Source organism: Micromonospora sp. U21, assembly GCF_018070045.1.
Classification (GTDB): domain Bacteria; phylum Actinomycetota; class Actinomycetes; order Mycobacteriales; family Micromonosporaceae; genus Micromonospora.
In genome coordinates this window covers 1-57,671 of record NZ_JAGPYK010000024.1, presented here as the reverse complement: position 1 = coordinate 57,671, position 57,671 = coordinate 1, and the positions used below count along the sequence as shown (strand labels likewise).

Below are 57,671 nucleotides of genomic sequence, written 5' to 3'. Positions count from 1 at the left end.
CTGCGGCAGAACCAGGGCAAGGTCGCCTTCTACCCGTCCGGCGACTGGCTGGAGAACGAGCAGAAGAAGGACACGCCGGCGGGCTTCACCTACCAGCTCATGCCGGTGCCCGGCCTCACCGCGTCGGACAAGCTGCCGGCGACCGCTATCCGCGCGGCCGGTGGCGAGGGATACTTCGTCTCGTCCAAGAGCAAGAACCCGCGTGGTGGCATGGAGTACATGCGCCAGATGCTCTCCAAGGCGGGCGCCCGCGGCTTCACCGAGACCGTCGGTGCGGCCACGGTCGTGCCGGCCGGCAGCGAGGGTTTCCAGTTCCCGCCGGGTGTGGCCAGCGCCCAGGCCGCGCTGAAGGCAGCCGGCAAGGACGTGTTCAACATGCTCTTCGACAACTGGTACAAGGAGCTCGACACGGAGGCGCGGACCGCCACCAACGAGCTGATGTTCGGCCGGATCAAGGCGGACGCGTTCGTGGAGCGGATCCAGAAGCGCGCCGACGCGATCAAGAAGGATTCCTCCGTCACCAAGTTCAAGCGCTGATCGGAGCGTAGGGGTCATGCGGCACGGCAAGTATCCGTTCGTGATCGGGTTCCTGTTCGCCCCGGTCACGCTGTACGTGGTCTTCGTCATCGCGCCGTACGCGCAGGCGTTCCAGATCTCGATGACCAACTGGCGGGGGCTGTCGGCCCCGCAGTGGGTGGGCTTCGACAACTACCGGAGGCTGCTCGACGACGGCAGCTTCTGGAAGGCGGTCCAGCACCACGGCGTACTGCTGCTTGCCCTGCCGCTGATCACCATCGCCATCGCCCTGTTCTTCTCGTTCCTGCTCAACGTGGGCGGCAAGAGCAGCGGCGGGCAACGCCAGGGGGTCTGGGGGGCGAAGTTCTACCGGGTGGTGTTCTTCTTCCCCCAGGTCCTGGCGGTGGCCATCATCGCGGTGCTGTTCCAGATGGTCTACCGGCCCAACGAGTCCGGTCTGATCAACGGCGTGCTGATGAAGCTCGGCTTCGATCCGGTGCTCTTCCTGATCCGGCCGAACCTGGCCCTCTGGTCGATCATCGCGGTGCTGGTCTGGCAGGCGGTCGGCTTCTACGTGGTGCTCTTCTCCGCCGGAATGGCCTCCATCCCGGGTGAGATCTACGAGGCCGCCGAGATGGACGGCGCGACCAAGGTGACGCTGTTCTTCCGGGTCACCCTGCCGCTGCTCTGGGACACCCTCCAGGTGGCCTGGGTCTACCTGGGCATCGCGGCGTTCGACGCGTTCGCCATCGTCGCGGTGCTTTCCGTGGACGGTGGCGGCCCGGACGGCGCCACCACGGTCCTGGCCATGGAGATCTACCGCAACGCCTTCGTCTACTCGAAGTACGGCTACGCCTCCGCGATGGGTGTGGCGCTCTTCTTCCTGACCCTCACGTTCGCGGCGCTGACGCTGCGGCTCACCAAGCGGGAAAGCGTGGAGTACTGATGAACCCGCAGTCGACGCTGCCGCCGACGCCGGCGGCGCTACCGCCGAAGACCGGCGACCCGGGTGCCCCCGGTGGGCGGGGGCGGAAGGGCCCCCGCTCGGAGGCACGGCTCTTCACCGGCCTGGGGCACATCGCGCTCGCCGTGTGGGCGGTGATCGTGATCGTGCCGATCCTCTGGACGTTCCTCGCCGCGTTCAAGAACACCACCGAGATCTTCAGCAGCCCATGGACACTCCCCGCGGAACTGCGCTGGGAGAACTTCGGGCGGGCCTGGACCACCGCACGCGTCGGTCGGTACTTCATCAACAGCGTGATCGTGGTCGGATGCAGCACCTTCGGCACCATGCTGCTGGGCTCGATGGCGGCGTACGTGCTGGCCCGGTACAAGTTCTGGGGCAACCGGGCGATCTACTACCTCTTCGTCTCCGGGTTGGCCTTCCCGGTCTTCCTGGCCCTGGTGCCACTCTTCTTCGTGGTGAAGAACCTGGGCCTGCTGGACACCCACACCGGGGTGGTGCTGGTCTACATCGCGTACTCGCTGCCGTTCACGATCTTCTTCCTGGCCGCGTTCTTCAAGACGCTGCCGTCGTCGGTTGCCGAGGCGGGGCTGATCGACGGCTGCGGGCACACCCGACTGTTCTTCCAGGTCATGATGCCGATGGCGAAGCCGGGCCTGATCAGCGTCGCGATCTTCAACATCATCGGTCAGTGGGCGCAGTACCAACTTCCCCTGGTGCTGCTCAGCAACGCGAAGGACAAGTGGGTGCTCACCCAGGGCATCGCGGACATCTCGGTGAACGCCGGCTACGAGGCGGACTGGTCCGGGTTGTTCGCCGCGCTGACCATCGCCATCCTCCCGATGATCATCGTGTACGCGATCTTCCAGCGCCAGATCCAGGCCGGCCTCACCTCCGGCGCCGTGAAGTAAGGAAGGGCACCGTCCACAAGGTGCCCTTCCTTTCACCTCGGGCGCTCGTCGGCGTGGGCGTGCCAGGAGTGCCACAGAGCCGCGTACGCCCCGTCGGCCGCCACCAGCTCGTCGTGACTGCCGATCTCGGTGATCCGGCCGTCCGCCAGGACGGCGACCCGGTCGGCGTCGTGCGCGGTGTTGAGCCGGTGCGCGATGGCGATGACGGTCCGCCCGACGAGCACGGCGGCCAACGCCTGCTCGGTACGCCGGGCGGTCGTCGGATCGAGCGCGGCGGTCGCCTCGTCCAGGATCAGCGTGTGCGGGTCGGCGAGCACCAACCGGGCCAATGCCAGTTGCTGCGCCTCGGCCGCGCCGAGCTGCCGGGCCCCGTCCCCGAGCGCGGTGTCCAGGCCGTCGGGCAGCTCGGCGGACCAGTCGGCGCCCACCGTGACCAACGCGGAGCGCATCTGCTCGTCGGAAGCGTCCGGGGCGGCGAAGGCGAGATTGTCGCGTAGCGAGCCGATGAAGACGTGGTGTTCCTGGGTGACCAGGGCGATCCGGCGACGACGCTCGGCGGGGTCGAGGTCGGTCACCGGGCAGTCACCGATGCTGACGACGCCGTGACGCGGTGCGTCGATCCCGGCCAGCAGCCGGGCCAGGGTGGACTTGCCGGCCCCCGACGGGCCGACGACGGCCAGCCGCTCCCCGGGCCGCACCTCCAGGTCGATGCCGTGCAGCACGTCGCGCCCCCCGGCGTACGAGAACCGCGCCCCGCGCACGAGGAGCCGCTCTCCCCGTGAGGTGGCCACCGTGCCGGGCGGCTCCGGCGGGACCAGACCGACGCCGAGCACCCGCGCGAACGACGCGAAGCCGCGCTGCGCCTGCTCCGTCCACTGCAGCAGCCGGTCCAGTGGTTCGATCGCCTGCTGGAGGTAGAGCGCCGCGGCGACCACCGCGCCGAGCGACACCATGTCCTCAGCGAGCAGATACCCGCCGACGAGCAGGACCATGGCTACCGGCAGCGGATAGCTGGCCTCCACCACGCTGAAGAACACGGTGCGCAGTGCGAGAGTTGCCCGCCGGGCCCGCCATACCCGGGTGATGCGGGTGGTGCCGTGCCGGATGCGGTCATCGGCCAGCCGCAGCGCCTCGACGGTGCGGGCTCCCTCGGCGGTGGTGGTCAGCGTCTCGGTCAGCTCCGCGGCCGCCGCGCCCTCAACGAGGTACGCGGAGCTGGCTCGCCGCAGGTACCAGCGGGTCACCGCCCAGATCGACGGCAGCCCGGCCAGCGCTGCCAGCCCGAGCAGCGGGTGCAGCAGGAAGACCGCCCCGAACAGCAGCGCCAGTTGCACCGAGGCGATGACGATGGTGGGCACCACGTCCCGGACCGTGGTGCCGACCGTCGACACGTCGACGGAACTGCGGGTGGCCAGGTCCCCGGAACCGGCCCGCTCGACGACCGAGACGGGCAGCCCGAGCGTGCGGTCGACGAACTCCTCGCGCAGGTCGGCGACGGCCCGCTCCCCGAACCGGTGGCCGGCGTACTGCGCGTAGCGGGAGAGCAACGCGCTCACCAGGACGCATCCGCCGATCGCCAGCGCCAGCCGGTCCACTGTGGCCACACCGGCGCCCGCGGTGACCCGGTCGACGATGGTGCCCAGCAGCCACGGCGGGGCGAGCCCGGCGACCGCGGCGGCGCCGTGCAGCGCCAGCACGACGCCGACCGCCCGGCGGTGCCGGCCGATCAGGTCCCGCAGCGCCCGGCGTACGGTCCTGCGGTCCGCCACCGGCAGTCGGCTCACGGATAGGCCCCCTCGGCGTCGGCGGGTCGATCGAGGTCGGGATCGGCGCTGTCCCGGGCCACCAGGTGCCGGTAGCCGGGGTCCTGGTCGAGCAGGTCGGTGTGGGTGCCGCTGGCGACGATCCGACCCTCGCGCAGGTGGGCGACCAGGTCGGTCCGGCTCAGCAGCAGCGGCGAGGTGGCGAGCACGACGGTCGTCCGTCCGGCCCGCGCGACACGTAGCCGTTCGGCGATCCGCGCCTCGGTGTGCGCGTCCACCGCCGACGTCGGGTCGACGAGAATCAGCACCTCGGGCTCGGCGAGCAGCGCCCGGGCCAGGCGTACCCGTTGCCGCTGGCCGCCGGAGAGCGTACGGGCCCGGGCGTCGATCACGGTGTCCAGCGCGGCCGGCAGCGCACCGACGATGTCCTCGGCCGACGCGGCCCGCAGAGCCGCGCTGATCCGCTCGTCGTCGACCCTCAGCCGGGCGTCGTCGTTCGACCGGGCGTCGTCGTTCGACCGGGCGTCGTCGGACTCTGTCCGGCAGAGCAGGATGTCCCGGAGCGTGCCGGGAAACAGGTACGAGTCGTGATCGGCGACCAGGATGCGTGCGCGAACCTCGTCCAGGGCTATCCCGGTCAGCCGCACACCGCCCCAGGTGGACTCGCTGGCCACGTACCGGCCGAGCCGGTCGGCCAGGGCCAGCGCCGCCGAAGGGTCGTCGGCGGCCACGCCGGTCAGCCGGCCGACGGGGACGGTCAGCCCGGTCGCCGGGTCGTGCAGGTCTGCGGGGTGCTCCGGCGCGGCTACGACGTCCGGGCGGCGCTGGTCGGGAACGCTGTCCCGCCGATCCGGTGCGCTGCGCGGGCCACCGACGTCGTCCGGGGCCAGCTTGAGCAGGGCGACGATCCGCCGGGCGGCGACCCGGCCGCGGATCAGTTGGTGGCTGCCTTCGAGCAGGAACCAGACCGGCACGATCAGGGTCGCCACGTAGCCGTAGACGGCGACCAGCTCACCGATGGTGACGTCACCGGTCACCGCCATCCGGGCCGTCAGCCACACCACCACCGCCAGGAACAGTCCGGGGATGGCGACCGTCGCCGCGTCGATCCAGCTGTTGACCGCGCCGACCCGGTAGCCCTCGGCGAGCAGGTCGCGGGATCTGGCCGCGTACCGTCGGGCGAACAGGTCCCGGCCGCCCACCCCGGCGAGCACCCGTAGCCCGGCCACGATGTCTCCGGATCGGGCGGTGAGCGCGCCCTGCTGTTTCCGGTAGACCGATTCGGCCCGCTCCAGGCGGCGTAGCAGCGGGCCGACGACCAGCCCGACCGCGGGCACTCCCACCAGGATGCAGAGCGCGAGCATCGGGGAGATCGACCAGAGCAACACGGCGATGACCGCGTACGCGACGACCGCGCCGACCCCCGGTCCGGTCAGCGTGAGCACCTGCGCCGACCAGTCGATGTCGGAGCCGCCGATGGTGGCCACCTCGCCGGCGGCGACCCGACGCGGCAGCACCGCGCCGATCCGGGACAGCTGCCGCAGCACGACGGCGGCCGAGCGGGCCTTGGCGTCCTCCCGGATGAAGGTCATCGTGCGGTGCCGCATGGTGCCCAGGTACGACAGCCCCACGCCCGCGACGACGATCGCCGCCACCCAGAGCGCCAGGGCCTGGGTGTCGCCCGCGCGTAGCCCGTCGTCGACGGCGCGGGCGATCAGGTAGGGCCGGACCGACAGCCCGATCATCCAGGCCGTCCCGAGCAGGCTGCCGCGCAGCACCCGCCAGGGCTGGCGGCGGACCAGCCACCAGAGGTAACGCATCGGACCCCCGGTGTCCGGAGTGCCAGGCTCGGAATGCGGAATCTGCGGGGGCACCCGGCCACGCTACCGACCGCGCCAACGCCCCACCGACCCGTTTCCGGCCGTGTAAGGAAGGGCACCTTATTAACGCCTGGTGCAGAGGAAGGGCCCCTTGTTACAGCTCAATCCCAGGGCGCCGACCAACCCCGCGCGGGCGGGTACTGCCGCCACGCGTGTTAAGAAGGGGCCCCTCCTCTACTGGAGGCGTTAATAGGGTGCCCTTCCTTTCATGTCAGGGGGGCGGGGGAGAATTGCCGGCGTGCTGGTGGCGGTGGTGGCGGACGAGCGGGGTGGGGGAGAGCTGCGCCCGCTGGACGCCGCGGGTCACCCCACCGGTCCGGCGGAGATCGTCACTGACCTGGCCGGCGCCGTGGCCGCGCGGGAGGCCGCGGAGCATCCGCGCTGGGTCTGGCCGACCGCCGGCGCGGTCTATCCCGCGTTGCTGCGGGCGGGGGTGCGTGTCGAGCGCTGCCACGACGTGGAGCTGACCGAGGCGCTGCTGCTCGGCCACGCCGGTCGCTGGGGTGAGCCGCGCTCGTTCGCCGCCGCCTGGGCCCGGCTCAGCGGTGCGCCGGTGCCACCTGACCCGCCGCCGCGCCCGCCGGCGCCGCCGGGGCACGGGCAGGGCGCGCTCTTCGACACGATGCCCGGCCCGCCGGGCCCGGGGATCGACGCCCTGACCCGGGTGTACGCCGACCAGCTCACCCGGATCGCCGCCGCCGAGCATCCGGGTCGGTTCCGGTTGCTGGTGGCCGCCGAGTCGGCCGGCGCGCTGATCGCGGTGGAGATGGGCGTCGCCGGGCTGCCGTGGCGGGCCGAGGTGCACGACGCCGTCCTCGCCGAGCTGCTGGGCGAGCCGTCCCCGGTCGGCGGCCCACCGCGCCGGCTGGCCGAGTTGGCCGCCCGGATCGCCGACGCGCTCGGCGTCCGCCGTCTGCACGCCGACTCCCCGGCAGAGTTGCTGAAGGCGTTCGCCCGGGTTGGGGTGGAGCTGCCGAACACCCGGGCCTGGGTGCTGCGCGGGGTGGACCATCCGGCGGTGCCGCTGGTGCTGGAGTACAAGGAGCTCTACCGGATCTGGACGGCGCACGGCTGGTCCTGGCGTGAGCAGTGGGTCCGCGACGGGCGGTTCCAGCCGGAGTACGTGCCGGGCGGCGTGGTCTCGGGCCGCTGGGCCACCCGGGGCGGTGGCGCGTTGCAGATCCCGAAGGTGATCCGCCGGGCGGTGGTGGCCGACCCGGGCCGGCGGTTGGTGGTCGCCGATGCCGGCCAGTTGGAGCCTCGGGTGCTGGCGGCGGTGTCCGGCGACGCCCGGTTGGCGGCGGCGGGCGGGGCCGGTGACCTGTACGCCGCCCTCGCCCGGGACGCCTTCGCCGGTGATCGGGCGCGGGCCAAGGTGGCCCTGCTCGGCGCGATGTACGGGCAGACCGGCGGGGCGGCGGTGCCCGCGCTGGCGGTGTTGCGGCGCAGCTACCCGACGGCGTTCGGCTACGTCGAGGCGGCGGCGCGCACGGGTGAGGCGGGCGGGCTGGTGCGCTCGTGGCTGGGGCGCACCTGCCCGCCCGGTTCAGCCGGGTTCGGCGACCCGGACGGGGTCGCGGGCGACCCGGACGGCATGGCTGATCCGCAGAGTCCCCGGGCCCGTGCCGCGCGGTCCCGGGGTCGCTTCACCCGCAACTTCGTCATCCAGGCCACCGCCGCGGAGTGGGCCTCGACGCTGCTGGCCACGCTGCGCACCGAGCTGGCCGGCACCGACGCCGAGCTGGTCTTCTTTCAGCACGACGAGGTGGTCGTGCACTGTCCGGCGGCGCAGGCCGAGGCGGTGGCGGAGGCGGTCGGTCGCAGCGGTGAGCGGGCCACCGCGCTGCTGTTCGGCGACACTCCGGTGCGATTTCCGCTGGATCTGTCCATCGTCGACTGCTACGCCGACGCGGCATAGCGGACGATTTTCCTATTTGCCCCGCTACCCGAGGCCGGTCGCACTCGTTGCATCCGGTGTCCGTAGGACGGGACGGACCGGGCACCGCCGTGCCCGGTCCGCTCCACGGTGGAGGGGGCGCAGCTGAACCGGATCGCAGGAATGATCATCGCCGCGGGCGGGGGGCGCCGCATCGGTGGTCCCGAGGCGCTGCTGCACCAGGGGGAGAAGCCCCTGGTCAACCAGATGATCGACACGATGACCAAGGCGGGCTGCGAGCAGATCGTGGTCGTACTGGGCGCCGCCGCCGACCAGGTCCGCGAGACCGCCGACCTGGGCAGGGCCACGGTGGTCATCAACAAGGCGTGGGGCACCGGGGTCGGCTCGTCCATCCGCGCCGGCCTGGCCGCCATGGACGACGAGGGGATCGAGGCGGTGGTGGTGGTCCCGGTCGACATGCCGGGCCTGACCACCGCCGCGGTCCGGCGAGTGGCCGCACTGCCGTACCCGGACGTGCTGGTCTGCGCCACCTACGACGGGCTGCGCGGCTACCCGATGCTCTTCGGTCGCCGGCACTGGCCCGGCATCGCCACCCTGGCCAGCGCCGACGTTGGCGCCCGGCCATACCTGCTGGCGCACAAGGACCAGATCGTCGACATCGCGTGCGACTCGGTCGCCGACGGCAGCCGGGTCGACACCCCGGAGCTGATGGCGCTCTACGGCCTGACCGTCCCGCCGCAGCGGGTCGGGGTCTAGGCGGTCGAGGGGGCGGGCCACGCCACGTCGTCGATCGCGAGCCACGGCGCGGCGGCCACCGCCGTCGGGGTCTGCCCGGCGAACTCCAACACGTCGCGGTGCAGGTGTGACTGGTCGACGTAGCCGCTCTCGATGGCAGCAGTGGCGGCGGAGTGACCTACGGCGAGCAGGTGCACGGCGTAGTCGAACCGCACCAGGCGGGCGGCGCGTTTGGGTGTGATGCCCAGCTGGGACCGAAAGCGGGACAGCAGGCGCTTGCGGCTCCAACCGACCTCGTCGGCCAGGCTGTCGACCCGTACCCGGCCTCGGCTGGTGCGGGTCCGCCGCCAGGCGTGGGCGACCTCCGGATCGGCCGGTCGACGGGTGTCCAGCCGCCGGCCGAGGATCTCCGCGGCGATGGCGAACCGTTCGTCCCACGACGCGGTGGCGCGCAGCCTGGCCTCCGCGCGTTCTGCGGCGCGGCCCCAGACGTCGTCGAGGGAAACCACCGCCCCGCAGATCTCCGTCGACGCGCCGAGCACGGCGGCCGCGGCGACCGGCTCCAGCCGGATCTGGAGGCACTCGCCGAACCCCCGGCCCGTCGCCCGGAGGTCACCGGGAAGCAGGCCGACGACGGCGCTGCCACTTCTGTGCTGGCCGTCCACGGCGTAGGTGAGGCCCGTTTCCTCGCTGAGGTCGACGATCAGGGTGATCGACGGGTGCGCGACCATGGCGATGTCCACCGGTGCGCAGGCGCGGTGCCGGAACCCGGCCATGCGGACCCCCGGCAACCGGGCCGACGGGCGCGGGACCACCACGTCCACCAACGACCAGTCGAGCGGGGTCGTCCCCATCGGCCGCATCTGCCGAGTCTAGGCAGTCGGGGTCGCCGGTGGGGTGCCCGCGGCCGTTGCCGTGAAGCCCAGCAGCAGCCTGCTGGTTGCCTCGGGCGCTTCCAGCATGGGTACGTGTCCGACGCCGGGCAGCAGCTCGACCCGCGCCTTCGGCACCGTGTCGTACCGGTGCGCCGACGACGGATCCCAGCGGGGGTCGTCGCCGCCGAAGACCACCAGCACCGGGACGTCGAGAGCGGCAATGCGCTCGGGCACGCTCCGCTCCTCGATGTATGCGTCGTAAGCGCGCAGCACCGACCTCAGCGTGCGGTATCTGAGGTGTCGGACGTCGCTGAGCAGATCGTCCGGAACGTCGACCGGACGCGCGCAGGTGACGCTGATCCCCCTGCGGATCATGGCGTCCGATCGCCGCGCCCAGAGAAGCGGACCGAGCGGCGGAGCCAACAGGGCCCGGAGCAGGGCCGGCTGTGGAAGCAGAGCGTCGGGACTCGGGCCGGTGCTGACCAGTGCGAGCGAGCGCACCAGGTCCGGGCGTCGTTCGGCGAGCGCGGTGGCGATGTAGCCGCCGCTGGAGTGCCCGAGTGCGACGACGGACCGGACGCCGAGGTCGTCGAGCACCGCCGCCACCCGGTCCGCCTGGTCGGGCACCTCGTACGACGGCGAGGCCGGAGACCGGCCGCAGCCGGGGAGGTCCACCCGGATGACGTGGTGGTGGCCGGCGAGCGCCGGCACCACCGGATTCCAGGACGCGCCCGACATCCCCGATCCGTGAATCAGCAACAGCGGCGGCGCCTCCGCCGGACCGTCGTGCACCACGTGCATTCCCTGCGACTGCGCAACGTCGTACTCGCTCATGGGAACGACGATGCCCGGGCCGGCGGTCGTCCGTCTTGGATAAATGTCCTCGCGGAGTTCCGCCGGCTGGCGGCGACCATGGCACCGAAACGACGTCGCCGCCACCAGCCCTCGACGGGCGGGTAACGGCGACGCCGCGTAGGTCGGTGTCAGTCCTGCGCCTGGTCCAGCTCACCCGTGGCGGCGAGGCGCTGGTACCAGTGGGCGCTGTCCTTCCAGGTGCGCACCTGGGTGTCGTAGTCGACCCGGATGATGCCGAAGCGACGGTCGTAGCCGTAGCCCCACTCGAAGTTGTCCAGCAACGACCAGACGAAGTAGCCGCGCACATCCGCGCCCTGCGCGCGGGCGTCGGCCATCGCGCCGATGTGCCGGCGCAGGTAGTCGATCCGCCGCTCGTCGTGGATCCGGCCGTCGGCCGACACCACATCGTCGAACGCCGCGCCGTTCTCGGTGATCATCATGGGCCGGCTGGGGTATTCACGCTGGAGGCGCAGCAGCAGCTCGGTCAGCGCCGGCGGGTCGATGTTCCAACCCATCGCCGTGTACGGGCCGGGTTGCGGCAGGAAGTCGACGTTCTCCGCGGCGACCCACGGCGTCGACGTCGACGCGCCGTGCCCGTCGACGTCGGAGCGGGCCGACACCCCGTCCCACGCCCGGACCAGCGTGCTGGAGTAGTAGTTGACGCCGAGCACGTCCAGCGGCACCGCGATCAGCTTCTCGTCGCCCTCGCGGACGAACGACCAGTCGGTGACGGAGGCGGTGTCGGCCAGCAGGTCGGCCGGGTATTCCCCGTCCAGCATCGGGCCGAGGAACGCCCGGTTCGCCAACGCGTCGATCCGCCGGACCGCGTCCTGGTCAGCGGCCGAGTCAGACGCGCCCCGGATGACGTGCAGGTTCAGCGTCACCGAGAGCTCGGCGGTCGGCGCCAGCTCCCGGACCACCCGGCCGGCCAGGCCGTGCGCCAGGTTGAGGTGGTGCACGGCGGCCAGCGCGGCCGCCGGTTCGGAACGCCCCGGCGCGTGCACGCCGGAGGCGTAGCCCAGGTACGCCGAGCACCACGGCTCGTTCAGCGTGGTCCAGGTGTGCACCCGGTCGCCGAGTGCGGCGACGATGCCGGCGGCGTACTCCTCGAAGCGCAGCGCGGTCTCCCGCACCGGCCATCCGCCGGCCTCCTCCAGTTCCTGCGGCAGGTCCCAGTGGTACATCGTGGCGACCGGGCGGACCCCGCGTTCCAGCAGGCCGTCGACCAGCCGGGAGTAGAAGTCCAGGCCGGCCTGGTTGAAGCGGCCGGCGCCGCCCGGCTGCACGCGCGGCCAGGAGATGGAGAACCGGTACGCGCCCAGGCCCAGCTCGGCGATGTGGTCCAGGTCCTGCTGCCAGCGGTGGTAGTGGTCGGCGGCCACGTCACCGGTGTCGCCGTTGTAGGTCCGGCCGGGGGTGTGGCTGTAGGTGTCCCAGATGGACGGTCCGCGGCCATCCTCGCTGGCCGCGCCCTCGATCTGGTACGCCGCCGTGGCCGAGCCCCAGACGAAGCTCTCCGGGAAGGTGCGTGGGGTCATCGCGCCGCCACCTCCGTCCCGGCCACCACGCAGTGGTACGCCGACGAGGCGCCCGCCACCAGTTCGGCGGTGGCGACCCCGTCGCGGAAGCTCACCTCGAACTCCGCACCGGGCCCGTTCCCGGGCGCCGGGATCCGTACCCGTTGGCGTTGCCCCTCGGCCGGTGCGTAGAGCCGCAGCTGCACGCCGTCGGCCCAGTCGTAGTCGGGCCGGTCCGAGCGCGCCCCGAACGGGATGATCGCGCCCGGTCGGGCGAGCACCGGCACGCTGTCGAACTCGTGCTTCTCGGTGACCCACGCCGGGCCGGTGAGCTGAGCGCCGGTGACCAGGTGCGTCCAGGTGCCGGCGGGCACGTAGAAGGTGACCTCCCCGTCGGCGCTGAGCACGGGCGCGACCAGCACGTCGGAACCGAGCATGTACTGCCGGTCCAGGTGTGCGGCGGCCGGGTCGTCCGGGAACTCCAGGATCATCGGCCGCATCATCGGGATGCCGTCGCGGTGCGCCTCCTGCGCCGCGGCAGCCAGGTACGGCATCAGGCGGAGCTTGAGCCGGGTGAAGTGCCGCAGCACCTCGACCGCCTCGTCGTCGTACGCCCACGGCACCCGGTACGAGCCGGAGCCGTGCAGGCGGGAGTGCGAGGAGAGCAGCCCGAAGGCGACCCACCGCTTGAACACGGCTGGGTCGGGGGTGCCCTCGAAGCCGCCGATGTCGTGGCTCCAGTAGCCGAAGCCGGACGCCGCCAGGGACAGACCGCCGCGCAGCGACTCGGCCATCGCGACGAACGTCGACTCGCAGTCGCCGCCCCAGTGCACCGGGAACTGCTGCCCACCGGCGGTGGCCGAGCGGGCGAACAGCACCGCCTCGCCCTCCCCGCGTTCGGCCTCCAGCAGCTCGAACACCGCCTTGTTGTAGAGGTACGAGTAGTAGTTGTGCATCCGCTGCGGGTCCGAGCCGTCGTGCCACACCACGTCGGTCGGGATGCGCTCACCGAAGTCGGTCTTGAAGCAGTCGACGCCCATGTCCAGCAGCGCCTTGAGCTTGCCGGTGAACCAGCGGACCGCGTCCGGGTTGGTGAAGTCGACCAGCGCCATGCCGGCCTGCCACTTGTCCCACTGCCAGACGGACCCGTCCGGGTTGCGGACCAGGTAACCGGCCTCGCGGCCCTCCTCGAACAGGTACGAGCGCTGCGCGATGTACGGGTTGATCCAGACGCACACCTTCAGGTCACGCTCGTGCAGCCGGCGCAGCATCCCCTCGGGGTCGGGGAAGGTCGCCGGGTCCCAGACGAAGTCGACCCAGTGGAACTGGCGCATCCAGAAGCAGTCGAAGTGGAACACCGACAGCGGCAGGTCCCGCTCGGCCATCCCGTCGACGAACGCCGTCACCGTCTTCTCGTCGTACGAGGTGGTGAACGACGTGGACAGCCACAGCCCGTACGACCAGGCGGGGACCCGGGCCGGGCGGCCGGTCAGCGCGGTGTAGCGGCGCAGCACGTCCTTCGGGGTGGGCCCGTCGATGACGTAGTAGGTGAGCGACTGCCCCTCGACGCTGAACTGGGTCTGCGTCACGACCTCCGAGCCGACCTCGAACGACACGTGCTCCGGGTGGTCCACGAACACCCCGTAGCCGGCGCTGCTGAGGTAGAACGGCACGTTCTTGTACGCCTGCTCGCTGGCGGTGCCCCCGTCGGCGTTCCAGATGTCCACGGTCTGGCCGTTCTTCACGAACGGGCCGAACCGCTCGCCCAGCCCGTACACCGTCTCGCCGACGCCGAGGGCGAGCCGCTCGTGCACGTGCCGGCGGCCCTCGCCGTCGGTGACGACGCCGACGCTGCGCCCGGTGGACGCGGTGACCAACCGGTCGCCGTGCAGGAAGTCGACCCGCCACCCGTCGATGAGCGCGACCCGGGCGGTCAACTCGCCGGTGGTCAGTGTCGCGTTGATCCCGGTGATGTCGATGCTGACCGGATGCTCGTCGTCGGTGGCCAGCCCGAAGTGGGGCTCGCGGGGCAGCCCGCCGCTGTGGTGGCCGATGGTCACGCCGACGACGCCCGGGGCGGGGGAGAAGAACCGGACGGTGACCACGGGCCGGTTGAGGGTGTCGCCCCGCCCGGTGATCTGGCCGGCCGGCGCGAAGACGGTGAAGCCGCGTTCGTCCGGCTCGACCGATTCGACTGTGCCGGGGCGCAGCACGCTGACGCCGGGGCGCAGTTGCCAGTACCCGTCGGTGAACTTCACTTCTCGGCTCCTGCCGTGATGCCGCGCGCCAGAGTGCGCTGGAAGATGAGGAAGAAGATGATGGCCGGCACCAGGCTGATCAGCGCGCCGGCGTTGGTGGTCGGTGCGTCCATCAGGCGGTCGCCCTGCAACGACGCGAGCGCGACCGGGATGGTCTGCGTCTGGTTGTCGATCAGCATGACCAGCGGGATCAGGAACTCGTTCCAGGTCCAGATGAAGAAGAAGATGAGCAGCACCGCGAGGGTGGGCCGCAGGTTGGGGAAGACCACCCGCCACAGCACGGTCCACTTGCCGGCGCCGTCCAGCGAGGCAGCCTCGAGCAGCGAGCGCGGGAACGTGCTCAGCACCGAGGCGAGCAGGTAGGTGCCGAACGCGCTCTGGATCACGGTGAAGATGATGATCACCGAGAGTCGGGTGTTGTAGAGGCCGATCTCCTTGGCCACGTAGTAGAGCGGGTAGATCAGCGCTTCCTGCGGCAGCATGTTGGCCAGCAGGAAGAGCCCCACGATCCAGAGCCGTCCGCGGACCCGGCCGATGCCGAGCGCGTACGCGTTGAGCAGCGAGACGACGACGCCGAGCACCGCCACGGAGCCGGCGATGAGCGCCGAGTTCCACAGCTTCAGCGGGAAGTTCACCGTGGTCCAGTACGTCCGCAGACCCTTGGTGTAGAACTCCGTCGGCCAGCTCAACGGCCCGCCCGAGGAGTAGTCGGTCGGCGACTTGAACGCGTTGAGCAGCATGAACGCGAACGGCACCAGCATGGCGATCGCGGCGAGCGTGACCAGGGCGAGCACCACCCAGCGGGCGGCCCCGCGGCGGTGCCGGTCGCGGCTCGGCTTGTTCCGGCGGGGAGTCACCACCGCGCTCCCGGTCGGGATGAGCGTGACGGCCATCTCAGAACCCCCGGTCCCGGCGCTCGCTGCGGGCCTGCATCCAGATGAAGACCACCGCCACCACGACGATGATCAGTGTGAGCACCGTGGAGATCGCGGAGCCGTAGCCGACCTGGAGCTTCTTGAAGAACGTGTAGTACGCGAAGTACGACGGCACGTTGGTGGCGTTCTCCGGGCCGCCGCGGGTCAGGGCGAAGATCGGCCCGAACACCTTCAACGCGGCGATGGTGCAGGTCAGGGCCACCACGAAGGTCTCCGGCCGGATCTGCGGGAGGGTGATCGCCCGGAACCGGTGGACCCAGTTCGCGCCGTCGACCTCGGCCGCCTCGTACAACTCGGGGTCGACGCGTTGCAGCGCCGCCATGAAGACGACCACCGGGTAGCCGATCTGCACCCAGATCATCACCGCCATCACGCTGGGCAGGGCGGTGCCCGGGTCGCCGAGCCAGTCGTGGCGTAGCGCGCCGAGGCCGACCGCGTCGAGCAGGCTGTTGAACGCGCCGTCGGGGCGCAGGATCCAGCCCCAGACGATGCCGGCCACCACGACGGGCAGCACCTGCGGGAGGTAGAACGCGGCCCGCAGCGCGGCGGCGGTGCGCGGCCGGAACCGGCGGCCGATGACGTCGAAGAGCACCGAGGCGAGCACCAGCCCGAGCAGGGTGGGTGCCACCACCATCGCGATGAGCATCGCGACGGTGTTCCGGAACGACGCCCAGAACACCTCGTCGTGCAGCAACTGCTGGTAGTTGTCCAGGCCGACCCAGGTGGGGTCGCCGACTCCGGACCACTTGGTCAGCGACAGGTAGCCGGTGCCGACCAGCGGTGCGCCGATGACCAGGATGAAGAGCACCGCTCCGGGGAGCAGGTAGAGCCAGTACGCCGCGTTGCGGCCGCGACGTCCGCGGCCGGGCGGGGGCTGGGTCGGCGTCGCTGCCGGGTACGGGGCGGCGACGGTCTCGGAGACTGCCATGGAAGATCCTTCCCGGTGGAGCGGGCGGGCGCCCCGGTCGTGCCGGTCGCGCCCGCCGCTCGCCGCGTCACTTGCCGGTGATCTCCTTGACGCCGTCGGCGTACGGCTTGGCGATCGAGTCGAGTACCTGGTCGGGCGACTTGGATCCGTTGATCAGGCCCTGGAATCCGGAGACCAGCACGTCGTAGTAGCCGGGGACCGGCCAGTCCGGGTAGAAGGCCAGGCCGTCCTGCTTGCTGACCGTGTTGAAGTCCTCGATCAGCTTCCGGTCCTTGGGGTCGCTGATCTTCGCCGGGTCACCGGCGACCGGGACACCGCCGTTGTTGCCGATCAGGTCCTGGATCTCCGGACGCAGGGTGATGTCGATGAAGTCGTACGCCAGGCCCTTGGCCTTGCTGGTTTCCGGGACCACCCACAGGTTGCCGGACGAGCCGGCCTGCAGGGTGTTGCCGGGGAAGAGGAAGGTGTCCCAGTTGGCCTTCATCTCGGCCTTGAACCGGCCGTACCACCAGCTACCGGAGACGATCATGGGGGTCTTGCCGCCGATGAACGCGGTGCCCATGTCCTCGGCCTTCAGGCTCGCCGAGTTCTTCGCGACGTAGCCCTTCTTCACCCAGTCGGCGAAGGTGTCCGCGCCGTACTTCAGCGGGTCGGCCGTGAAGTCCACCGGGTTCTTGTAGAGCTGGTAGTTGTCGACGAACTGCCGGTCCGCCTTGGCCAGCGCCAGCTGGTAGAAGAGCTGACCGGCAGGGTACTCGGCGCCGGCCATGCCCAGCGGGGCGACGCCCTTGCCGACGAAGGTGTCCATCGCGGCGGTCATCTCCGCCATGCTGGTCGGCACCTTCACGCCGTACCTGTCGAAGAGGTCCTTGTTGTAGTAGACCGTGACGTACTCGCCGTAGTTCGGCACGCCGAACCAGTTGCCCGAGCCCATCACACCCTTGTCGCTGTAGCGGGCGGTGGTCTGCAGGCTGGGGCTGAGCTTGCCGGCCCAGCCGCGCTTGTCGGCCTCGGCGCTCAGGTCGGCGAGCAGGCCCTGGGAGGAGAGCAGGCCGGCGGTCGCGTTGCCCTTGTTGTACTCCATGATGTCCGGGCCTTCGGACGAGTTGATGATCATGCCGGCGTTCTGCTGGATCTGCTCGAACGCCTTGCGCTCGAAGCGCACCTCGACGCCCGGGTGCTCGGCCTTGAAGATCTCGATCGCCCGGTCCCAGGCGACCCCCATGGCGCTGTTGGCGCTCTCGTAGTGCCAGAGCTTGAGGGTCTTGGCCCCGCTGTCGTCCCCGCTGTCACCACCGCCGCACGCGGCCACGGTGGTCGTAGCGGTCGCCGCCAGGGCGATCGCGGCGACGATCCGGCGGAATCGCTGCATTGCTATCCTCCTCGTTGAGTATCTAGCCGGTACTGCACTGGGCCCGTCGTCGCGTTGCAGCGCGGCGGCGGGCCGTTCTCGCTGGTCAGCCCCCGTTGCTCGGCGACCGCCCGGGTGTGTCGGGTGCTGGCCGTCGTGGCACGGCGGTCGATCCCCGGGTCTCCAGCGCACACGGCAGCAGTTGCTGGTGGCGCTCGTCGCCGGGGCCGTCCAGATGACGCAGCAGCGCCTCGATCGCGATCCGCCCCATCGCCGAACCGGGCGAGGTCATCGCGGTCAGCGCCGGAGTGGCCAGCTCGGCGACCTGCGGCGAGGTGACCATCGAGACGACCGAGACGTCGTCGGGCACCGAGAGCCCCCGGCCGGTCAGTTCGCCGAGGATGCCGAAGATCGCGGTCTCGTTCATGGCCAGCACGGCGGTCAGCTCCGGAGCCTGCGCGAACGCGGCGGCCAGGGCGGCCCGCCCACCGGCGGCGCTGTCCTCGGCGGGGATCATCACCGGCTCCAGGCCGTGTCCGGTCATCGCCGCGACGAAGGCGTCCCGGGTGCGCAGCGCGGGGCCGTAGCCGCTGGCCAGGGTGGCTGCCGAGTGGTTGACGTAGACGATGCTGCGGTGGCCCAGGCCGACCAGGTGGGCGACGGCTTCCCGCACGGTCTGCTCGAAGTCGATGTCGACATAGGAGAGCCCGCTGGTGTCGCCGGTGCGGCCGATCAACACCAGCGGGACGCCGGCCTCGCGGAGGACGGTGACCCGCTCGTCGGCGAGCTGCACCTCCATCAGCACGACCCCGTCCAGCATCCGCTGGCTGGCCAGCCGCCGCAGGTCGTCGAGGTCGCCGCCACCGACGGGGGAGAGCACCAGGTGGTAGCCGGCGGCGCTGGCAGCGGCGGCGGCGCCGGTCACGAAGGCGGTCTCGGTGGCGCCCAGGCCGCGCTCGTCCATCGGCATCAGCAGGCCGAGGATCCGGCTGCGCCGGCTGGCCAGGCCACGGGCCATCGCGTTGGGCTGGTAGTCGAGCTCGGCCATCGCGGCGAGCACCTTGTCCCGGGTGGCCTGAGAGATCGGCCGGGTGCCGGTGAGCACGTACGACACGGTGCTGACCGAGACCCGGGCGAGGCGGGCGACGTCGTGCATGGTGGCCACCGCGCGCACCTCCTCCGGCCCGCCGTGGGATCGCTCCCGAGTGATTGTCGAAGCGTTTCGACGAAGCGTTTCGACAGACGCTAGGCCACCTGTTACGGCGACGTCAATAGCCGATGTCGTTCCGGCTTCCGGCTCCCGGCTCCGGCCCGGCCAACCGGTGGTCTGTGGCCGCCTTTGCTCTGCTTCACCCCACGCAACACCCGCCGTCCGGTATCCGGACAGTGGGTGTTGCGGTCGTTGAAGCAGAGCAAAGGCGGCGGAAGGACCTTGGCCGGCCAGCAGGATCGCGCAACATCCCGAGGGATCGAGCATGAGCCGGGAGGCGGGAGCCGGGCGCCGGGCGGCGTCTCAGCGCAGGTCGAACAGGGTGGCGGCGCTGTCCCAGCACACCGCGCGCAGCCAGTCGTCGCCGAGGTCCAGCCGGGCCAGCCCGGTCAACTGGTCGGCGTACGGGTAGGGGATGTTCGGGAAGTCGCTGCCCAGCAGCACCTTGCCGGCCAGCCCCAGCTCGCGCAACCGGGGCAGATCGTCGGCCGGGAAGGGCACGAACCGGTCGAAGAACGGGGTGAACGCCATCGTGGTGTCCAGCCGGACCCGCTCGTACCTCTCGGCGAGGTCGAGGAAGGCCCGGTAGTCGGGGGCGCCGAGATGCGCCACCACGGCGGTCAGTCGGGGGTGGCGGGCGAGCAGGGCGGCGAACGGGTCCGGCCCGGTGTGCGTGGTTCCCACCGGGGCGTGCCCGGCGTGCACCACCACCGGCACACCCGCGTCGGAAAGCATCCCCCACACCCGCTCCAACGCCGGGTCGGTCGGCGCGAACCCGCCGACCTGCACGTGCACCTTGAACAGCCGGGCCCCGGCGGTCAGCGCCTCCTCGACGTACCCGGGGGCGTCCGGCTCGGGGAAGAAGGTCGCCGAGGGCAGGCAGCCCGGGGTGGCGTGGGCGAACTCCAGCGTCCAGCGGTTCAGCTCCGCCGCCATGCCCGGCCGGTGTGGGTACGCCAGCGCGCTGAACGCCCGCACGCCGAGCCGGCGCAGGTGCGCCACCCGGTCCGCGTCGCTCCACCGGTAGCGGATCGGCCACTGCGTGCCGACCAGCGGCCCGGCCGCGTCGAAGTACGCCCACACCCGGCGCAGCAGTCGCGGCGGCAGGAAGTGCACGTGCACGTCGGCCAACCCGGGCAGCCCGAGCGCGCGCCAGAACTCCGGCACCCGCTCGTCGGCCGCCGGCGGTGACTGTGGCGCCGGGTCGGTCATACGTCGATGTTGAACCGTTGCAACACCGACGGGGCGATCAGGCCGGCGGTGGCCAGCACCGACACCACGGTCAGAACGGCGCGCAGCACGACCACCTCGGTCTTGCTGCCGGTGCGCAGGGCGATGCTGTTCGGCAGGCCGATCATCGTCCACATGCGTCGGCGGATCGGGATCGGCCAGAGGATCGGCACCCCGGCTTTGGTGATCATGTCCCCGAGGATGTGCACGAAGCAGCCCACCCCCATGGCCACGCCGATCAGGGGATACCCGCGCCCGCCCGGGAGGTTGACGAAGGTGAACCACGCCGCTCCGGCCGACGCGAGGGTCACGATCACCCAGCCGGCCCGCTCCGCCCACTCGTCGAACAGCCCGCGCAGGGCCAGGCCGAACATGAAGAAGAGGATGGTGATCACCGCCCATTTGCCGTACGCGGTGCAGAGCGCGGTCGTGCCCCAGCCGACGAGCAGCGTGAACGGGATGGTGTGGGTCAGCGTGCGGTGCCCGTTGTTGCGGCGGGGATCCTTGCTGAGCTTCGTCGCGTAGTAGACCCCGAGTGAGATCTTCTCCATCACCTCGGCGACGAAGAGCGAGAAGACCCCGAAGGTGCGGGCCACCGTGGCGCCGCCCTGGTTGCGGGTCACCTTGCCCGACAGGTCGAGGTCGGGAAAGAGCGCGCCACCGGCGCACACCGCGGTGCCCACCGCCAACGCGAGTGGCGACTGCTGGTAGTCGGCGAACTGGTCCAGCGCCCAGGACCCGGCCAGCCATACCGCCGCGCCGGACAGCGCGTGCGACGGTCCCATCATCTCGGCTCACCCTCCCCAGGGATCTTGAGCGCCAAAACTACGCCACTGTAGTCAGCGTCGGCGCCGCAGGGGCATCACCCGGACGGTCCACAGCGGACGGTGTCAGAGTGCGGGGGTGAAGCTCTGCCGGATCATCGGCAAGTATGTCGCGTTGACCTGCCAGTCGAACTCTTTTGTCAACCACGAGACGGTGAAGGCGCGCCCGGCCGAGGTGTTGGCCAGCAGCCGGAAACTGTGCACCCGCTCGCCGGCGGCGTTCTCCCAGCCGCACTCCCAGATCGCGCCGCCCTCGAAGAAGTCCAGCGCCGAGATGTCCACCTTGCGGTAGCCCGGTAGCGCGTCGCCACCGGTGAGGCGGGCTTCCTCGGCCTTCCAGTACGCCACCGGGTCGGGCCGGGCCGGACCCGCCTCGACGCTGAGCACCCGAGGCCCGTCGGACTCCCGGAAGCAGGTCGCCGCCCCCTCGGTCCAGCGCAGCCAGCCCACCGGCGCGGCGATCCGGAACCCGGCCGGGTCGTCGTGCCACGTCCAGCCCTTCACCAGCCGGTACCGCGCGTCGGCCGGCGGCGGCACCGACGGCACCGGGGTGGCCGTCGGTGGCGGGGGCGTCGCGCAGGCGAACGCGGCCGGCCGGGGGGTGGTCCCGCCGCCCCCGGCGCCGGATGGGGGCGTCCGCCCGTCGGTGTGGTTGACCAGCGCCAACGCGATGCCGGTGGCGGCGAGCAGCGCGGTGGCCGCGCCGCTCAGGGCGAGCAGCCGCCGACGCCGGCCGCCGGGTCGGGTCGCCGGCCGGTCGGTGGGCGCCGCCGGGTCGTCGGGCGGGGACGGCCAATTGGTCGGAACGGCGGGCACGGCCGCCCGGCTCGCGTTGAGTACCGCCGCCACCGCCGCGGAGCGGGCCGGCTCGGTGCGCTGGTCGCCGTCCGCGGCCGCGCTCCGCAGCAGCGGCTCCGCCTCGGCGGCGGTCAACCGCCGCCAGGGGTCCCGCTGCAACAGGCCGGTCAGCACGGGGCGCAGCGACCCGGCCCGGCGCATCGGGTCCGGCGGCTCGATGGCCAGCGCGCTGAGCGTCGCCATCGCGCTGGAGCGGGCGTACGGCGAGCGCCCCTCGACCATCGCGTAGAGCGTCGCGCCCAGCGACCACAGGTCGGTACGCGGGTTCGACACCCCTTCGCGGGCGCGCTCCGGGGCGACGAACTGCGGCGAGCCGAGCACCGTGCCCGGCCCGGTCATCGCCCCGTCGCCACCGTCGAACGTGGCCAGCCCGAAATCGGTGAGCACCGCCCGCCCGTCGTCGGCGACCAGCACGTTGTGCGGCTTCACATCGCGGTGCAGCACACCGGCGGTGTGCGCGGCCCGCAGTGCGGCGAGCACGGCCAGTCCGATCCGGGCGGTGCGCTGCGGGCTCAGCGGCCCCTCCGCGCTGATGATCTGCTGCACCGACCGGGACGGCACGTACTCCATCACGATCCAGGGGCTCTCCCGGTCGTGCACCACGTCGTAGATGCGGACCACGTTGGGGTGGTTGAGCCGGGCCGCCGTACGCGCCTCGCGCAGCGTCCGCAGTCGCAGCTCGGCCCGCTCAGTCTCGGCCAGCCAGGACGGTGGCACGACCTCCTTCACCGCGACGTCGCGGTGAAGCATCTCGTCGCGGGCCAGCCACACCCGGCCCATGCCGCCGGTGCCGACCAGGTCGAGCAGCCGGTACCGACCCGCGATCAGCAACTGCTGCACAGTCGCTCCCCCTCGGTCACCCCGTGTTACACGATAGCCACCGGGGCGGCTTTTCTCATCCACTGAGCGGCCTAGATCCACGCCGGACGGCGGGCCGAAGGGACCACACGGTGCAGGTCAGCGGGGTGGTCGGAAACTCGTTCGTACTGCCGTCCAGTCCGCGGCGGCGGCCGTCCAGTCCCGGTCGTCGGTGATCCAGCCCAGCGTCCAGCGGTCGCTCCCGGCGGGTGTGCCGGCGACGTGTTGTCGGGCGTGCAGCCGGGCGCCGTAGGGCGCCGTCCACCGGGACTCCCACTCCGCCCCTCCGCCGCCCGCGGCAAGCCGGACCTCGTCGTACCCCGGCAGCGCACCGGACCCGGCCGCCGCGTCGCGGATCGCCGTCAGCCGAACCAGCGGATCGGTGGCACCACCCTCGGCGACGCTGAACGCCCTTCCGGTCGCCGGATCCTGGAAGCAGGCCACCGCGCCGTCGCGGGAGTAATGCCAGGTCGCGGGCACGGAGACCCGGAAGCCGGCGGAGTCGGCGTGCCAGACCCAGCCGGCCGGCGGCCGGAACTGTTCGCCGGGAGCCGGCGACGTGGCCGGCACCAGCGCACCGACGGCGTTCGGGCGGACACACGGAAACGGTGGCGGGGGGAAGGCGCCACCGCCCGGTGGTGGGCCCGGCCGGTCGGGGCGGTGCCCGAACGGCCCGCCCCGGCCGCCATCGTCGGGCGGACGGTCGCGCGGCGGCGCGGTGGTCGACCGCCCGGCGGTGCCCGTCGGCTCGTCGTCGGTGACTGCCAGCGTGGTGCCGACCCCGGCGGCGGTGAGCAGCCGGTGAGCCGCCTCGTGGTCGAGGCGGTAGCGCGGGTCGCGGCGCAGTAGCCCGGCAAGCACCGGCGCGAGCGGCCCGGCGTGCGGGGCCGGGTCCGGCGGGCCGGCCGCCAGCGCGCTCAGCGTCGCCATCGCGGTGCTACGGGCGTACGGGGAGCGGCCCTCCACGGCGGTGTGCAGGGTGGCCCCGAGCGACCACAGGTCGGCGGCCACGGTGGACACCCCCTCGGCGGCCCGCTCCGGGGCGACGTACTGCGGTGAGCCGAGCACCATGCCGGGGTGGGTCATCGCACCGTCGCCGCCATCGAACGTGGCCAGGCCGAAGTCGGTGAGCATCACCCGCCCGTCGTGTGCCACGAGCACGTTCTGCGGTTTGACGTCGCGGTGCAGCACTCCGGCCGTGTGCGCGGCCCGCAGCGCGCCGAGCAGGGCCAGGCCGATCCGGGCCGCCTCGGCCGGCGCGAGGGGCCCCTCGGTGTCCAGCACGTCCTGGAGGGTGCGGGAGGGGACGTACTCCATCACGATCCACGGGCTGCCCTCGACCGGGACGACGTCGTAGAGCCGGACCACGGCCGGATGGTTGAGCCGGGCGGCGGCGCGCGCCTCCCGCAGGGTGCGCGAGCGCAGCTCGGCCCGCTCGTGGTCGGCCAGCCAGCTCGGCGGCACGACCTCCTTGACCGCGACATCCCGGTGCAACATCTCGTCGCGGGCCCGCCACACCCGGCCCATGCCCCCGCAGCCCACCAGGTCGAGCAGCCGGTACCGACCGGCGATCAGCACCTGCGCACGCTCCTCCTCAGCCGCTGTCCGGGACACACCCTAACCAGCGGATCGGAAGTCACCTATCGGTCGTCCGCCTCGGCTCAGCAGGCGGCGTGGTCGGCCGCGGCGAGCAGATTGCCCTCCGGGATGGCGATCCGGGTACGTCCGCCCGCCAGTTGGGCGGCGGCCCGGCGGGCCTGGAGCGGGCCGTACTCGCGTCGGGCGGTGGTGTAGCTGGCGGCGGTGCGGTCCGCGATGGTGGCCCAGCCGTACCGCTCGCCGACCATGGTGCGGGCCCGGCGGGCCACCCGCCGGGCGAAGACCTCGTCGCCGAGGAGTTGGCCCACCGCGCCGGCGAGCGCGTCCGGGTCGCTGTGCGGGAACGTCACGCCGGTCACGCCGGTCTCGACGATCTCGGCGAGCCCGCCGGTGCGGGCCACCGCGAGCGGCGCGCCGGCGGCGGCCGCCTCCAGCGCCACCATGCCGAACGGCTCGTAGAGGCTGGGCACCACGGTGGCGTCGGTGGCGCCGAGCACCGCCGGCAGCTGGGTGGTGTCGAGGAAACCGGTGAAGCGGACGGTCGAGCAGAGGGCCAGCCGGCGGGCCTGCTCCTCCAGTTCGGCGCGGTACGGGCCGTCGCCGGCGATCACCACGCGCAGCCCCGGGTGCCGCTCGCGCAGCCGGGGCACCGCGTGCACCAGGTGCTGTACGCCCTTTTCGTAGACCAGCCGGCCGGCGTACCCGACCAGCGGGCCGCCCGCGGCGAACCGCGCCCGGGCCGAGGCGACCGCGCGCGGCCGGGCCCGCCAGGCCCGGTCGTCGACCCCGTTGGGCACCACGTCGACCTGACTGGTCGGAAGGTCGAACAGCGCGGTCACCTGTTCGCGCATGTACGCGGAGCAGGTGATCACCCGGGTGGATTCGTTGCTGAGCCAGTGTTCGACGCCGTGGATGGTGCGGTTCATCTCTTCGGGTAGCCAGCCTTGGTGGCGGCCGGCTTCGGTGGCGTGGATGGTGCTGATCAGTGGGATGTCGAGGTGGTCGCGCAGGGTCATCGCGGTGTGGGCGACGAGCCAGTCGTGGGCGTGGATGACGTCGTAGGTGCCGGCCTCGGTGGCGCGCAGGGCGGTGCGCGTCAGGGTGTGGTTGAAGGCCATCGTCCAGGCCAGGAGGGTGTTCGTGGCCAGGGGGAAGGTGACGGGGTCTTCGGGGGCGCGCAGGATGCGGACGCCGTCGGCGTATTCCTCCAGGGGTGCGCCGTCGGCGTGGCGGGTGACGACGGTGACGTCGTGGCCGGCGGCGGCGAGGGCGACGGAGAGGGCGTGGACGTGTCGGCCGAGGCCGCCGACGAGCACCGGCGGATACTCCCAGGAGAGCATCAGCACCCGCAGCTGCCGGGCGGGGTGGATGTCGATCACGTGGGCGTCGGGTGACATGCGGCCCCCTTTGAGTTCGTCCCCGGGCGCGCACCGACCGCACCGGAGCGGTGCCCGCCGTCGCGTCTGGATCTCGGACCCATCCTGCCGGGGTCGAGATAACCAGCGGAGACACCGCCGTTGCGGTCGTGTAAAGCGCTACTGGCCTTTTCGGCGCACCCGCAGCAGCTCGGCCACCGACCATGCCTGGAACGGGCAGCCGGTCGCGGCGTGCGGCGCGAGGCCATCGGCCGTCTCGCTCACTGAGCCTAGCCCAAACTCGGTCAGATGAGACTCAATACCGACGAACACGTCATCGACTGACATCTTGCCTCGGCGGCAGGCGTCCACGTACGGGCCGAGCAGCCACGGCCAGACGGTGCCCTGGTGGTAGCCGCCGTCCCGCTCGGCCGGGCCACCCCGGTGCCGGCCCACGAACTCCGGCGAATCAGGGGCGAGGCTGCGCGGTCCGAGCGGGGTGAGCAGCCCGGCCCCGACCCGGCGCAGCGTCGCCTCGTCCGGCTCCAGCGGCGCGAACGGCAGTGACCAGGCCAGCAGCTGGTTGGGTCGCAGCGAGTCGTCGTCATGCAGGGCCGCCCCGCCCAGCGGGTACGCCGGTGCGGGCGCGTCCAGCACGTCGTGCAGCCAGCCACTCGGCGCCGGGAAGCGGGCCCGGAACGAGGCGGTGGACTGCCCGTGCCGTCGCCACAGCTCGGCCGCGTCCTGACCAGCCAGCTCGGTCAGCTCGGCGAGCCCGGCCAACCCGTTGATCCACAGCGCGTTGACCTCGACCGGCTTGCCGGTACGCGGGGTGACCGGCACCCCGTACACCCGGGCGTCCATCCAGGTCAGCGCGGTGCCCGGGGCGCCCTGGGTGAGCAGCCCGTCGGCCGGGTCGACGGCGATGCCGTAGCGGGTGCCGGCCAGGTGCGCGTCGATGACCGTGCGCAACGCGGGCAGCAGCTCCTCGCCGAGGTCGGTGTCACCGGTGACGGTCACGTGCCGGCTCACCGCGTGCAGGAACCACAGCGTGCCATCGACGGTGTTGTACTCCACCCGCCCGGTGTCGGCCGTGTTGGCCAGCATCCCCTCGGACAGCGTCGCCGCGTACGCCCGCAGCAGCTCCCGGCCCTCGTCCGCGCGGCCGGTGCAGAGGAACAGCCCCTCGTACGAGATCATCGTGTCCCGCGACCAGGCGCCGAACCACGGGTACCCGGCGACCACGTCGACCGCCGTGCCACCGGTACGCACCACGAACGCGTCCGCGGCGAGCGCGAGCGTCGCCTCCACCGGGTCCGCCGGCTTCGCCGTCGCCACCACCTGGCGGTTGCGACGCCGGGCCGTCGCCACGATCTCCGCGGCGGGTGGCGGTTCGTGGTTGAGCCGACCGGCCCAGGCCCGCACCGACACGGTGTCACCGGGGCGCTCCAGCTCGCCGGCGAAGCGGCCCGCGTACCAGAGGTCCTCGTCCGGGTGCAGGCCCCGGTTCGCCTCCTCGCGGTGGTGCACGCCCAGCCACCACTGCCCCTCCGGCGTCCAGCCCGGCCCGGCCAGCCGGTACGCCCCCTCGACCACCGCGCCGTCGGCCACCGCCTCGACCTGCGGCGTCGGCCCGTCGGCCCGCCGCTCGCCGTGCGCGTCACGCCAGGTGCAGGCGGCGGAGAGCTCCAGCCGGACCGGCCCGCCGGCCACCAGCCGGTGCACCACCGCCACGCAGGAGCGGCCGGGCAGCATCGCCAGCTCCCGCTCGATCACCACCGCGCCGATCCGCCACCGCCACCGGGGCAGCCCGTCGACCAGGTCGAAGCGCTCCAGCAGCTCGAAGCCGCGCGGGTCCACGTCGCCGGAGGACCACTGGTGCGCGCCGAGCCGGACCCGCGCGCCGGACGGCAGGGTGACGGCCGGGTCGAGGCTGACCAGTCCCACCCGGCGGGACGCCGGCGTCTCGCCGGGCACCACCAGCAGACCGTGGTAGCGCCGGGTCCGCAGCCCGGCGACGGTGCCCATCGCGTACCCGCCGACGCCGTCGGGCACCAGCCACTCCCGGCTGGCCGCGCTGGTCAGCTCGCCGCAGACCTGCGGCCCGAAGTGAATGTCGATCAACTTTCCTCCACCGGCGGCGGGGTGTAACACGCCACGACGAGAATGGCCGCTGTGGTCAAGTACCGCGGCGACGTCAAAGATGTGCACGTGATCACTGACCGTTCGTCCTCCGACGCCTCGCCACCCGACGCCGAGCGGCTTCGGCTCGCTCAGGCCGACTCGGGGGAGCAGGACTGGCGCGCATGGGGTCCCTATCTGTCCGAACGGGCGTGGGGGACGGTGCGGGAGGACTACAGCGAGCACGGTACGGCCTGGGACTACTTCCCGCACGACCACGCGCGGTCCAGAGCCTACCGCTGGAATGAAGACGGGATGGCCGGCGTCTGCGACGACCGGCAGACCTTTGCGTTCGCTCTCGCGCTGTGGAACGGCAAGGATCCGATTCTCAAGGAGCGGATGTTCGGCCTCGGTGGTGACGGCGGCAACCACGGCGAGGACGTCAAGGAGTACTGGTGGTACGAGGACTCCACGCCGACGCACTCCTGGATGCGCTGGCGCTACCACTACCCGCAGGCGGCCTTCCCGTACGACGAGCTGGTCGCGGTGAACGCGCTGCGCGGCCGGGACGACACCGAGTACGAGCTGGTGGACACCGGCATCTTCGACGACGACCGGTACTGGGCGGTGACCGTCGACTACGCCAAGGCGTCCCCGACCGACCTGTGCATGGTGGTGACCGTCGCCAATCGGGGCGACCGGGCGGCCACCCTGCACGTGCTGCCCAGCCTGTGGTTCCGCAACACCTGGGCCTGGGGTCTGCCCGGCGGTGACCGGATTCCCCGGCTGTCGGGTGAGGGCTCGCGGCTGGTCGGCGAGCACCGGGTGCTCGGCCAGCTGCTGCTGGAGGGCGACGGCGACCCGGTGCCGCTGCTCTGCGACAACGACACCAACGCCGAGCGGCTCTGGGGCCTGCCCGGCCGGTCCCGCTATCCGAAGGACGGCATCAACGACCACGTGGTCAACGGCGCCGCCACGGTCAACCCGGCGGGGGAGGGCACCAAGGGCGCACTGCACTACGTGCTCGACGTGCCGGCCGGCGGGCAGCGGCAGATCCGGCTGCGGCTGACCCGCACCGCGTCGCCACCGGCCGCCGCTCCGCCGCCCCGGGCGGATCTCGGCGACGGCTTCGAGGCGGTGGTGTGGGCGCGGCGTGCCGAGGCGAACCGCTTCTTCGCCGGCGTGATCCCGGAGGCCGCCACGCCCGACGAGGCGCTGGTGGCCCGGCAGGCCATCGCCGGGCTGATGTGGGGCAAGCAGTTCTACCACTTCGACGTCAAGCGGTGGCTCGATGGCGACCCGGGCTCGACGCCGCCGGCTGGGCGCCGCCACGGGCGCAACAGCGCCTGGTGGCACATGACGAGCTTCGACGTCATCTCCATGCCCGACCCATGGGAGTACCCCTGGTACGCGGCCTGGGACCTGGCCTTCCACTGCGTGAGCATCGCCCGGGTCGACCCGGGCTTCGCCAAGGCGCAGCTGCTGCTCCTGCTGCGCGAGTGGTACCTGCACCCCAACGGGCAGATTCCGGCGTACGAGTGGGCGTTCGGTGACGTGAACCCGCCGGTGCACGCGTGGGCGGCGCTCAAGGTGTTCGAGATCGACGGCGGCCGGGACCACGAGTTCCTGGCCCGGGTGATGCACAAGCTGCTGCTCAACTTCACCTGGTGGGTCAACCGGAAGGACACCGGCGGGAACAACGTCTTCGAGGGTGGCTTCCTCGGGCTGGACAACGTCGGGCCGTTCGACCGGTCGGCGGCGCTGCCGGTGGCCGGTGTGCTGGAGCAGTCCGACGGCACCGGCTGGATGGCCATGTACGCGCTGAACATGCTGGACATGGCGATCGTGCTGGCGGAGCACGACCGCACCTGGGTGGACACCGCCACGAAGTTCTTCGAGCACTTCGCGTACATCGCCGCCGCCGCGTACGAACAGGGGTTGTGGGACGACGAGGACGCCTTCTTCTACGACGTGCTGCGGCTCGCCGACGGCACGAAGGTGCCACTGAAGGTCCGGTCGGTGGTCGGGCTGCTGCCGTTGGCCGCCACCACCCGGCTCACCGCCCGGACCCTGCACCACCTGCCGGAGCTGGGCGCCCGGCTGCGCTGGTTCCTCGCCAACCGCCCGGAGTACGCCGAGGTGATCGGCACCCGCCGGCTGGGCCCGGACGGCCGCCAGCAGCGGCTGCTGTCCATGGTCGGCCCGGAGCAGGTGGTGCGGCTGCTCGCCCGGATGCTCGACCCCGACGAGTTCCTGTCCGACTTCGGCCTGCGGACGCTGTCCCGCGCGCACCTGGACAAGCCGTTCTCGGTCACCCTCGGCGGGCAGGAGTTCTCCGTCGGATACGAGCCGGCGGAGTCGACCAGCGGGCTGTTCGGCGGCAACTCGAACTGGCGTGGGCCGATCTGGATGCCGACGAACTTCCTGCTGATCAGCGCGCTGCGCGACTACGCGGCCTTCTTCGGCGACGACCTCCAGGTGGAGTACCCGACCCGCTCCGGAGTGAAGAGGACCCTGGACGAGATCGCCGACGACCTCTCCGCCCGGCTGATCTCGCTCTTCACGCAGGACGACTGGGGCCGGCGGCCGATCTACGGCGCGTGCCGCATCTTCCAGACCCACCCGGACTGGCGGGACCTGATCGCCTTCCCGGAGTACTTCCACGGCGACAACGGGGCCGGGCTCGGCGCCTGGCACCAGACCGGCTGGACGGCCCTGGTCGCCGACCTGATCCTCACGTTGGCGAAGGAACGACAATGAACTGGACTGACCGGATCGTTGACGCGACCGGATGGCGTCAGGAGCCGATCGACGGCGACGGGGGCGACGTCGAGTCCGAACTCGGGGCGACATTGCCGACTGATTACCAGGAGTTGTGTCGACGCTTCGGACCGGGATCGTTCTCGGCCTACCTCTACGTTCTGCCGCCGACGGCAGAGCAAGGTTCGACGTCACTGCTCGGGACCTGGCAGCGGTATCGGCAGGACAACCGCCAGGGCGACATGATCGAGCAGTTCCTCGCCCCGTACGGGTTGTATGAGCCGGACCGGGGGCCGGGTCTGATCCGCTGGGCTTCGGACCAGACCGAGGGCGAGTACTTCTGGCTGGCTGACCGTTCGGCGGACGTCGATCGGTGGCCGGTGATCGCCCGAAAGGACCCCCTGGAGTCATGGCACCGGTTCGACGTATCCACCACGGAGTTCGTCTATCGGCTGCTTGCGGATCCGGAGTTCAAGCCGTTCACGGTAGCCGATCCGCCGGGCCGGGCGTTCTTTCTGCCAGCCGGGCAGACGATCTCCAGCGCCGAGGAATGGGATGCCCTTACCAGCCCGAACCGGTAGAGCTGAACCAACTGGCCGAAGTCTTACCCATGCATCACGACCGGCTGCGACAACGGTCGGTAAACAGGCAGGCGGGGGACGCCCGGGCGGGACGGGACAACGTTGACCCGGTTGCCGTGATCGGCCAGCTCACCGATGCCCTCGCCCAGTGGCGCGGGCCAGCCGGTGAGGGTGTGCCGCGTAGCACCTCTTTGGACAACCGGTGGGCGACGCTGGACGAGCGGCGGCTGCAGATCTTCGAGGAACTGGCCGAGGTCCGGTTGACCGTCGGTGAGCAAGCCCGACCTGCTGGCCGGCTCCCGGCGTTGGTCCGCGAGTACGCCGCCGAACTGGCCGCGCTGCCGTCCGTGCCCCGACAGCTGATCAACGGGTGGCGGTCACCCCTGGAGACCACCCAGCACTGACCGTCCGGCACGGACAGTCACCAATTTGTCACGGCGCGACTGCGGACGGTGTCTTCGACTTACGCTCGTGGTCGTGTCCGCATCTGCCGAGGGAGCCACCGAAGAGGACCGACGTGACCTCATCGTCACGGTCGCCCGGGAGTTGGCCGAGGTCGAGGGCTGGACGGGGGTGAGCCCTCGGCGGCTGGCCGAGCGGGCGGAGGTCGACGTCGGGGACCTCTACCGGCACTTCGCCGATCAGGAGGCGCTGCTCGCCGCCGTGGCGGTGTGCGCCTTCGCCGACCTGGCCGCCGACCTGGCCGAGGCTCACGCGGAGACAATCGGCGGTGCGGAACGCGCCTGGCCGGCCGTGGCGAGCGCTTACCTCGACTTCGCGTACGCGAATCCGGAGGTCTACGACGCGATGCTGGCGCTGACCCCCGACCTGGCCCTCGGCGTCGACGGCGTGCCGGCCGCTCCGCGCGGCGTGTTCGCCGAGCTGCGGGCGGCCCTGACCCCGCTGGCCGAGGGACGTGACCCGGACACCCTGGCCGAGGTGGGCTGGAGCCTGCTGCACGGCATGGTGATGCTCACCCGGGGTGGCCGGCTGCGCCCCGAGGCGCAGGAGGAGCGGGAGACGATGATCGCGGAACGGCTGCTGCGCTGGCCCCGACCGGTGGGCGGAAAGTCGCTGGGTGCGCCGGACGATATGCCCTAAAGTCCCCGATCGTCGGAGGAGTTGATCACGAGGAGGCGGCGGGATGACGGTGGACGCGACGGCTCGGCGGCAGGCGCAGGTGCTGATCTTCGACGCGGACGACACGTTGTGGGAGAACAACGTCGTGTTCGAGCGGGTGATCGACGACTTCCTGGCCTGGCTCGACCATCCCACCCTGGACCGGGTGGCGCTGCGGGCCGTCCTCGACGACATCGAGCGGGCCAACACGGTGGCACACGGCTACGGCAGCAAGGTCTTCCTGCGCAGCCTGGCGGAGTGCCTGGAGCGGCTGCGCGAGCGACCGGCCACCGACGCCGAGCGCCAGGAGATCGACCGGCTGGCGGTGGCCCTGGCCGAGCACCGGGTGGAGCTGATGCCCGGGGTGGCCGACGCGCTCGACGAACTGGCCGGCCGGCACGAGTTGCTGCTGCTGACCAAGGGGGACCAGGTGGAGCAGCAACGCAAGTTGGACGCCTGCGGGCTGCTGCACCACTTCCGGGCCGCACACATCGTCGCGGAGAAGGACGTCGACACCTACCGGTGGCTGGTCCGGGAGCACGGGTTCGACCCGGCCGGCGCCTGGATGATCGGCAACTCTCCGAGGTCGGACATCCTGCCGGCCCGGGCCGCCGGGCTGAACGCGGTGTTCATTCCGAATGAGAACACCTGGGTGCTGGAGGACGACGAGCTGGACCCGACCGACGTCCGCGTGCTGCGGCTGGCGGCGTTCCGCGACCTGCTGGCGCACTTCTGACCGCTCTGAGCCCGAACAGCGTCGGCGATCATGGTCGCGTTACGCCGAGATGCCGGTTTTTCCCCTTGAGATCAGTCCTGCCACCGACGGTCCTGCCCGGCTTGTCCGGCCTGTCGTGACCTGCCTAGCCTGGGCCGGCGCCCACGGCCTTTCGGGGTGTGCCGGGGGCGCACCGGCGTCCGGCGGGTGGGCACCGTGGAGCTGAGTGCAGGGCGGCCCGCCTTCCTGTCGAGCCGCGTGAGCGTCGAGCCACGCCCGCGCGCGGCGGGGGGCCGAAGCTGCCCGCTCCCATGCCGGACGACCGGGGGTCAGGGCCGGGTAGTTGCGGACCCGGTCCTGACCCGGCCCATGAAACGACGACCCGGGCGAGCGGGGCAGACCGCGCGCCCGCTCGACTGCCAGGATGGTGGAATGAAACGCAGATCTCTCCTGCTCGGCGCCGCGGCGGGCCTGGCCGCGCCGACGCTGCTCAGCCCAGCGGCGCCCGCGCTCGGCGCGCCCCGGCCCGCGCCGGCCCGGGGTGTCGCGACCGTCTTCGCATCCACCGGCTCGGTCTGGCCGCGCCGCAACCTGGCGGCGCGGTTGACGACCCTGCCGCCGCAGACGAACCAGGTGCTCATCGTCGGCACCACCAGCGCCACGACCACCTACGCGACCCTGGAGGCGTACGAGCGGGGCAGGGGTGGCTGGACGCCCGCCTCGGCGTTGGTGCCCGCCCGGATCGGCTCCAAGGGGTTCAGCGACAACCACGTGGAGGGTGTGCCGACCACGCCCACCGGCGTCTACTCGATCGGCCCCACCATGTACGGCATCGACGCGAACCCGGGCGTGCGATACCCGTACCACCGGCTGGTCAACGGCGACTGGTGGAACGAGAACCCGTCGTCGTCGCTGTACAACACCTTCCAGCACAGCTCGACCAACCCCGGCGGGGCCAGCGAGGCGCTGTGGCAGGAGGTGCCCGCGTACACACACTTCGCGGTGATCACCTACAACATGCCGCCGAACGTGTCGAAGCCGGTGCCGAACGCGGGCAGCGGAATCTTCCTGCACCAGTTCAGCACCAGCGCCGGCAACGCCACCGCCGGCTGTGTCTCCCTCGCACACGATGACCTGGTCGACGTGCTGGCCTGGCTGGACCCGGCGCTGTCGCCGCGCATCGTGCTCAGCCCGTACGCCCAGATGCGCCGCTACTGAGCTGGGCCCGGGGCGGGCCGGTGGATCAGGAGACCTCGCCGCCGCGGACGATCGCTACCGCCACCCGGCAAAACTCGTCCATGTCGGGGTTGAAGCCAGCAGCGATGTCGGGATGCAGCCCGGAGCGTGTCTCGTCCAACAGGCGCTGGCAGACCTGCTCGACCGGCTCGCCGGCGTAACCGGCGCGGACCCGGTCGGTGGCGGCCTGGAGCGCCGAGGTCAGCTGATCCTCCAGCGGGCCGCGCAGCTTCTGCTGCACCGGGTCCAGCCCGCGCGGGTCGAGCGTGACGTGTGGCTCCGACATGGTGCTCCCTTCGTCGGCGTCGGCGGTACCCCACCGCGTCCGTCGGTCAAACCTCAGCCGGTACGGCGGCGACCCGCACCTGGTACGAGAAGTCCTCCGCCGGCTCCTCGTGGTACGACAACCGGCGGATCTGCCGGTCGTCGTCGAAGAGAGCGACGTCCACCAGGACGCCGAGGTGGGCCAGGCCGATGCTGGTCACCCGCTTCTTGTCCTGCAGCACCGCGCAGACGCCGCCGAGCAGGGTGCTGGCGTCGGCCGTACGGTGCCCGGGCGGGCAGCGCAGCACCAGGTCGACCTCGACCGGCCCGCGCAACGGCGTCCAGCCGGTGCGCTGGGCCGCCGCCAGGGCGGCCTGGAGCAGGGTGCGGACCCTCGTCGCCTGCCGGTGACCGGCGGCGAAGATGGACAACGCTTCGGTCTTGACCGGTGGCAGGCCGCTCACCTCGAACGTCAGGGCGAGAGCGCGGGTGTCCTGCACGACGGCACCTCCTCGTTGGGACGATCCTGCCGAACCGGGGGAATGGCGGTGCTACTTCCCGCGATTACCAACCGAACGGACAGGCTGGGGTCGGCCGGAGGCGTATCGACGTCGGCGGCGAACGCGCTGGCTGTGGCGCTAGGAAGACGCTAGTCGACGATGCCCGCGCTGGGTAGTCGGTCGCTCACCCGATGGGACGCGGTGCGAAGGCGCAGAACTCGTTGCCCTCCGGGTCGGCCAGGACCCACCAACGGCTCTCGTCCTCCGGCTCGCGCAGCAGTGTCGCGCCCGCCGCGATCAGCGCCGTGGGCTCCGGGTCGACCAGGTCGACGTCCCAGTGCATCCGGTTCTTGACCGTCCTGGGCTCGGGTACCGCGTCGAACACCCAGTGGTCCCACGGGAAACCGGCGGCGCCGGCCACCGACGCGGTACCGGAGCCGTACTCGGCGGTGCCACCGACCACGCCGGCCCACCAGGCCGCCTGGGCCGCCGGGTCGACAGAGTCCACGACCAGCTCGAACGGGCCCGGCCGGGTGCCCTCGTGGGCCGGAAACGCGCAGAACGGGTTGCCCTCCGGGTCGGCGAGCACCCACCAGCTCACGTCCCCGGACGGTCCGCGGACCAGCCGGGCGCCGGCCGCGATCAGCGCCGACGGCTCCGCGCCGGCCAGCCGCAGATCCAGGTGTACGCGGGTCTTGCCGGTACGCGGCTCGGGCACCTGGTTCACCCAGATCGACTCGGCATCGGAGCTGGCGGCACGAGGGTCGACGCGGGTGTCGTCGCCGCCGGCGTCGGCCACGTCCGCGTCGAGGATCCGGGCCCAGAAGGCACCCAGCATGCGCGGGTTGGACGCGTCCAGGCAGAGGTCCTTGAAGCGTGCGATCACGGGCACAGCATGCCGGCCGTCGAGCGTCTGGCTCCGGCCGACAGGCCCGGAGTGACCTCGCGCACACCGGACTGGTTGGCCATGTCCCCACTGGCGTCAGGTTTCGCGACTTCCCAGCTCGGGCAGTGTGAAGGCCACGAAACGTCCGGGGTTGCGCGCCGCTGGTCCTGCGCCCCGATCGTCTCGCCGTGCGCCGGGGCGCGGTGCCTTTCCCCGGCTGCTGGCCGACAAGAGGGGAGGGGTGATGAGCGACCCTGACGAGGCCCGACGTCGACGGCGACCACGGGTACGCGCGGTGGCGGTAGCCGCCGCGCTGACGCTGGTGGCGCCCATGGCCGCCTGCGGTTCCGGTGACGCTGGTGGCCCACCGACAATCAACCTGTACTACCCGCCGGAGCAGAACCTGCAAAAGGTCGTCGACGACTGCAACGCGCAGGCCCAGGGGCGGTACGAGATCGCCTACCGGGTCCTGCCCCGACAGGCCGACGACCAGCGGGTGCAGATGGTGCGCCGGCTGGCCGCCGAGGACACCGGGATGGACCTGCTCGGCCTGGACGTCACCTGGACCCAGGAGTTCGCCAGCGCCGACTGGATCCGTGAGTGGACCGGCCAGGACAAGGCCGAGGTTGAACAGGGCACCCTGACGGGGCCGCTGGACACCGCCCGTTACGAGGGCAAGCTCTACGCCGCGCCGAAGAACACCAACGTCCAGCTGCTCTGGTACCGCAAGGACCTGGTGCCGCAGCCGCCCAAGACCTGGGACCAGATGATCACCGCCGCCCAGCAGCTCAAGGACCAGGGCAAGCCGTACCAGGTGCTGACCATGGGCGCCCAGTACGAGGGCCTCGTCGTCCTCTACAACACCCTGGCCGAGAGCGCCGGCGGAAAGATCCTCAACGACGACGGCACGCAGGCCGTGATGGACGACGGCACGGTCCGGGCGCTGGATCAGTTGCGGCGCTTCGCCACGTCGGGCGTGACGTCGCCGTCGTTCACCAACGCCACCGAGGACCCGGTGCGGCTGGAGTTCCAGTCCGGTGCGGGCGCGTTCCAGGTGAACTGGCCGTTCGTCTATCCCGCCCTCCAGGAGGCGAACCCGGAGCTGGCCAAGCAGGTCGGCTGGGCCCGGATCCCGGGCGTCGACGAGAACACCCCCAGCAAGGTCACCATCGGCGGGGTGAACCTGGCGGTCAGCTCCTACTCCAGGCATCCCGACCTGGCCTTTGAGGCGGCCCGTTGCGTCCGCGACGCAGAGCACCAGAAGTTCTCCGCCATCAACGACGGCGTCCCGCCCACCATCGAGGCCGTCTACGACGAGCCGGAGATGACCGAGGCGTATCCGATGAAGGACACCATCCTGGAGGAGCTGAAGGAGCCGGCGACCCGCCCGCTGACCCCGGCCTACCAGAGCATCTCCACCGTGATGTCGGCGATCCTGTCGCCGCCGTCGGCGATCCGTCCGCAGGAGACCGCGGACGAGCTGCGCTCCGCCATCGCCGACGCCCTCCAGTCCAAGGGGGTTCTCCCGTGAGCATCAACGCCACACCGACCGGTGCGGACGTGACCGCCGAGGAGACCACCCGCTCCACCGGCCGGCACGCCACCGTCCCCACCCAGCGCGCCGGCCGTCGCAAGCCGCCGCTGAGCGAGAACAGGAAGGCCGAACGCAAGCTCGGCTGGTTACTCTGCGCGCCCGCCGCGCTCGTCATGGTCGCGGTGACCGCGTACCCGATCATCTATTCGGTCTGGTTGTCGCTCCAGCGCTTCGACCTGCGCTTTCCCGACGAGCGCGAGTTCATCGGGCTGGAGAACTACGTCACCGTGCTCAGCAACGAGTTCTGGTGGACCGCGTTCGGGGTGACCATGCTGATCACGGTGGTCACCGTGGCCGTCGAGCTGGTGCTCGGCATGGGGCTGGCGGTGATCATGCACCGCACGCTGGTCGGGCGGGGCATCGTGCGGACCGCGGCGCTGATCCCGTACGGCATCGTCACCGTCGTCGCCGCGTTCTCCTGGCGGTACGCCTGGACGCCCGGCACCGGCTACCTGGCCAACCTGTTCAGCGAAGGCGCCCCGCTCACCGAGCGCGCCAGCTCGCTGGCGATCATCATGCTCGCCGAGATCTGGAAGACCACCCCGTTCATGGCGCTGCTGCTGATGGCCGGGCTGGCGCTGGTCCCGGAGGACCTGCTCAAGGCCGCCTCCACCGACGGCGCCACCGCGTGGCAGCGGTTCACCAAGGTCATGCTGCCGGTGATGAAGCCGGCGATCCTGGTGGCGCTGCTGTTCCGCACCCTGGACGCGTTCCGGGTCTTCGACAACATCTTCGTGCTGACCGCCGGTGGCAACGAGACCTCCTCGGTCTCGATGCTCGCCTACAACAACCTGATCCGGGGCCTGAACCTCGGCATCGGGTCGACGATGTCGGTGCTGATCTTCGTCACCGTGGCGATCATCGCCTTCGTCTTCGTGAAGCTGTTCGGCACCGCTGCCCCGGGCAGCGACGACGGGGAGAGGCGCTGACATGGCCACCGGTACCGAAACCACCACCCGGGCCCGGGTGCGCTGGGGTCTCCTGGACCTTCTCGTGGTCGTCTTCGCGCTGGTCCCGGTGCTGTGGATCGCGTCGCTGTCGTTCAAGACGCCGGGCACCCTCACCGACGGGAACTTCATCCCCCGGGAGTGGACGCTGGACAACTACCGGACCATCTTCGACACCGACCAGTTCGTCCGGGCACTGATCAACTCGATCGGCATCGCGTTGATCGCCACACTCGTCGCGGTGGTGCTCGGCGCGATGGCCGCGTACGCGATCAGCCGACTGGACTTCCCCGGCAAGGGGCTGCTGGTCGGCGTCTCCCTGCTGATCGCGATGTTCCCGCAGGTGTCGCTGGTGTCGCCGCTGTTCGAGATCGAGCGTCAGCTCGGCCTCTTCGACACCTGGCCCGGGTTGATCCTGCCGTACATCACCTTCGCGCTGCCGCTGGCGATCTACACGCTGTCGGCGTTCTTCAAGCAGATCCCGTGGGACCTGGAGAAGGCGGCGAAGATGGACGGCGCCACCCAGGGGCAGGCGTTCCGGCGGGTGATCGCCCCACTGGCCGCGCCCGGGCTGTTCACCACGGCGATCCTGGTCTTCATCTTCTGCTGGAACGACTTCCTGTTCGCCATCACGCTGACCTCCACCGAGCGGGCTCGTACGGTGCCGGTCGCCCTGTCGTTCTTCACCGGCGAGTCGCAGTTCGAGGACCCCACCGGGGCGATCTGCGCCGCCGCCGTCGTGATCACCGTTCCGATCATCCTGTTCGTTCTCTTCTTCCAGCGCCGCATCGTGTCCGGCCTGACCTCCGGCGCCGTCAAGGGATAGGTGAGTAGTCGTGGCTGACATCGTGCTCGACAAGGTGAGCAAGAAGTTCCCGGACGGGACCGTCGCCGTGCAGGACGTCGACCTGGAGATCGCCGACGGCGAGTTCGTCATCCTGGTCGGACCCTCGGGCTGCGGCAAGTCCACCACCCTCAACATGATCGCGGGGCTGGAGGACATCAGCTCCGGCGAGTTGCGCATCGGCGGCCAGCGGGTCAACGACAAGGCCCCCCGGGACCGGGACATCGCCATGGTGTTCCAGTCGTACGCGCTGTACCCGAACATGACCGTGCGGGAGAACATGGCGTTCCCGTTGCGGCTGGCGAAGCTGGACAAGGAGACCATCAACCAGAAGGTCGACGAGGCGGCGAAGGTGCTGGAGCTGACCTCGCTGCTGGACCGCAGGCCGGCGAACCTCTCCGGCGGGCAGCGTCAGCGGGTGGCGATGGGCCGGGCGATCGTCCGGCAGCCGAAGGCGTTCCTCATGGACGAGCCGCTGTCCAACCTGGACGCCAAGCTGCGGGTGCAGATGCGCACCGTGGTGTCCCGGTTGCAGAAGCAGCTCGGCACCACCACCGTCTACGTCACGCACGACCAGACCGAGGCGATGACCCTCGGCGACCGGGTGGTCATCATGCGCGGCGGCGCGGTCCAGCAGGTCGGCCCGCCACAGGAGCTGTACGACCACCCGCGCAACCTCTTCGTGGCCGGCTTCATCGGCTCGCCGTCGATGAACTTCCTGCACGCCGCCGTGCAGGACGGCGGGCTGCGTACCGGGCTGGGCGACGTGCCGCTCGGCGACCGGGTCCGTCGCGAGCTGGAGGCGGCCGACGCGCCACGCGAGCTGATCCTCGGCATCCGCCCCGAGCACTTCGAGGACGCCGAGCTCGTCGACGACGACACCCGCCGCCGGGGCCTGGAGTTCGAGGCACCGGTGGAGATCGTCGAGTCGATGGGCTCGGACAAGTACGTCTACTTCACGGTGGAGGGCGAGCGGGCCAGCGCCGCCGAGCTGGAGGAGCTGGCCGCCGACGCCGGCGCGTCCGACTTCAGCGGCGCGGGCAGCAACCTGGTCACCCGACTGTCGGCCGAGTCACCGGTGGCCGAGGGGCAGTCGCGTCGGGTCTGGTTCAACCTGGAGAAGATCCACCTGTTCGACCCGACCAACGGGCGCAACCTCACGCTGCACGAAGGCCGGGCGGCCGGCGCGCTCGCCGACTGAACGGCGTCCATCATGGTGGGGCCGGCGGGTCCGCCCGCCGGCCCCGTCATGTCCTGCGCCGCGTGCGCGGCCGTGGCAGGGTGGTCGCAGGTCGCGTCGTGAAGCGGGGTACGGATGAACCGACGACTGGCCGCGCTGGCCAACGCGCACGGCGTGTCCACCTGGTACGAGGACTGGCGGCACCGCCGCGTCGAGGTTGCGCCGGAGACCGTCGTCGGTGTGCTCGGGCTGCTCGGCGTCGACGCCACCGATCCGGCGGCCGTCGCTGACGCGCTCACCGCCGCCCGCGCGGTCGACCGTTCCGCCCTGCCGGCAACGGTGGTTCTCACCCACGGCGCCGGTCGGGCGCTGCCCGGCCCGGGCGTGGTGACCCTGGAGGACGGTGGTCGCCGCGCGGTCGACGGCGAGCTTCCGGCGGACCTGCCGCTGGGCTGGCACCGGCTGGCCTGTGCCGACCGGGAGGCGACGCTGGTGGTGGTGCCCCGCCGGCTGCCCGTGCCGCCGCGCACCTGGGGGTGGATGCTCCAGCTCTACGCGCTCACCTCGGAACGCTCCTGGGGCATGGGCGATCTCGGCGACCTCGCCGAGTTCACCGGCTGGTCCGGTGCCACCGGCGCGGGGCTGGTGCTCCTCAACCCGCTGCACGCGGTCGGGCCGGCGCACCCGGTGGCCGCATCGCCGTACTCGCCGGCCAGCCGGCGCTTCGTCAACCCGCTCTACCTGCGGGTCGGCGACACGGCCGCGTACCGGGCGGCGGATCCGGCGACCCGGGCGGTGGTCGACGCGCTGCGCCCCGACCGCGGCGACCTGATCGACTACGACGAGGTGTGGGCCGCCAAGCGGCACGCGCTGGAGTTGCTGCACCCGTACGCCCACCGGGTGGACCTTGCCGCGGACCCGGCGCTGACCACGTTCGCGACCTGGTGCGCGCTGGCCGAGCGGCACGGCAACGACTGGCGGGCCTGGCCCGCGGAGCTGCACCAGCCGGACGCCCCGGCGGTCGCCGAGCAGCGCCGCCAGCTCGCCGACCGGGTGGCGTTCCACGCCTGGCTGCAACACCTCTGCGACGAGCAGCTCGACGCGGTAACGGTGGCGGCCCGGGCGGCCGGGATGCCGGTCGGGGTGGTGCACGACCTGGCCGTCGGCATCGACCCGGGCGGTGCGGACGGCTGGCAGCTCGCCGACGTGCTGGCCCAGGGCGTGCGGGTCGGTGCCCCGCCGGACGACTTCAACCAGCTCGGCCAGGACTGGGGCCTCGCCGCGTGGCGGCCGGACCGGCTCGCCGACACCGGGTACGCGGCCTACCGGGACATGCTGCGGCGGACCCTGCGGCACGCCGGTGGGCTGCGCGTCGACCACGTCGCGGGGCTGTGGCGACTGTGGTGGGTGCCGCCGGGCGCCGGCGCCGCCGAGGGCACCTACGTCCGCTACGACGCCGAGGCGATGCTCGGCATCCTCGCGCTGGAGGCGCACCGGGCCGAAGCGGTGGTGGTCGGCGAGGACCTCGGCACGGTCCAGCCGGCGGTCACCCGGGGGCTGCGCCGGCGCAACATGCTCGGTTCGACCGTGCTGTGGTTCGCCCGGGACGACGACGGCGGCTTCATCCCGCCGGCGCGCTGGCCACGCAACGCGCTGGCCACGATCTCCACCCACGACCTGCCGACCGCGCCCGGGTTCCTGACCGGTGAGCACGTCCGGGTACGCGACGAGCTGAAGCTGCTCAGCACCGACGTGGCGGCGGAGCGGGCCCGCGCCGTCGCGGAGCGGGAGCGGCTGTTGGCGATGCTGCGCGCCGAGGCGCTGCTGGCCGACGCGGGTGCTCCGGCGGGCGCGGTGCCGCAGGCCGGTGCCGGTGGGCACGACCCGGCGGCGCGGGGGCCCGCCCCGGTCAACGACGGCGCGGGGGAGCCGGCCCGACCGGATGACGGTGAGGTGGTGGTGGCGATGCACGCGGCGCTCGCGGCCAGCCCGACCCGGCTGCTCGGCGTCTCCCTCTACGACGTGCTGGGCGAGGTGCGCCAGCCGAACATGCCGGGCACGGTGGACGAGTATCCGAACTGGCGGCTGCCGCTGCCTGCCACCGTGGCGGAGATCCGCGCGGATCCCCGGGTGGCCCGGATCGTCGAGCTGCTCACCGCGGCCCGGCCGCGATCGACCCGCCCAGCCGAGGACTGACGCTGGGGGTGAGCCCCGGTCAGGCCGGCCAGTCGAACCGGGGTGGCAGGCCGAGGAAGTCGGCGTACCGACCCAGGGCCTGCTCCACCCGGGCACGTTCACCGGCATCCAGCGGCGTCAGCGGCTGGATCGTCACAGTGACCACGGCCCGGGCGATGCGCCGCTTCCACAGGCCCACCACCCGGCCGGCCCGCACCACGGTGGCCTGGAAGATGCCGTTGTTACCCGGCACCACGGCCGCCTGGTGGGCGGGATCGAGCATCAGCGCGCGATCCCGGTAGCCGAGCAGGTACTCGTCGAAGCCGGGCAGCACCAGCACGTCGTCGACCGGCGTACGCGGCGCGTCGGCCACCGCCGCGCCGACGTACATCTCCTCGCCGTCGACCCGTACCGCGGTCAGCGCTTCGCCGGCGGCGGCCAGCCCGCGCCGCGCGTCGGTCAGGGTGAGGCCTGTCCACCCGGCGAACTCGCGGGCGGTGACCGGCCCGTGCCCGCGCACGTAGCGGTGGGCGAGCAGGGCGAGGGCCTCCTCCCGGTCCAGCCGGCGTGGCTCGGGCGCCCACTCGTCGAGCAGCGCGAAGGTCTGGTCGGTGCCGACGTTCGGCGCCAGGCAGGTCACCCCGCGCACACTGGCGTACCAGAGCAGGTGGTAGCCGCGCTGGCTGTCGGTGACCAGGCCGGCCGCGCGGAGGGTGGCCAGGCACTGCGCCCGGGTGAGCCGGCCGCCGCCGGCCAGCGCCGTACCGAGCACCTCCACCGCCCGGTCCGCGTCGGCGTCGGTGAGCCCGAGCTGCGCCCGGCGGGTCGCCGCGCCGGCCAGCGACCGGACGCCGGTCACCTCCAGCATCCAGCGTGCGTCGGCGGGCGGAACGAGGTGCACCGTGCCGCGCATCGGCCAGGTGCGCAGCGCCTCGCGCCGCTCCAGCGCCGCCTGCACGTCGGCCACAGTCCAACCGGGCAACCGGACGCCCAACGACCACAACCCGCTGGCCAGGTCCTGGGCCTGCATCGCGCCGAACCACTCGACCACCTCGGCGACGCTGCCGGGTTGGACGCTCGGGTGCGGGCGCAGCAGCAGGCTGGTCATCCGCAGCGCCAACGCGTCGGCCCTGGTGAGGTCGACGGGCATGGACGCACTCCTTCCGGTCGCCGGGCCGCCAGCCTAGAGCCACCCACCGACGCCGGGGTCGACACGACACCCCGCGTACCTCGGCCCGCCGGGTCGCGGCCGGGCGCATAACGGCCGGCGCAGTGGGGAAGCGGCCGGCCGGAAGTGCGCGCGCCGCGCGTGCGGAAGGGAGTGTCATGACTGCCGCAAGCGAACCGGCCCGGGGTTCCGGCGTGACCGCCGGGTCCCAGACCCATCGGGCGGGCACCAGCGCCAAGACCAGCGCCGCCGCCACCTTCGCCCTGGTCTTCGGGGTGGCCGGCCTGTTCAGCGTGTTGACCGCGATCCTGGCCTGGGTCGGGCTGGTGCTCGGGATCATCGGGATCATCCTCGGCATCGCCGGGCTGAAGATGGCCCGTCGGCCAGGGGTGACCGGCCGGGGCGTGGCGATCGGGGGACTGGTGCTGAGCATCCTGGCCGTCCTGATCGGCCTGGGCCTGGCCGCGGGCATCACCACCTTCCTCAACAACGAGGGCGCCGTGGACCGTCTCCAGCAGCAGGTCGACGACCTGCGCGACAAGCTCTGACTGACGCCCTCGCCGGGCGTGACGTGCCTCGCGTGGGTGAGGGAACACCTCGGCTGATCACGTCGGGTGACCTGCGGCGCGGTCCCGACCATGCCCCATCGTCCTTTGCACTGCTTACGCGGGCGCAACAGTTACTCGGGGTTCGGCCCTGCCGAGCGAACCCGCGCGAACGCTGCGACGTAATCCCTGCTCAGGCGCGGCGTTGCGTCCGAGTAAGCAGAGCAAAGGATGCGATTGATGGATCGGCGGCCCGTCCAGACATGACGGATAGTTGCACGTCGTCCTCAGTCGCAACGAAATAGCCGGTTACGCAGCGTGCATCCTGCGGCGTGTGGTGGTGGACTGGTCTGCACCCACGCGCTCGCGCGACACGTCGTGCAGGCGCGGCCAGAGATCACAGTAGGGTGGGCGACGTGCTCCGCCAGGTCACCGCGATCCGCTACGTCACCCCGCTCCGCGAGGGTGGCTCGCTGCCCGGTGTGGTGGAGGCCGACGACCTCGGCACGTACGTGGCGAAGTTCCGAGGCGCCGGGCAGGGGCCCAAGGCGCTGGTCGCCGAGGTGATCTGCGGTGAGCTGGCCCGCCGGCTGGAGCTGCGGGTGCCGCCGCTGGTGGTGCTCGACATCGACCCGGTGATCGGGCGGGCCGAGCCCGACCAGGAGGTGCAGGAGCTGTTGCGCAACAGCGGCGGCGCCAACCTGGGCATGGACTTCCTGCCGGGTGCGCTGGGCTTCGAACCGGTCGCGCACCCCGTCGACCCGATGCTGGCCTCCCGGGTGCTCTGGTTCGACGCGTACGTGGAGAACGTCGACCGGAGCTGGCGCAACCCGAACCTGCTGGTCTGGCACCGGGAGCTGTGGCTGATCGACCACGGCGCCTCCCTGTACTTCCACCACAACTGGCCGCGCGCCGCCGCCGCCGTGCACCGGGCCTACCGGGCCGAGGACCACGTGCTCGCGCCGTACGCCTCCCGACTGGCCGAGGCCGACGCCGAGCTGGCGCCACGGGTCACCCCGGAGGTGCTCACCGAGGTGCTGGCGCTGGTGCCGGACGAGTGGCTGACCGCCGCCGACTTCGACTCGGCCGACGCGGCGCGGGAGGCGTACCTGGCCCACCTGTCCGCCCGGGTCGCCCGCACCGCCGACTGGCTGCCGCAGGGGGGCGCGGCATGAGGCAACCATTCGAGTACGCCGTCATCCGGCTGGTGCCCCGCATCGAGCGCGGCGAGCAGATCAACGTCGGGGTGCTGCTCTACTGCCAGCAGTGCGACTTCCTGGCCGCGCGGACGCACCTGGACGCCGACCGGGTCCGCGCGCTGGCACCCGATCTCGACCTTCCGGCGGTGGCGGAGGTGCTGGGCTCCTGGGACCGGACCTGCGCCGGTGACGGGCCGGCCACCCGGATGCGGCTCGGCGAGCGGTTCCACTGGCTGGCCGCGCCGCGCAGCACGATGATCCAGACCGGGCCGGTGCACACCGGGCTCACCGCCGACCCGGCGGCGGAGCTGGAGCGGCTCATGGCGGCCCTGGTCCGCTGAGCGGGGCGTGACCGGCCGACCGGCCCCTGACGGCGGGCCGTTGACGGGTCGGCGGGGCAGCGTGCGCCGGATGCCGTTTGACGGCGCAAGCAACGGGTAGTCGCCGGAGCTGACTCAGACAGAAGGGGAACATCTGATGGCTGCCCAGACCAAGGTAGCGGTGATCTACTACAGCGCCACCGGCACCACGTACCAGATGGCGCAGGCCGTGTGCGAGGCCGCCGGGGATGCCGGCGCCGATGTCCGCCTGCGCAAGGTGCGCGAGCTGGCGCCGGACGAGGCGATCCGCTCCAACTCCGGATGGCATGCGCACCAACTGGAGACCCAGGACGTGCCCGAGGCGATGGTCGACGACCTGGCCTGGGCCGACGTGGCGATCTTCGGCAGTCCCACGCGGTACGGCCTGATCGCCGCCCAGCTGAAGCAGTTCATCGACACCACCGGTCCGCTCTGGTCGCAGGGCGGTCTTGCCAACAAGGTCTACTCCGGCTTCACCACGTCGGGGACGGCGCACGGCGGTCAAGAGACCACGCTGACCGCGCTGTTCAACGTCTTCTACCACTGGGGTGGCATCGTGGTCACCCCCGGCTACACCGACACGAGTCAGTTCATCGCCGGTAACCCGTACGGCGCGTCGCACACCAGCAACAACGGGGAGATCGCCCCGGACAGCGTGGCGCTCGGCGCCGCAGCGCTCACCGCCCGCCGGGCGGTGCAGATCGGCACCGCGCTGAAGAAGGGCCTTGCCGGCTGACCGAGGCGAGGACCGGCTGACCGAGGCTAGGACCGGCTGACCGCAGCGGGGACCGGCGACGCGGGCGGGGGCTCTCGGCCCGTCCGCGCCGCCGGTCGATTCAGCCGTACCCCCGTGCGGGGGTGACTATGCCCGCCCACCCGCCGCGGACATCTCGTCCGGGTGGGGTGCCGGCAGCAGGTCGCCCAGCAGCTCGGTCAGCACGGCGACCCCGTCCGGGCTGAGAACCGACTCCGGGTGGAACTGCACCCCGGCGAAGCCGCGTCCGCGTAGGGCGTGCACGGCGCCGTCGCTCGCGTCCCGGGCCAGCTCCACCGGCCCGTACGCGGTGTCCAGCCGGTCCGCCCCGGCGCGGACGGTGAACGTGGAGTAGAAGCCCACGCGGCGGGCGCGCCCGAACAGCGGCACCTCGCGTTGCAACCCCTGATAGGGCGCATCCCGACGGTGCAGCGGCAGCCCCAGCAGCCCGGCCAGCACCTGATGGCCGAGGCACACCGCGAGGGTCGGCCGGCCGCTCGCCAGCAGCCCGGTCAGCAGCCCCCGCAGCGCCACCACCTTCGGCTCGTCCGGGCTGCGCGGGTCGCCCGGTCCGGGCCCGGCCACCACCAGGTCGTAGGAGTCCAGTGGGCCGCTCGCGTGCCACGGCCGTAGCGTGACCGCCAGACCCAACGCGCCCAGCTGGTGGGCCAGCATCCCGGTGAAGGTGTCCTCGGCGTCCACGATCAGCGCCCGGCGGCCGACCAGCCCGGGCAGCCCCGGCGCGTCCGGCGCCCGCTGGTCCAGCCAGAACCGTGCCAGCGGGGCGTTGCGCGCGGCCAGCGCGTCGCGTACCGCCGGATCGTCGGCCAGCCGCGCGACCGACCCGCGGCCGCCCCCGGGCGCCGCCGGGCCGAGACCGAGCGCGGCCAGCACCCCGGCCGCCTTGGCGTGCGTCTCGGCCACCTCGCCGGCCGCCGTGGAATGCCGGACCAGGGTGGCGCCCACCGGCACCCGCAGCCGCCCGGTGGGGGAGATCTCGGCGGTACGGATCAGGATCGGCGCGTCCAGCGTCTGCCGACCCGCGTCGTCGTGGCCGAGCAGGGCCAGCACGCCCGCGTAGTAGCCCCGGCCGACGCGCTCGTGTCGGGCGATCACCCGGCACGCGTTCTCCATCGGGCTGCCGGTCACGGTGGGGGCGAACATCGTCTCGCGCAGCACCTCCCGCACGTCGCGGGTGCCCCGGCCGGCGAGCAGGTACTCGGTGTGCGCCAGGTGCGACATCTCCTTGAGGTACGGGCCGATCACCTGGCCGCCGTGCTCGGCGACGGTCGCCATCATCTTCAGCTCCTCGTCGAGCACCATGTACAGCTCCTCGACCTCCTTGGGGTCGGCGAGGAAGCGCAGCAGCGCCGCCCGGTCCGGCGCGCCGCCGACGGGCCGGAAGGTGCCGCTGATCGGGTTCATCATCACCAGCCCGTCGTCGACGCTGACGTGCCGCTCCGGGCTGGCGCCGACCAGGGTCCGGGTGCCGGTGTGCACCACGAACGTCCAGTAGGCGCCGCGCTCGGCAACCAGCAGTCGGCGCAGCGCGGCCAGCGCCGCCACCAGCGGCGGGCCCTGCACGGTGGCGTGCAGGGTGCGGTGGATGACGAAGTTGGCGCCCTCGCCGCGACCGATCTCCTCCGCGAGCACCCGCTGCACGATCCCCGCGTACTCCTCGTCGGTGACGTCGAACGCGGCGTCGTCGGCGCGTACCGGCTCGTCGGGCAGCGCGGCCAGCGCGTCGGCCAGGGCGATCCGGTGGTGCTCGCGGACCTGGAGGCACTCCAGCGGGGCGCCGTCGTCGACGCAGGCGAAGCCGCGTTCGGTGATCTGCCGGTAGGGCACGACGGCCAGCGTCCGCGCCCCGGGCGGACCCGGCGGCAGCGGGATGTCCGCCAGGCGGTCCACGGCGTCGACCGGGCCGGTGAACAGCTCCAGGTCGTCGGCGCCGTCGCGGCGCAGCAGCGCGAAGGGGCCCGGATCGACGCCGCGGGCGACGGCGGCGAGCAGGTCGGTCAGGTGGGTCATCGGATTCTCCGTCGGGCCGGGCGCCGCCGGAGGGGCGGCCATCGGGGCCGGGAGATCCGGCGGCCGCCTCGATGGCGGCCGCGTGGATGGAGCTACGCGCGGTAGGTGGCCGCCGGGTCGGCGGGCCACCAGCAGGTCAGATGCGCGAGCATGCGATCCACCCTACGCGTCCACCGGCCGCCCGGGTAGCCGATCGGGCGTACCGGTGCGCCCGGCCCGACCAGCGTTCCGGCACGCCCGGTACCGGGTAACTTGACCGGCGATGAACATTCTCGCGCTCGACCTGGGCACCTCCTCGGTACGTGGGCTGGTGCTGGACGCGGACACCCAACCGCTGCCCGGCGCCCTGGCCCGGCGGAAGGTCAACCTCGCCCTCGGCGACGACGGCACCGGCACCCTCTCCGGTCCCGACTACCTCGCCTGCCTGATCGAGTGCCTGGACGAGCTGGCCGAGGGCGGGCACCTGCGCGAGGTCGAGCTGGTGGCCGTCTCCGCGCAGTGGCACTCGGTGCTTCCGCTCGACCGGGACGGCACCCCGATGGGCCCGGTGATCACCTGGCTGGACACCCGGCCGGCGCCGCTCGACGGGGCACCCGGGCCGGCCGACCCGGACGACTTCCACCAGCGCACCGGCTGCTGGTGGCACCGCTCCTACTGGTCGGTGCGGCTGCCCTGGCTGCGCGAGATGTCCGGCAACCCGATCACCCGGTTCGTCGGCCTGACCGAGTACGTGCTGGGCGAGCTGCTCGAGGCCGCGCCCATGTCGGTCTCCCAGGCCTCCGGCACCGGCCTGCTGGACCTGGGCAGCCTGCGCTGGGACGAGGAGGCGCTGGCGCTGGCCGGTACGCGACCGCAGGAGCTGCCGCCCCTGGGCGAGCTGGAGTGGCACGGCCGGCTACGGCCCGACCGGGCTCGCCGCTGGCCGCAGCTGGCCGAGGCTCGGTGGTCGCCGCCGGTGGGCGATGGCGCGGCCTCGAACGTCGGCTCGGGCTGCGTCGATCCGAGCCGCGCCGCGGTCACCGTCGGCACCTCCGCCGCCGTACGGCTGATGCAGCGCGTCCCGGCCGGCGGGCCCCTGCCCCGGCTGCCCGAACAGTTGTGGCGCTACCGGGTCGACCACGACCACGTGGTGACCGGGGCGGCGTACTCCAGTGGCGGCAGCCTGTTCGCCTGGGCCGACCGGGAGCTGCGGCTGCCCCGGGGCTCCGAGCTGGACGCTGCGCTGGCGCTGGTGCCGGCGGGCGGTGGGCGGCCTACGGACCCCCGCTTCGGCGGCGACCGGGCGCCGGGGCTGGCTCCGGCGGGCACCGGCGAGGTGCGCGGGCTCAGCTTCGGCACCACGGCGGTGGACATCCTGGCCGGGCTGATGCAGGGGCTGTGTGAGCTGGTCGTCGAGGACCTGACGGTGCTGGAGTCCACCGTCGACAAATCGGTCGAGGTGGTGCTGGGCGGCGGCGCGGTGGCCGCCTCGGTGTGGTGGCGGCAGGCGTTCGCCTCCACGCTCGCGCCGCGACCGGTGTCGCACCAACGCAACCCGGAGATCGGCGCGACCGGCGCCGCGTTGGTGGCGCTGGGCCGTTTCGGTGACGCGGTCGAGCTCGCCGACATCGGCCGGACGGACGAGCTGGTCTTGCCGCAGTATCCTTCGTCAACTACCCGCCGCTGAATGGGCGAGCTTGCGGATCAACCTCTCGCTGGCTGCGAGGTGGTGCCGCGTGCGGGCGGTTGACCGCGCCCCAGCTCTCGACACCGCGCTTGGCGATGTTGAGGGCCGCATTGTGATCTGCGTGGGCAACGACCCCACAAGACCGACAATGGAAGGTTTCCTGGTCCGGCCGGTTCCGCCTGTCGCGGTGACCGCAGCCGTTGCAGGCCTGGGAGGTATAGCGCGGGTCGACTTCGACCAGCGGTACGCCGGCTCGGCGGGTCTTGTAGGCCAGGAAGCTGCCGAGCTGGTGGAACGACCATGAGTGGAGCGTGACCCGTTGGGGCTTTCTCAGCCGGACCCGATCGCGGATCGCCGTCAGGTCCTCGACGGCGATGCCACGGCCGGTGCGTGCAGCCTCGGTCACGATGGTCTTGGCAATGCGGTGGTTGACGTTCGCGGCGTGCCGCGCTTCCTTCTTGTTGCGCCGGGCCAGCAGTCGCTTGGCCGACTTGGTGCCCTTCTCCTGCAACCTGGCCCGCAGCCGGGCCTGCCTGCGGCGGTAACCATTGAGCCGCGTTCCGGCATAGCGGTTGCCGTCGGAGTCGTAGGCGATGTTTACGACGCCCATGTCCACGCCGAGGAAGCCGTCCGGCTCGTACATCGGCGCCTCGACCACCTCGACGGTGGCGTGTAGGAACCACATTCCATCGCGGTACACCAGGTCGGACTCGCCGATCTTGCTGGTGGCGACGGTCTTGATCTGATCGGCGGAGCCAGTGTACGCCACGTCTTTTAGCCGGCCTGCAATCGTCCAAATGGACACGGTGCGGGTGTCGTGGTGCCAGGACAGCATCCGGGCGTCGTACGGCTGGGCTGCGTTCCATCGGAACCCGATCGGGCTGACCTCGGCCCGCCGGCGCCGCTTCGAGCCGGCCTTACCGAGGTTGCCGGCACGGATGTTCGCCGTCAACGTGGCATGAGCGTCGGCGACCTTCTTGATGACGTGTTGCGCTGCCTGGGCGCCGAGCCGGTATTCCGTCTTGATGCCCTGGTAGGTGTGCTTGCGCAAGTCGTAGTTGCGATAGCAGTCAATCTGACGCGCTGTCGTCGCCACGTCGCAAGCCGCCGCATTGCACGCCCGCAGGGTCGACTCCAGCGCGGTCGCCTGCTCGGGTGTCGGCAGGAGCTTCACCGGCACAACCAGCTTCACGCCCTCACTGTATCGGTGCGCAGACTTCGGCGCGGAGATGCGCGAGTCCAATTACGACAGCGATGACATTCATCCGCTCGTGCACTACCCGCCCACTGTCGCCCTGCCCAGAAATCGGTCAAGAGTTTCGGGGGCGTGTCGGCCCGCTACCTGCAACAGCTCGCGGCGGTCAAGGAGCACCTGGAAGCTAATGTGAGGTGGCCATGCCGGCGATCCTCCAGCCGTAAACGGCCGGTGTTCCCGTCGGTATCAAGTGCTCAAGTTTTGCGCCGTCCGGGCCGTTGACAGCGCTCCCGAGCCTGGTTGGATGGACTGCGCTCCCCGGACCGCGGTGGACGCGGCAGGACGGAGGAGGCAGGGTGGCGGTAGGTCCCGACCCGGTGAAGGGCGCGGTGTCGAACCATCGCCGGCGTCGCTTCGATGTCCGGGTCGTTCCGCACCGGCGCCGCTCGCCGTTCCGCCTGCGGGACTGGCGGATGAGCACCAAGCTGGCCACCGTGCTGGTGGTGCCGTCGGTGGCGTTCCTGGTGCTCGCCGGTGTGCAGACCAGCGCGCTGGTGGGGCGGACGACGGCGCTGAACGACTTCGCCCGGCAGGTCGGCATCGGCCGGCAGATCACCGCGGTCGTGCACCAGCTCCAGCAGGAGCGGGACCGCTCGGCAGGAGAGCTGGGCGAGCTGCGTAAGGGTGGTGACCGGGAGGCCGCGTCCACCGCCCTGAAGCCGTTGCAGGCGGCGACCGACCGGGCCATCGTGGACCTGCGCCGGGCGGCCGAGCCGCTGGCCGACGCCGACGCCTCGTGGCGGGTGGCCTTCTCGGAGGTGCTGGAGGCGTACGACCAGGTGGTCGACATCCGGCCGGCGATCCCGCCCGCGGTGCTCAGCAGCGACACCATCCTGAGCAACTACCACCGCGCGGTCGACACGCTGCTCGACCTGCTCGCCGAGCCGACGCCGGGCCAGGAGCGGCCGGCGTTGAGCGACGCGGTGCTGCGCTACGTCCAGATCGCGCGGGTCAAGGAGCTCTCCTCGCGGGTCCGGGCCCAGCTCTACGCCGCCGGCCGCGCCGGCCAGTACGGCACAGAGGACCGGGTGCTCCTCACCGACCTGCGCGCCCAGCAGCTGACCGCGCTCGGCGCGTTCCGGGTGGCCGCCACCACCGATCAGATCCGCCGGTACGACGAGACCTCGGTGGACCCGATGTTCCTGGTCGCCACCCAACTGGAGGAGCGCAGCCTGCCGGCCGGCGACGCGGCGCCGGAGGTGCTGCCCTCGGAGCAGTGGTGGGCGGCCAGCCAGCAGCGCCAGGACCTGCTGCGCCAGGTCGAGGCGGGGGTGCTCGACGACGCTGTCCGGCAGGCCGACGGCGTCAGCAGCGGTCAGCTGAGGACCACCCTGCTGGTGGCCGGTGGGATCGTCGCCGTGCTGCTGGTCGCCCTGCTGATCTCGCTGCTCGTCGGGCGCTCGGTCGCCCGGTCGATGCGGTTGCTGCGCAGCCAGGCGTTGCGGATCGCGCAGGTCGAGCTGCCGGATGCGCTGGACCGGCTGCGGACCGTCACCGGCGGGGTGCCGGGCATCGAGGTCGCGCCGGCGGTGGTCCGCTCGCTCGACGAGATTGGCGAGCTGGCGGAGGCTTTCGTCGCGGTGCACCGCAGTGCGGTCACCGTCGCCGTCGAGCAGGCGACGATGCGGCGCAACGTCAACGCGATGTTCGTCAACCTGGCCCGGCGCAGCCAGGTGCTGGTGGAGCGCCAGCTGGAGCTGCTGGACGATCTGGAGCGCGAGGAGAGCGACCCGGAGCAGCTGGAGAACCTGTTCAAGCTCGATCACCTGGCTGCCCGGATGCGCCGTAACGACGAGAGCCTGCTGGTGCTCGCCGGCACCGAGTCCACCCGCCGGTGGAACCGGCCGGTCGGTCTCGGCCCGGTGCTGCTGGCGGCCGCCGCCGAGATCGAGCAGTACCAGCGGGTCCGCCTCGAGTCGGTGGGCGACGTGCACGTGGTCGGGCATGCCGTCGGTGAGCTGGTGCACATGCTGGCCGAGCTGTTGGAGAACGCCACCGCGTTCTCCCGCCCGGACACCGTCGTGGCGGTGACCGCCCGGGTCGAGGCCGTGGGCGCGCTGATCGAGATCACGGACCGTGGCCTGGGCATGAGCCCCGCCGCCCTGGCCGAGGCGAACGGGGTGCTGGCCAGCCCGCCAGCTGCGGACGTCGCGACGGTCGAGCGGATGGGGCTGTTCGTGGTCAGCCACCTGGCTGCCCGGCTTGGCGTGCGGGTGCGGTTGGACGGCGGCCAGGACGGCCTGGTCGCCCGGCTCGCGCTGCCCGCCGCGTTGCTGGCCCCGGCGGGCGCGGTGGAGCTGGATACCCGGGCCCCGGCACGGATGCTGGCGGCGGGCGCCGCTCGGGGAGTCAACACGCAGCGGATGCCCGGGGCCGCCCGGGCCACCGGCTCGTCCGGGCCGGCCGTCGCGCCGCTGGACCTGCCGGTTGCGGGTCGCCCGCCCGCGGCCGCCGTGCCGCGTCAGGCCCGCCCGGTGCCGGTCCGCGCGGAGGACGTGCTCGCCCCGGCCTCGTCGGGTGGCGGCGGCGGTTGGTGGTCCCGGGAGGGCCCGGCCGAACCGGCGGGGCCGGGGCCGGTCGTGCCGCCGGCCACCCCGGTGACCGCGGGCACGAACGAGCGGGGCCTGCCGATGCGGGTGCCGATGGCGCAGCTCTCCGCGGTCACGCGCCCGGCCCGGCCGCAGTCGGCGCCGGCGCGTGACGACCTGGACCCGGAAGCGGTCGGTGGCATGCTTTCCCGGCTCTACAACGGGGTACGGCGTGCCGAGGCCGAGGACACCACCGAGATACCCGTGCCACCGTCCGGGGGGCACGATGAAGGGGGACGACGACAGTGACGACGTTGAGCCAGGAGGCACGGGACCTGAGCTGGCTGGTGAGCGCGTTCGCGGAGCGGGTGCCGGGCGTGGCGCACGCGGTGGTGGTCTCCTCCGACGGGCTGCTGGTGGCGATCTCCGACAACCTGCCCCGCGATCACGCGGACAAGCTCGCCGCAGTGACCTCCGGGCTGATGAGCATCACCGCGGGCGCGGCCCAGATGTTCGACGGCGACGTCGTCAAGCAGACGGTGGTCGAGATGGGCCGGGGCTACTTCCTGGTGATGCAGGTGCGGGACGGGTCGATCCTGGCCACTCTCGCCGCGGGGGACGCGGACATCGGCGTGGTGGGCTACGAGATGGCCCGGCTGGCGAAGCAGGCGGGGGAGATGCTCACCCCAGCGCTGCGGGCGGAGTTGCAGCAGGCGCTGCCGCGCTGACCGGCCCGGCCGCGCCCCGGACGGTCACCGGCTCACCGGAGCCGGCCGCCGGGGCCCGGCTGTCCGGGCGGCCCGCTCAGAAGCCGCCGTCGGCGATGACCGAGCGGTACCAGTGGGCGCTGGTCTTGAGCACCCGCCGCTGGGTCGGGTAGTCCACGTAGACCAGTCCCCACCGCTGGTCGTACCCCTCGGCCCATTCGAAGTTGTCCAGCAGTGACCAGACGTGGAAGCTCTCCAGCGGCACCCCGGCGCTGATGGCCCGGTGCGCGGCGGTCAGGTGGTCGCGCAGGAAGCTGATCCGGCCGGCGTCGTCGACGCTGCCGTCCGCGGCCAGGGCGTCCGGTGTGGGCAGCCCGTTCTCGGTGACGGTGAGCGGGATCGGGCCGTATTCGCGGGTGACCCGGGTCAGGATGTCGTACATCCCGTCGGGGTAGATCTGTTGCCATTCGGCCTCGGAGGTCGGCCAGCGGTGCTCGGTGCCGCCGTCTGCGGTGACGTAGATCGGCGTGTAGTACTGCACGGCGAGCAGGTCGACCGGCGAGGAGATCACGGCCAGGTCGCCGTCGCGGATGCCGCGGGCCATCCGGCTCTGCGGGCCCAGGTCGGCCAGCACGTCCTGCGGGTAGCTGCCCTTGAGCAGCGAGTCGAGGTAGAGGCGGTTCTCGTAGCCGTCGTAGAGCCGGGCCGCCGCAGCGGCCTCCGGTGAGTCGTCCGCGGGGTAGCAGGGGTGCAGGTTGAGCGCGGGACCGATCCGAGCGGTGCCGCCGGCGGCGCGCAGCGCGCGGACGGCGAGCCCGTGGGCGAGTTGCAGGTGGTGTGCGACGAGGTAGGCCGCGTCCGGGTCCTGCCGGCCCGGTGCGTGGTGGCCACCGAGGTAGCCGTTCTGCACCACGGTCTTGGGCTCGTTGATGGTCAGCCAGGCCGGGACGCGGTCGCCGAGGGCGCGGAAGACCGCGTCGGCGTAGTCGGCGAAGCGGTTGGCGGTGTCGCGTGACTCCCACCCGCCGGCGTCCTGCAGGGCCTGCGGCAGGTCCCAGTGGAACAGGGTGGCCATCGGGGCGATGCCGCGCTCGTGCAGGCCGTCGAGGAGGCGGCGGTAGAAGTCGAGCCCGCGCTGGTTGGGTGCGCCGCTGCCGTCGGGTTGGATCCGGGGCCAGGAGATGGAGAAGCGGTAGCTGCGCAGCCCGAGGTCGCGCATCAGGTCGAGGTCCTCGACGTACCGGTGGTAGTGGTCGGCGGCCACGTCGCCGGTGTCGCCGTTGCGGGTGCGCCCGGGGGTGCGGCTGAAGGTGTCCCAGACCGACTCACCGCGGCCGTCCTCCTTGGCGGCGCCCTCGATCTGGTACGCGGAGGTGGCCGCGCCCCAACCGAAGTCGCGGGGGAAGCGCAGCGGGCCGGCGGGCCCGGTAGGTATCGACATGGATTCTCCTCGTGGATACGGGCAACCGCCGAAGTTCGGGAGCGCTCCCAGAATAGGGCAGGGGCGGCCGGCCCGGTCAGCCGGCCGTCGTGCCGGCCGGCTGTGGCAGGTTGAGGCGATGCGGGCCCCGGACAGCGAACGAGGCCGACCGGGCGGCGCGGCGCGCCTGTCCCGTCGGCCTCTTTTCCCATCGTGAACGGGGGTTTAGTGTGGGGACGGGGGAGGGCAACCCCCGTCCCCACCGTAACTGCACACACACGGGCGGATTGTGGGTCCTGCCGTGCGTGTCGCGCGGGAGCCGGGCCACGCGAGTGGCTCTGGTTCCACCTCCCTCCGTGTGGCGGGATGATGGCTGACGGCGGCGTCCGGGCTGGCCCGTCGTCAGCCCTCGGGCTGGTTCCCCGGTCCGTCAGAGACGGTCCCGGTGATCTTCGAGTTGGAACCATCATCGATGGAAGCGCTCCCATCGACGATGCTGCGACTGTAACGCCCGTCACGGCTTTGTGAAAGCCCCAAAACGAGATCGAAACATCGCGCTGATGCGGCCTGCCGCGCGCTTGTTGTGGGAGCGCTTCCATGGCACACTGTCGATTCAACGCGACAGGAGCCAGATCGCGTGAGCGCGGGTCCGAGCACCGGCCTCAGCGCCAACATGACGATCAAGAACCTCGGCGACCCGCTCACCGGCTGGGCGCTGATGTTCGCCTTCCCCGGAAACCAGCGGGTCACCCAGGGCTAATCGGCACGGTGGAGCCAGACCGGCAACCAGGTCACCGCCACCAACGAGTCGTGAACGGCAACCTCGGTGCCGGCGCCACCGCCAACATCGGCTTCAACCGGATGTAGCGAGAATCCCGGGCCTTGAGGGCCGGGAGGAGTCGCGTCACGGACCGGGATGTTTCTGTTCTTTGATGTATTCCTTGATCACTTCTAGTGGGGTGCCGCCGCAGGACGCGGCGAAGTACGACGGCGACCACAGGTGTCCGTGCATGATGTGCCGGTTGATCCGGCCGGCGAACTCCTTGCGTAGGTAGTGCGCTGAGACGCCCTTAAGCCGGTTGACGAGCGTGGAGATCGACAGCTTCGGCGGGTAGTGCACGAGCAGGTGCACGTGGTCATCCTCGCCGTTGAACTCGCGCAGCGCCGCGCCCAGGTCGGCACACACGTTCCGCATGACCTGTTCGCAGTGGGTGAGCATCGCGTCGTTGAGGACGCCCCGCCGATACTTGGTGACAAAGACAAGATGAACCTGCAGGTTGTCGATAACGCTTCTACCTCGGCGAACATCCGGGTCTGGCGTCCATCTTGGTGACATGGATAAGATGCTACGGTGTGGTCATGCTCGCCAAACTGGACAGGCCCGTGAAGCCGGGTTTGGCCGCCAAGGCCCTCGGCATCGACTACTCGGACCTGCCGAAACTCGGCCATCCCTGGACGAAGAAAAACGTCCGGTCGCTGCGTGACAGCACGCCCGGTTGGCTGAACGAGGCGCGCCGCCGGCACGCGACCCGCGTGCAGCAGGCGAGCGAGGCGCGGGCCGCAGAGCTGGACGCGGAACTGGCGCGGCTCGGCTACGACGCCCCGGACCTCGGCGCGGTTGATCAGGCTGCGCTCTACATCGACGCCGCCGTGACCCACCTGACGACCGTCACTCGCTGCTCCGAAGACGAAGCGGACCGGGCTGCCTGGCGGCGGTGGCCGAAGTCGATGGCCGCCGAAGAGGACTACGCCGACCAGGACGCCTAGTGAAGATCGTCGTGCAGGTCCGGTTGTTCCC

General features: G+C 71.9%; 48 protein-coding genes and 1 pseudogene (1 of these 49 running past the window's edge). 25 read left to right on the top strand and 24 right to left on the bottom strand.

Features of this window, described 5'->3' with window-relative positions; all coding sequences use genetic code 11:
* The 3 genes in view from ngcE to KBX63_RS25810 are tightly spaced (at most 16 nt apart) and all read left to right on the top strand, a layout consistent with a single transcriptional unit that may run on beyond the window.
* Positions 1–537: the 3' end of an N-acetylglucosamine/diacetylchitobiose ABC transporter substrate-binding protein gene (gene ngcE, locus KBX63_RS25820; RefSeq protein WP_210915594.1), read on the top strand. It extends 915 nt beyond the left edge of the window; the window shows 537 of its 1,452 coding nt (coding positions 916–1,452); its start codon lies off the left edge, out of view; it ends in the stop codon at positions 535–537.
* A gap of 16 nt (positions 538–553) precedes the next feature.
* Positions 554–1,462, top strand: coding sequence for a carbohydrate ABC transporter permease (locus KBX63_RS25815; RefSeq protein ID WP_089019947.1), 909 nt, complete (start codon positions 554–556; stop codon positions 1,460–1,462).
* A complete protein-coding gene (locus KBX63_RS25810; RefSeq protein WP_210915591.1) occupies positions 1,462–2,391 on the top strand; it encodes a carbohydrate ABC transporter permease in 930 nt (309 codons plus the stop codon). Before KBX63_RS25815 ends, KBX63_RS25810 begins: the two co-directional genes overlap by 1 nt.
* A gap of 32 nt (positions 2,392–2,423) precedes the next feature.
* Here the strand turns inward: KBX63_RS25810 and KBX63_RS25805 are convergent, their stop codons facing one another.
* Both KBX63_RS25805 and KBX63_RS25800 read right to left on the bottom strand, forming a co-directional pair.
* On the bottom strand, positions 2,424–4,175 hold the full coding sequence (locus KBX63_RS25805) for an ABC transporter ATP-binding protein (RefSeq protein WP_210915590.1): 1,752 nt from the start codon (positions 4,173–4,175) through the stop codon (positions 2,424–2,426).
* Positions 4,172–5,974 (bottom strand): ABC transporter ATP-binding protein, encoded by a 1,803-nt coding sequence (locus KBX63_RS25800; RefSeq protein WP_247663089.1) that lies wholly within the window; start codon positions 5,972–5,974, stop codon positions 4,172–4,174. Before KBX63_RS25800 ends, KBX63_RS25805 begins: the two co-directional genes overlap by 4 nt.
* A gap of 268 nt (positions 5,975–6,242) precedes the next feature.
* Between KBX63_RS25800 and KBX63_RS25795 the strand changes: the two genes are divergently transcribed.
* Together KBX63_RS25795 and KBX63_RS25790 are read left to right on the top strand one after the other, a co-directional pair.
* Positions 6,243–7,952 carry a bifunctional 3'-5' exonuclease/DNA polymerase gene (locus KBX63_RS25795; protein ID WP_210915589.1) on the top strand — a complete coding sequence of 570 codons (1,710 nt, stop codon included), beginning with the start codon at positions 6,243–6,245 and terminating at the stop codon, positions 7,950–7,952.
* A 141-nt stretch (positions 7,953–8,093) separates the two neighbouring features.
* A complete protein-coding gene (locus tag KBX63_RS25790) occupies positions 8,094–8,687 on the top strand; it encodes an NTP transferase domain-containing protein (RefSeq protein WP_210915587.1) in 594 nt (197 codons plus the stop codon).
* Here KBX63_RS25790 and KBX63_RS25785 read toward each other — a convergent pair.
* The 14 genes from KBX63_RS25785 to KBX63_RS25720 all read right to left on the bottom strand — a co-directional run bounded on the left by KBX63_RS25785 (position 8,684) and on the right by KBX63_RS25720 (position 27,443).
* Entirely contained in the window at positions 8,684–9,529 is an 846-nt protein-coding gene (locus KBX63_RS25785) for an AraC family transcriptional regulator (protein WP_247663088.1), read from the bottom strand. The two genes, KBX63_RS25790 and KBX63_RS25785, sit on opposite strands and share 4 nt — an antisense overlap.
* Before the next feature lie 9 nt (positions 9,530–9,538).
* A complete protein-coding gene (locus tag KBX63_RS25780; RefSeq protein WP_247663087.1) occupies positions 9,539–10,375 on the bottom strand; it encodes an alpha/beta fold hydrolase in 837 nt (278 codons plus the stop codon).
* Positions 10,376–10,524: 149 nt separating this feature from the next.
* A complete protein-coding gene (locus tag KBX63_RS25775; protein WP_210915584.1) occupies positions 10,525–11,934 on the bottom strand; it encodes a GH1 family beta-glucosidase in 1,410 nt (469 codons plus the stop codon).
* Positions 11,931–14,171: an alpha-xylosidase gene (gene yicI / locus KBX63_RS25770; protein WP_210915582.1), complete on the bottom strand. Its 2,241-nt coding sequence runs from the start codon at positions 14,169–14,171 to the stop codon at positions 11,931–11,933. The genes KBX63_RS25775 and yicI overlap by 4 nt, the downstream gene beginning before the upstream one ends.
* Positions 14,168–15,064, bottom strand: a complete 897-nt coding sequence (locus KBX63_RS25765) for a carbohydrate ABC transporter permease (RefSeq protein WP_210915574.1) — start codon at positions 15,062–15,064, stop codon at positions 14,168–14,170. Before KBX63_RS25765 ends, yicI begins: the two co-directional genes overlap by 4 nt.
* 1 nt (position 15,065) lies before the next feature.
* On the bottom strand, positions 15,066–16,034 hold the full coding sequence (locus KBX63_RS25760) for a carbohydrate ABC transporter permease (RefSeq protein WP_210915572.1): 969 nt from the start codon (positions 16,032–16,034) through the stop codon (positions 15,066–15,068).
* A 67-nt stretch (positions 16,035–16,101) separates the two neighbouring features.
* A complete protein-coding gene (locus KBX63_RS25755) occupies positions 16,102–17,406 on the bottom strand; it encodes an ABC transporter substrate-binding protein (protein ID WP_210915570.1) in 1,305 nt (434 codons plus the stop codon).
* 85 nt (positions 17,407–17,491) lie between these two features.
* On the bottom strand, positions 17,492–18,541 hold the full coding sequence (locus KBX63_RS25750; RefSeq protein WP_247663100.1) for a LacI family DNA-binding transcriptional regulator: 1,050 nt from the start codon (positions 18,539–18,541) through the stop codon (positions 17,492–17,494).
* Positions 18,542–18,898: 357 nt separating this feature from the next.
* Positions 18,899–19,807, bottom strand: coding sequence for an amidohydrolase family protein (locus KBX63_RS25745; RefSeq protein ID WP_210915565.1), 909 nt, complete (start codon positions 19,805–19,807; stop codon positions 18,899–18,901).
* A complete protein-coding gene (locus KBX63_RS25740; protein WP_210915560.1) occupies positions 19,804–20,613 on the bottom strand; it encodes a metal-dependent hydrolase in 810 nt (269 codons plus the stop codon). The genes KBX63_RS25745 and KBX63_RS25740 overlap by 4 nt, the downstream gene beginning before the upstream one ends.
* A gap of 102 nt (positions 20,614–20,715) precedes the next feature.
* A complete protein-coding gene (locus KBX63_RS25735) occupies positions 20,716–22,347 on the bottom strand; it encodes a serine/threonine-protein kinase (RefSeq protein ID WP_307871847.1) in 1,632 nt (543 codons plus the stop codon).
* A gap of 117 nt (positions 22,348–22,464) precedes the next feature.
* On the bottom strand, positions 22,465–23,979 hold the full coding sequence (locus tag KBX63_RS25730; protein WP_307871846.1) for a serine/threonine-protein kinase: 1,515 nt from the start codon (positions 23,977–23,979) through the stop codon (positions 22,465–22,467).
* A gap of 47 nt (positions 23,980–24,026) precedes the next feature.
* Positions 24,027–25,361, bottom strand: coding sequence for a glycosyltransferase family 4 protein (locus KBX63_RS25725; RefSeq protein ID WP_210915559.1), 1,335 nt, complete (start codon positions 25,359–25,361; stop codon positions 24,027–24,029).
* Positions 25,362–25,499: 138 nt separating this feature from the next.
* A complete protein-coding gene (locus KBX63_RS25720) occupies positions 25,500–27,443 on the bottom strand; it encodes an amylo-alpha-1,6-glucosidase (RefSeq protein WP_210915558.1) in 1,944 nt (647 codons plus the stop codon).
* Between the two features lie 42 nt (positions 27,444–27,485).
* Here KBX63_RS25720 and KBX63_RS25715 point away from each other — a divergent pair, with 42 nt between their 5' ends.
* From KBX63_RS25715 to KBX63_RS25695, 6 genes are all read left to right on the top strand, one after another.
* Complete coding sequence (locus KBX63_RS25715) at positions 27,486–30,200, top strand: glucosidase (RefSeq protein ID WP_210915555.1); 2,715 nt, start codon at positions 27,486–27,488, stop codon at positions 30,198–30,200.
* Positions 30,197–30,781: a hypothetical protein gene (locus KBX63_RS35500; protein ID WP_247663086.1), complete on the top strand. Its 585-nt coding sequence runs from the start codon at positions 30,197–30,199 to the stop codon at positions 30,779–30,781. Before KBX63_RS25715 ends, KBX63_RS35500 begins: the two co-directional genes overlap by 4 nt.
* Positions 30,751–31,185, top strand: a complete 435-nt coding sequence (locus KBX63_RS25710) for a BTAD domain-containing putative transcriptional regulator (protein WP_307871845.1) — start codon at positions 30,751–30,753, stop codon at positions 31,183–31,185. Before KBX63_RS35500 ends, KBX63_RS25710 begins: the two co-directional genes overlap by 31 nt.
* A 73-nt stretch (positions 31,186–31,258) precedes the next feature.
* Entirely contained in the window at positions 31,259–31,882 is a 624-nt protein-coding gene (locus tag KBX63_RS25705) for a WHG domain-containing protein (RefSeq protein WP_307871844.1), read from the top strand.
* 43 nt (positions 31,883–31,925) lie between these two features.
* Positions 31,926–32,636 (top strand): HAD family hydrolase, encoded by a 711-nt coding sequence (locus tag KBX63_RS25700; RefSeq protein ID WP_210915552.1) that lies wholly within the window; start codon positions 31,926–31,928, stop codon positions 32,634–32,636.
* Positions 32,637–33,047: 411 nt separating this feature from the next.
* Positions 33,048–33,833, top strand: a complete 786-nt coding sequence (locus KBX63_RS25695; RefSeq protein ID WP_210915550.1) for a L,D-transpeptidase family protein — start codon at positions 33,048–33,050, stop codon at positions 33,831–33,833.
* A 25-nt stretch (positions 33,834–33,858) separates the two neighbouring features.
* Here the strand turns inward: KBX63_RS25695 and KBX63_RS25690 are convergent, their stop codons facing one another.
* The 3 genes from KBX63_RS25690 to KBX63_RS25680 all read right to left on the bottom strand — a co-directional run bounded on the left by KBX63_RS25690 (position 33,859) and on the right by KBX63_RS25680 (position 35,501).
* The gene (locus KBX63_RS25690; protein ID WP_121655610.1) at positions 33,859–34,137 is read right to left on the bottom strand and encodes a hypothetical protein; all 279 of its coding nucleotides are present in this window, start codon (positions 34,135–34,137) and stop codon (positions 33,859–33,861) included.
* Between the two features lie 46 nt (positions 34,138–34,183).
* On the bottom strand, positions 34,184–34,615 hold the full coding sequence (locus KBX63_RS25685) for a hypothetical protein (protein ID WP_210915548.1): 432 nt from the start codon (positions 34,613–34,615) through the stop codon (positions 34,184–34,186).
* Between the two features lie 184 nt (positions 34,616–34,799).
* Positions 34,800–35,501 (bottom strand): VOC family protein, encoded by a 702-nt coding sequence (locus tag KBX63_RS25680; protein WP_210915545.1) that lies wholly within the window; start codon positions 35,499–35,501, stop codon positions 34,800–34,802.
* Between the two features lie 244 nt (positions 35,502–35,745).
* Here KBX63_RS25680 and KBX63_RS25675 point away from each other — a divergent pair, with 244 nt between their 5' ends.
* From KBX63_RS25675 to malQ, 5 genes are all read left to right on the top strand, one after another.
* Positions 35,746–37,032, top strand: a complete 1,287-nt coding sequence (locus KBX63_RS25675; protein ID WP_210915543.1) for an ABC transporter substrate-binding protein — start codon at positions 35,746–35,748, stop codon at positions 37,030–37,032.
* The gene (locus KBX63_RS25670; protein ID WP_307871843.1) at positions 37,029–38,024 is read left to right on the top strand and encodes a sugar ABC transporter permease; all 996 of its coding nucleotides are present in this window, start codon (positions 37,029–37,031) and stop codon (positions 38,022–38,024) included. Before KBX63_RS25675 ends, KBX63_RS25670 begins: the two co-directional genes overlap by 4 nt.
* A gap of 1 nt (position 38,025) precedes the next feature.
* Positions 38,026–38,868, top strand: a complete 843-nt coding sequence (locus KBX63_RS25665) for a carbohydrate ABC transporter permease (protein ID WP_210915540.1) — start codon at positions 38,026–38,028, stop codon at positions 38,866–38,868.
* A gap of 10 nt (positions 38,869–38,878) precedes the next feature.
* On the top strand, positions 38,879–40,087 hold the full coding sequence (locus KBX63_RS25660) for an ABC transporter ATP-binding protein (RefSeq protein ID WP_210915537.1): 1,209 nt from the start codon (positions 38,879–38,881) through the stop codon (positions 40,085–40,087).
* A 114-nt stretch (positions 40,088–40,201) separates the two neighbouring features.
* Positions 40,202–42,262, top strand: coding sequence for a 4-alpha-glucanotransferase (gene malQ / locus KBX63_RS25655; protein WP_210915535.1), 2,061 nt, complete (start codon positions 40,202–40,204; stop codon positions 42,260–42,262).
* 19 nt (positions 42,263–42,281) lie between these two features.
* Here the strand turns inward: malQ and KBX63_RS25650 are convergent, their stop codons facing one another.
* Positions 42,282–43,391: a winged helix DNA-binding domain-containing protein gene (locus KBX63_RS25650; protein ID WP_210915532.1), complete on the bottom strand. Its 1,110-nt coding sequence runs from the start codon at positions 43,389–43,391 to the stop codon at positions 42,282–42,284.
* Positions 43,392–43,567: 176 nt separating this feature from the next.
* Between KBX63_RS25650 and KBX63_RS25645 the strand changes: the two genes are divergently transcribed.
* The 4 genes from KBX63_RS25645 to wrbA all read left to right on the top strand — a co-directional run bounded on the left by KBX63_RS25645 (position 43,568) and on the right by wrbA (position 46,248).
* The gene (locus KBX63_RS25645) at positions 43,568–43,957 is read left to right on the top strand and encodes a hypothetical protein (RefSeq protein ID WP_210915531.1); all 390 of its coding nucleotides are present in this window, start codon (positions 43,568–43,570) and stop codon (positions 43,955–43,957) included.
* Positions 43,958–44,370: 413 nt separating this feature from the next.
* Positions 44,371–45,129, top strand: a complete 759-nt coding sequence (locus KBX63_RS25640; RefSeq protein ID WP_210915530.1) for a HipA family kinase — start codon at positions 44,371–44,373, stop codon at positions 45,127–45,129.
* The gene (locus KBX63_RS25635; protein ID WP_210915529.1) at positions 45,126–45,494 is read left to right on the top strand and encodes a DUF3037 domain-containing protein; all 369 of its coding nucleotides are present in this window, start codon (positions 45,126–45,128) and stop codon (positions 45,492–45,494) included. Before KBX63_RS25640 ends, KBX63_RS25635 begins: the two co-directional genes overlap by 4 nt.
* Positions 45,495–45,630: 136 nt before the next feature.
* Positions 45,631–46,248 carry an NAD(P)H:quinone oxidoreductase gene (gene wrbA, locus KBX63_RS25630; RefSeq protein ID WP_210915528.1) on the top strand — a complete coding sequence of 206 codons (618 nt, stop codon included), beginning with the start codon at positions 45,631–45,633 and terminating at the stop codon, positions 46,246–46,248.
* Positions 46,249–46,374: 126 nt separating this feature from the next.
* On the opposite strand, the gene KBX63_RS25625 is transcribed toward wrbA, so the two are convergent.
* Complete coding sequence (locus KBX63_RS25625) at positions 46,375–48,297, bottom strand: anthranilate synthase family protein (RefSeq protein WP_210915527.1); 1,923 nt, start codon at positions 48,295–48,297, stop codon at positions 46,375–46,377.
* A 262-nt stretch (positions 48,298–48,559) separates the two neighbouring features.
* Between KBX63_RS25625 and KBX63_RS25620 the strand changes: the two genes are divergently transcribed.
* The gene (locus tag KBX63_RS25620) at positions 48,560–49,963 is read left to right on the top strand and encodes an FGGY family carbohydrate kinase (RefSeq protein WP_210915521.1); all 1,404 of its coding nucleotides are present in this window, start codon (positions 48,560–48,562) and stop codon (positions 49,961–49,963) included.
* On the opposite strand, the gene KBX63_RS25615 is transcribed toward KBX63_RS25620, so the two are convergent.
* Positions 49,950–51,155, bottom strand: coding sequence for an RNA-guided endonuclease TnpB family protein (locus KBX63_RS25615; protein ID WP_210915519.1), 1,206 nt, complete (start codon positions 51,153–51,155; stop codon positions 49,950–49,952). The genes KBX63_RS25620 and KBX63_RS25615 overlap by 14 nt on opposite strands.
* Before the next feature lie 359 nt (positions 51,156–51,514).
* On the opposite strand from KBX63_RS25615, the gene KBX63_RS36275 reads away from it, so the two are divergent.
* Positions 51,515–54,055, top strand: coding sequence for a nitrate- and nitrite sensing domain-containing protein (locus KBX63_RS36275; RefSeq protein WP_307871842.1), 2,541 nt, complete (start codon positions 51,515–51,517; stop codon positions 54,053–54,055).
* A 5-nt stretch (positions 54,056–54,060) separates the two neighbouring features.
* Entirely contained in the window at positions 54,061–54,474 is a 414-nt protein-coding gene (locus KBX63_RS25605) for a roadblock/LC7 domain-containing protein (RefSeq protein ID WP_197701306.1), read from the top strand.
* 76 nt (positions 54,475–54,550) lie between these two features.
* Here the strand turns inward: KBX63_RS25605 and KBX63_RS25600 are convergent, their stop codons facing one another.
* Positions 54,551–55,894 (bottom strand): GH1 family beta-glucosidase, encoded by a 1,344-nt coding sequence (locus KBX63_RS25600; protein WP_210915515.1) that lies wholly within the window; start codon positions 55,892–55,894, stop codon positions 54,551–54,553.
* A gap of 634 nt (positions 55,895–56,528) precedes the next feature.
* Between KBX63_RS25600 and KBX63_RS25595 the strand changes: the two are divergent.
* Positions 56,529–56,731, top strand: a pseudogene (locus tag KBX63_RS25595) (cellulose binding domain-containing protein); the annotation flags it as partial.
* A gap of 46 nt (positions 56,732–56,777) precedes the next feature.
* Here KBX63_RS25595 and tnpA read toward each other — a convergent pair.
* Positions 56,778–57,209, bottom strand: a complete 432-nt coding sequence (gene tnpA / locus KBX63_RS25590) for an IS200/IS605 family transposase (protein ID WP_210915512.1) — start codon at positions 57,207–57,209, stop codon at positions 56,778–56,780.
* Positions 57,210–57,232: 23 nt separating this feature from the next.
* Between tnpA and KBX63_RS25585 the strand changes: the two genes are divergently transcribed.
* Complete coding sequence (locus tag KBX63_RS25585) at positions 57,233–57,640, top strand: hypothetical protein (protein ID WP_210915501.1); 408 nt, start codon at positions 57,233–57,235, stop codon at positions 57,638–57,640.
* Positions 57,641–57,671: the final 31 nt, after the last annotated feature.

Excerpts from the sequence above, each read along its gene's own strand:
- KBX63_RS25815 (WP_089019947.1), top strand. The coding sequence starts at position 554 with ATGCGGCACGGCAAGTATCCGTTCGTGATCGGGTTCCTGTTCGCCCCG.
- KBX63_RS25810 (WP_210915591.1), top strand. The coding sequence starts at position 1,462 with ATGAACCCGCAGTCGACGCTGCCGCCGACGCCGGCGGCGCTACCGCCG.
- KBX63_RS25800 (WP_247663089.1), bottom strand. The coding sequence starts at position 5,974 with ATGCGTTACCTCTGGTGGCTGGTCCGCCGCCAGCCCTGGCGGGTGCTG.
- KBX63_RS25795 (WP_210915589.1), top strand. The coding sequence starts at position 6,243 with ATGTCAGGGGGGCGGGGGAGAATTGCCGGCGTGCTGGTGGCGGTGGTG.
- KBX63_RS25790 (WP_210915587.1), top strand. The coding sequence starts at position 8,094 with ATGATCATCGCCGCGGGCGGGGGGCGCCGCATCGGTGGTCCCGAGGCG.
- KBX63_RS25785 (WP_247663088.1), bottom strand. The coding sequence starts at position 9,529 with ATGCGGCCGATGGGGACGACCCCGCTCGACTGGTCGTTGGTGGACGTG.
- KBX63_RS25780 (WP_247663087.1), bottom strand. The coding sequence starts at position 10,375 with ATGAGCGAGTACGACGTTGCGCAGTCGCAGGGAATGCACGTGGTGCAC.
- KBX63_RS25775 (WP_210915584.1), bottom strand. The coding sequence starts at position 11,934 with ATGACCCCACGCACCTTCCCGGAGAGCTTCGTCTGGGGCTCGGCCACG.
- KBX63_RS25765 (WP_210915574.1), bottom strand. The coding sequence starts at position 15,064 with ATGGCCGTCACGCTCATCCCGACCGGGAGCGCGGTGGTGACTCCCCGC.
- KBX63_RS25760 (WP_210915572.1), bottom strand. The coding sequence starts at position 16,034 with ATGGCAGTCTCCGAGACCGTCGCCGCCCCGTACCCGGCAGCGACGCCG.
- KBX63_RS25755 (WP_210915570.1), bottom strand. The coding sequence starts at position 17,406 with ATGCAGCGATTCCGCCGGATCGTCGCCGCGATCGCCCTGGCGGCGACC.
- KBX63_RS25750 (WP_247663100.1), bottom strand. The coding sequence starts at position 18,541 with ATGCACGACGTCGCCCGCCTCGCCCGGGTCTCGGTCAGCACCGTGTCG.
- KBX63_RS25745 (WP_210915565.1), bottom strand. The coding sequence starts at position 19,807 with ATGACCGACCCGGCGCCACAGTCACCGCCGGCGGCCGACGAGCGGGTG.
- KBX63_RS25740 (WP_210915560.1), bottom strand. The coding sequence starts at position 20,613 with ATGATGGGACCGTCGCACGCGCTGTCCGGCGCGGCGGTATGGCTGGCC.
- KBX63_RS25725 (WP_210915559.1), bottom strand. The coding sequence starts at position 25,361 with ATGTCACCCGACGCCCACGTGATCGACATCCACCCCGCCCGGCAGCTG.
- KBX63_RS25715 (WP_210915555.1), top strand. The coding sequence starts at position 27,486 with ATGGCCGCTGTGGTCAAGTACCGCGGCGACGTCAAAGATGTGCACGTG.
- KBX63_RS35500 (WP_247663086.1), top strand. The coding sequence starts at position 30,197 with ATGAACTGGACTGACCGGATCGTTGACGCGACCGGATGGCGTCAGGAG.
- KBX63_RS25710 (WP_307871845.1), top strand. The coding sequence starts at position 30,751 with ATGGGATGCCCTTACCAGCCCGAACCGGTAGAGCTGAACCAACTGGCC.
- KBX63_RS25700 (WP_210915552.1), top strand. The coding sequence starts at position 31,926 with ATGACGGTGGACGCGACGGCTCGGCGGCAGGCGCAGGTGCTGATCTTC.
- KBX63_RS25695 (WP_210915550.1), top strand. The coding sequence starts at position 33,048 with ATGAAACGCAGATCTCTCCTGCTCGGCGCCGCGGCGGGCCTGGCCGCG.
- KBX63_RS25690 (WP_121655610.1), bottom strand. The coding sequence starts at position 34,137 with ATGTCGGAGCCACACGTCACGCTCGACCCGCGCGGGCTGGACCCGGTG.
- KBX63_RS25675 (WP_210915543.1), top strand. The coding sequence starts at position 35,746 with ATGAGCGACCCTGACGAGGCCCGACGTCGACGGCGACCACGGGTACGC.
- KBX63_RS25665 (WP_210915540.1), top strand. The coding sequence starts at position 38,026 with ATGGCCACCGGTACCGAAACCACCACCCGGGCCCGGGTGCGCTGGGGT.
- malQ (WP_210915535.1), top strand. The coding sequence starts at position 40,202 with ATGAACCGACGACTGGCCGCGCTGGCCAACGCGCACGGCGTGTCCACC.
- KBX63_RS25650 (WP_210915532.1), bottom strand. The coding sequence starts at position 43,391 with ATGCCCGTCGACCTCACCAGGGCCGACGCGTTGGCGCTGCGGATGACC.
- KBX63_RS25645 (WP_210915531.1), top strand. The coding sequence starts at position 43,568 with ATGACTGCCGCAAGCGAACCGGCCCGGGGTTCCGGCGTGACCGCCGGG.
- KBX63_RS25635 (WP_210915529.1), top strand. The coding sequence starts at position 45,126 with ATGAGGCAACCATTCGAGTACGCCGTCATCCGGCTGGTGCCCCGCATC.
- wrbA (WP_210915528.1), top strand. The coding sequence starts at position 45,631 with ATGGCTGCCCAGACCAAGGTAGCGGTGATCTACTACAGCGCCACCGGC.
- KBX63_RS25625 (WP_210915527.1), bottom strand. The coding sequence starts at position 48,297 with ATGACCCACCTGACCGACCTGCTCGCCGCCGTCGCCCGCGGCGTCGAT.
- KBX63_RS25620 (WP_210915521.1), top strand. The coding sequence starts at position 48,560 with ATGAACATTCTCGCGCTCGACCTGGGCACCTCCTCGGTACGTGGGCTG.
- KBX63_RS25600 (WP_210915515.1), bottom strand. The coding sequence starts at position 55,894 with ATGTCGATACCTACCGGGCCCGCCGGCCCGCTGCGCTTCCCCCGCGAC.
- tnpA (WP_210915512.1), bottom strand. The coding sequence starts at position 57,209 with ATGTCACCAAGATGGACGCCAGACCCGGATGTTCGCCGAGGTAGAAGC.
- KBX63_RS25585 (WP_210915501.1), top strand. The coding sequence starts at position 57,233 with ATGCTCGCCAAACTGGACAGGCCCGTGAAGCCGGGTTTGGCCGCCAAG.